Genomic DNA, 57,671 nt, shown 5'->3' with positions numbered 1-57,671 from the left:
CCGTTGCGGCAGCGGCTCGGCGGGAGCCTCGCCCTCCCGAGGGTATCATCTGTGTGAATCTGCGAAATCTGTGGCTGGCCATTTCGGACCGCAACGCTGGATCGAGTCAGCACGTCGAATAACGCTTTCCGGCAGCTGCGCGCACAACTTCTTCGAAGATGTGGTACCCGCGATTCGCGTATGTTTGGGAGGGCGAGGCTCCTGCCGAGCCGCGTGTGCCAAAGGAGGCCCGATGCGGCAGGTGGCTCGGCGGGAGCCTCGCCCTCCCGAGGGTATCATCTGTGTGAATCTGCGAAATCTGTGGCTGGCCATTTCGGACCGCAACGCCGGATGGAGTCAGCACGTCTCATAACGCTTTCCGACGGCTGCGCCGCAAACTTCTGCGAAGATGTGGTACCCGGTTTGGCCGACGCGCCGGCAGAGCCCGAGTCGGCGGAATCCTGAGATCTTTCTGAACGATCTTAGGGGGCTGGTGACTTCATCACTGGGTTTGCGTAATCTGGGTTCGCATGCGAGCACACCAGCCGTCCCCGTGTATTCGCCGCGCCGCCGTAGTCCGGACTCACGAACGGGCCGGCGGTAATCGGCGTGTCGTGCGGCGGGGATTGCACTCAGGGTGCGGTTGTAAGTTCGCGGCGGGATGCTCGTTTTTCAGTGACGTTGCCGGACATCTGCGGAGCCTGCCATGACGTTTCATTTTCGCTGTCCCAATTGCGATCACAAGATCGAAGTGCTGCAGCAGAAGGACTTCGTACTTCAGGGCGAAGAAGAAATCATCGAGTGCCCGTCGTGCCACAGCCGGGTCAGTCTGTCGAACGAATCGGAATCGACAATCGTTCTGCCCGAAGGCCGTCGGGTCGCTCATTTTCGAATCATCCGGCTGCTGGGTGAAGGAGCCTTCGGAGCCGTCTATCTGGCATTCGACGAAGAGCTTCAGCGCAACGTCGCCCTGAAGGTACCGCGCCCCGATCGCGTCAACCCGCGGTCGGAAGTCGAATTCCTGCGTGAAGCTCGCGCAGCCGCGGCGTGCGAGCATCCGAATCTGGTCAGGGTTCACGAAGCCGGGAAATTCGAAGACGGTTACTACATCGCGATGGAGTACATCGACGGCATCTCACTGTCCCAATACCTGAAGACTCATGAATTGTCGGCCACCGACGCTGTGCGGCTGATGATTCCATTGCTGCGGGCCTGCCAGGTGTTTCATGACCGGGGCATGGTGCATCGCGACCTGAAACCCGCGAACATTCTGCTCGACGGACAGCGTCAGCCTCACATCACCGACTTCGGCCTTGCCAAGGTTGTTCAGTCACACGACATCAGCGTCACTCACAGCGGCAACATCGTCGGCACGCTGTACTACATGTCGGCCGAACAGGCCCGAGCCGACGCCAACATCGATTGCCGCACGGACGTGTATTCGATGGGCGTCATCCTGTACCAGATGCTGACGGGTCGGCGGCCGTTCAATGCTTCCAGTCTGCACACGCTGCTGTACAGCCTGCAGCACGACGATCCATCGTCACCGCGAAAACACAATTCAAAGGTCCCCCGCGATCTGGAGACGATTGTGTTGAAGGCGATCCGGAAGGAACGAGAACGCCGTTTCGAATCAGCCGGCCAGATGGCCGACAGCCTGCAACTGTTCCTCGACGGCAAACCAATCCCCGACAAACCCGTCAGCCTTGCCGAACGGACAATCAAGTGGGCCAGCCGCAATCGAGCCATCGCCGCCAGCTCACTGGTAACGACGCTGACGTTACTCTTCGCAGCCGTGGCAATTTTCCTAACGCCTCCCCCGCCTCCCCCGCCGCCCGTGGCGCCCTCGGACCACGTGCCGGTGATCATTGAAACGACTCCACCGGCAACCGAGATCCGATTCGTGCGCTACGACGACACGCTGCGTGTTCCCCATGGATCGGGATTTACAGCGACCACAACCAGCGGCGAACCGGTTCACCTTCAGCCTGGTGTGTACAAGGTATTTGCCCGCGACGCCAACGGGCGCTACCACGAAGTGTGGCGCACGGTGCCGGAAAAGAATTCCGGGACACCGCTGGAACAGCGTTTTCCGCACACGTTTTACAGCCGGGATGACGTCGACAACATTATGCTGCCTGCATTCAAATTGTTCACCGACAGTGAACTCTGGACCGCATTCGGCCACGATCTGGTCAGGATTGACGGTGGGACGCTCCGGATGGGCGACCCGCAGGGTGGCGATCTGGTTCAGCAGCGTACTCGGGAAGTTGCCAGTTTCCTTGTCGCCAGGGACGAAGTCAGCGTCGGGCAGTTTCGTTCGGTTCTGAATAAGCCGATCCCCTGGTTCGACGGAAAGCTCACGTGGCTGGAGACATTCGACAGGCAGTTTGAAATCACAGCACCGCCACCCGCCAATCAACCGATGTCCGGTTGCCCGATTGACTGGGCAATTCTTTTCTCGGAACTGACAGGCGTTCGCCTGCCTGCGAATTACGAATTCGAATACCTGGCGATCCAGCGCACAGGAGCGTACAGTGGTGACACCGGACAGTCTATTCGCGACGCTGCGAACTGGGGTATTGTCGCGGTCGGCCAGCCAACGCCCGATGAGTGGTCAGAGCATGGGATCAGAAACCTTCTGTACAGCGTCGCGGAGTACACCGACAGCGTCAACGTTCACTATAAGATCATCTACCCGGAATCCTACGGCATCATGCCGAAGGACCGGGCTGAACTCGATCACGTTCTTGAAGCAAACGCACCGCGTGAAGCCCGCGGCGCTCCTCCAGGATGGGCATATCAGGACGAGTCGCAGCCTGACACAGTCACAGCCAGGACCCGCCTATCGATCCCGGCAGGCCCGCAGCTTGATTCCGAACTGAAGACGACGCTATCCAGATTCGGCTGGCGAGTTTACCGGTCGGTTCCGGAGTAACCGGTGGCTTCGCTCATGGAAAGCCATCGGCACTGCAATCTTTGTCTCGTTGTCAACAAATATTCTATCGCAGCAACCGCAAAAGAATCCGTTTGCTAGTTGTGCCCGATTAAGTGGTAGTACTTAAAGTTCGCCGCAGGCTGCTGTGGTGCAGTCGAAGCAGGGTATCGGATGACTGCTTCCTGCTTGCTTTCATCCCCATTCGGTGCTGTGAGCTTAGTGATGTCACCGGACCTGGGCTTGGGCGTGTAGTCTTCTGAGTTCCCAGGATCACCGTTCAGTCGAATTCCGAAGTATCGAATGCGATGCAGATCATTGTTGTCTTTTTCGCCGGTGGTATCGGAGTCGGCATAAATCTTGACCGAGTTCCTGAGCGTCATCTTATAGAGTGCAAAGAAATTGTTATCATGCTTTATGATCTTTTGGAGCTTGATGTCTCTTACGCGGGTGGAGTTGACGATCCAGTCTTTTGTTGGGTCAGCGCCGTCCATGTCCATTGCGATTTGCCTCAGCTCGAAATCGCCACTGACTGCAAAACGTCGTGGGATTTTCTTGACACCGTTTGGCTCGTTCAGAAGCTCATGATCGACAAACGACGACTGCAGTCTCCTTAAGGGTAATGGGGATCCGTTTAAGTAGCAGCTGCCGTTTTTGCACTCACAGACATCAGTGTTGCAAGCGACCCAGACGGTCCATGAATATGGCTGACCGCACGGTCGCACCTGGTAGCTGCAAATCGTGCCGCCGATTACGGGGATCTCAGCGAGCTTGAGAATTGGACATTGACTGCTACTTGGGTTGAATTCCGGAATGCAGGGAACGCAGGGACAGCACGGCCACGGTTGCGGACAGCACCAGTTTGGAGGAAGGCAGCCGGCTACGGGAGCGCACGTGGTGACACATTGCGATACGGGTCCGTTGCATGGAAAGGACAAGCATCGTAACGGCGCGCATTGCAATGTCGGATAGCATGGTGAACATCGATTGCGAATTTGTAACGGCCTCTGCCAGCGCTGGGCACTTGCCGTGGTTGCGAGTAAGCACACGCTCACGACCTGCAAAACTGCCACCGCGATCACTCGATTCTTCATTCTGTGTGTCCCGTTGCTGAAGGCCCGTCCACACGGATGCCGCGAGACGATGAGTGGCGTGTGTGGAACTGAGTGGTTTCACCCATGTATCTCCAGGAAGGGAAAAATCGGCAAGCATTGCAGTATGGAAAATCTGGAAATTACACAGGATTCACGGGAAATGTGCATGCGTTCACTTATGGAGAAAATCGGAGCGTGACGGCTGGATTCGAAGACCGAGACGGCCGTCGGAACGCTGTGCTCTCGGTCCACAAGGGCCTCCGCGTGATGACTGCCAGGTCCCTGAAAAACCTGCCTACAAACGGTGAGCCTACAAACCGCAAGCCAAGCCAGTGGATCAAGCGGGCGACTGTTGCGGCGGCTCGCCAGGCTCTGATACGAAGCTGAGCAATCTCGCCCGTTGCGCGCTGAACCGGATTCAGCACAATCCGCCGTTGACAGGCCGGCGGCGCGGTTTCTGCCGGAAACACTACATCTGGTGGCGGAGTTGCTCGCTTCCGCAAAATCTTCGATCTGCTTTACAGTCGATTTGGCCTTGACTAATGTTCCCGCCCTCAGTCGCGGAGAAACAGGAGTTCATCTTCGGCGGCTGATTGTTGAAAGCGTTCGATGACTTCTGGCGGTGGCTGTTGAACCGTCGGATTGCTGGAAGGAACCAGCCAACATGTTGCAGGATGGATTCTGCTGTCTGATTGCTCACGGGACGCCGGACGTTTCCGGTCATCTGCTCCCGCCGAACGCAGGACCGTTTCACTTCTGTGAATTCAGCGTGCGCTGAGTTCGCGTCACTCAATTCTCCAGGGAAGGAATTTGCGATGAATCGCAGCAAACCAGTCGTTGGCATCACGGGAGACTTTCGTCCGGAACGGTACAACGGAGCCGCGCTGAGCTGGTTCAATACCGGCTACTATGACAGCGTCACGGCAGCCGGCGGAATTCCGCTGCTTCTGCCTCCGTATGAGGACGAAAAGGATCTGCAGCAGATTCTGAATCAACTGGGCGGACTGGTGCTGGCCGGATGTAACCTGGATCTGGACCCGATTGCTCTGGGCATGCACAACCATCCTTCGAACAAGAAGATGCCGCCGCGGCGGGAAACGTTTGATCGGCGGATCGCCCGGATGGCGATCGACATGAAGCTGCCGATCCTGGCAATTGGTTCGGGGATGCAACTGGTCAATGTGTTGTGCGGCGGAACTCTGTACCAGCACATTCCGGAAGACCTGCCGCGAGCCCTGCATCATCGGGACGAAGTCGAGAAGAACCTGCGGCACGTGCTGGAGGTCGTTCCGGGCAGCCATTTGGATGAGATCTACGGTCCCGGCGAAGTTCGCGTCAACAGTCATCATCACATGGCCGTTCGCGATTTGTCGAGCCGCTTCCGCGTCGGCGCGACGTGTCCTGACGGCGTGATCGAAGCCTACGAATCCGTGTCGGACGACTGGTATTGCCTGGGAGTGCAGTGGCATCCGGAAAGCAACACTGCGTCGGCTCTGGACATTCAGATTTTCGAATCGTTCATTCAGGCAACCGGCCGACAGCAGAACGTCGATGTGATCCCGATTTCGTCGATGATGCGCAAGGCGGCGTAGCAGCAGTCGCCCGCCGGAAGTCAGAATTCAACATTGCCGATCGCCCGGCTTCTTTGCGGAAGCCGGGCGTTTTCATTCTGCGGCACTGCGGTCGAATCGCTGCTGAGCGGCCCAGACGGCCAGTTGTTCGCGGTTGATTTTCACGTTGTGGCGAGTGTCCACCGGCAGCGACGGATGAAACAGGATTCGGTTGATGCCCGACGTCAGCGGATTCGCGCGGCCGAGCGCCAGCAGTTCGTTTCGCAGCGATTCTTTGGCGGACCGGGATTCGGGAAATCGGCCAGTTTCCGGTTCCGCGATGATGACCGGAACCTGCTGACCGCGTGGACCGATTCCCGCGAGTGCGGTGCGATAGATTGCCGGATGCTGGTTGAAGATTGCTTCACAGCGAACGGAATACAGCGGGCCGCTTTCGGTAAACACGATGTGAGCCTTCCGGCCGCAGAACCAAAGGCGACCCGCGTCGTCCAGGTAACCAACGTCTCCCATGCGATGCCAGAATTCGTCGCCGTCGGTGATTTTCGCCAGAGCCGTTGCGTCCGGCCGACGGAAATATTCCCGAGTCGCGACCGGCCCGCGAACAATGATCTCCCCGATTTCGCCGGCAGGCAGTTGCGTGGCCTGGCGCATGTCGCTGATCGGATCAAACGTGACGTCGATGATGCGGACCTGCATTTGATCGAACACGGTTCCGACGCACGTTCCGGCTCCGGACGCGGTCTGTTTCGCCGTCTCGGAAAGAACCTGCCGGCCTCCAATCGCCGCCACCGGCAGACATTCGGTGGCTCCGTACGGTGTGAACAGATCGGCGTTGTCCGGCAGAGCCTTCGTGATGCGTTCCAGCACGTGATTCGGCACGGGAGCTCCCGCCGAAAGGATGCGACGCAGCGTTGGCAGCCGAATGTCGTTCTGTTCCAGGTAGCGGCCGACGGTATTCCACAGCGCCGGCGACCCGAAGGCCTGAGTGACTCCGTTGTCGCGGATCGCTTCCAGAATCTTCTTCGGATCGACGCGTGCGGGTTTCGTCGGATCCATGTCGGGGATCACCGTCGTAACCTGCATCGCAAGGTTGAACAGCGCGAACAGCGGGAATCCGGGCAGGTCGACTTCTCCCGGCTGAATTCCGAAACGATCGCGAATCAGATCCACCTGAGCGTCGAACATGCCGTGTTCGTAGTGAACACCCTTCGGCGGACCGGTGCTGCCGCTGGTAAAAATGATGGCCGCGGAATCCGTGCTGAGCGTTTCCGGCAGCGGAATGGATTCGTCGCCACCGATCCGCAGCAGTTCCGGATACGACACACATCCGAACCGCCGGCGCCTGGGGCCGACAATGACGTTGAACTTTGCGTTACGAAACCTGCCGAACATCACCCGGCGGATCAACTGAACCGGCGGGATGGCGATGAATCCGTCCGGATCGACTTCATCCAGGCAATTGAAGATGCTGGAACGTCCCATGCCGGGATCGATCAGCGTGCAGACGGCGCCGGACCGAAACACGCCAAACGTCAGCGCGACGAATTCCAGTGACGGTCGCACCATCAGAATCAAGCGCCGGCCGGGCGTTACTCCCAGCCGGATCAGTCCGCGCGCGATCCGGTCGGCTTCTTCGTCAAGCTGCTGAAACGTCAGATACGAATAGGCGACTCGGCCGAACCGATCGCGAGCCTCGGGAAACACGACCGCGCGCTGGGTAGGAGCCGCCGCGGCGGCAGTCCGCAATCGGTCGGCGATGTTCAGTCGTCGCGTCATGGTGCACTGCGGATTCGTCTGCGTAGCGAACGACCTGCCGCCTTTGTGTCAATTGACGACCTTCATCAGTTCGACATCGAACACGAGCGTCGAATTCGGAGGAATCCCCGGCCGTCCCATCGGACCGTAGGCAATTCCGGAGGGGATAAAGAAGCGATACTTCGCACCGGCCTTCATCAGTTGCAGACCTTCCGTCCAGCCGGAAATCACCTGCGTGACGCCGAAGGAAATGGGTTCTTCGTCGGCGGTCGGAGCATCGCCTTCGTAGGACTGATCGAAGACCTTGCCGTCGATGAATTTGCCTCGATAGTGGACGACGACTTCGCTGTCAGTGGTCGGAGACTTTCCGGTGCCTTCCTTCAGCACGAGATACTGCAGGCCGGTGCGAGTGGTCTTGACGCCGTCCTTTTTCGCGTTGGCCGTCAGATAGGCTTCGCCGTCTTCCTTGTTCTTTTTCGCGGCCTGTTCGCGCTTTGCGGCCTGTTCCTGTTCGTATGCCCGGACGACGGCCTGAATGTCTTCTTCGGTGAGTTCCGGTTCCGTTCCCTCCAGAATGGCGGCGATGCCGCGAGCCACAACGGCCGGGTTGATATCCAGCCCCTGCTGCTGGAACTGCCGGCCAAGGTTCAGTCCCAGAGCGTAGCTGAATCGGTCTTTGACGGTTTCCAGTTCCGTGGCAGCCGGCTTTTCCTGAGCCGGCGCTGCCTGCGCGCGAACCGGCCGGGCCGTGAAGAAAGTCAGCGTCATGGCCAGCAGGCAGATGATGATCGGTTGTCGCATGGAACAGAAATCCTTTGCAGGCGGGAAAGTCGGTGACGTGAACTGAGTCGCGAAACTCGCCAGCCTGCAGCCGCCAGGCTCGCGTTTTACGGTTCGTGAAACTATGACGAACCGACACGGAAAAAACAGGCACAAAGCGTCAGAGCCTTCGAAATCACCGCGTTTCCGACGAAGTTCGGTGCGGTTCCCGGTGTGTTGCATTCACGGAAGACCGACTGTTTTTGCTTGCCGACTCAGCACGGTGACCTTACACTCCGCCGCTTCAATTTCCGGCCGTGACTGACAGTTTGGGCGGCCGGGTTTCGCAGTTTTTTCGCTGTGCAGCGACGAGTCGTCGCCGACAAGGCTGGAACAATGAAACAGGGCATTCATCCCGAATATCGCGACGTGATCTTTCAGGACACGTCCACCGGCAAGCGTTTCCTGATTAAGTCCACGATCAAGTGCAAGGAAACGGATAAGTGGGACGACGGGAACGAATATCCGCTGTTCAAAGTGGAAATTACGTCGGATTCCCATCCGTTTTACACCGGCAAGATGAAGTTTGTGGACTCAGCCGGGCGAGTCGAAAAGTTCCAGAAGAAATGGGGCAAGAAGGCCGAACCGGCCGCAGACGCCTAGCGATCGTTTTCTGAATTCTAAGAAGAAGGACGTGCGCATGTTGTTGCGCACGTCCTTCTTTGCATTGCGACGGTCGCGCATGCGGTCGTTTTTGCGGGCGCGGCGGGATCATAGTCGCTGACCGCCGCCGTCGTCGTCGTTCGGACTGGTTTGAGGCCCGTGCCGTTGTTCGCAGTTTCCTGCGTTTGAAGTTTCCGGTTTCCTGACCGATCGTTACGCCATGTTTCCCAGTCTCGAACAAAAACTGGCACGCTACGAATCGCTCGAACAGCAGCTTCTCGACCCCGCTGTTCTGGCGGATGTCGAGAAGATGCTGGGAATTCAGAAAGAAATGGGAGGCCTGGCCAAGGTCGCGGAAGCCGTGCGGCGGTTTCATAAGCTGGAAGGCGACATCGAAGCCGCGCAGATGATGGTCGATGAAGAAACTGACGCCGAAAGCCGCCAGTACGCTCAACAGGAGCTGGATGAACTCACAGAAAAACGCGACGCACTGGCGGAAGAACTGGAAGATCTGGCGACGGCCGGCGATTCCATTACTCGCGGTTCACTCATCATGGAAATTCGTGCGGGGACGGGAGGCGACGAAGCGGCGCTGTTCGCCAAAGACCTGTACGACATGTACATGAAGTATTGCGAACTGAAGGGCTGGAAGGTCGAACTGATCGAATTCAGCGACACGGAACTCGGCGGTGTGAGGGAAGTCGTCTGTTCGATCACGGGCGAAGGAGCCTACCACGAACTGCAGTTCGAAAGCGGCGGACACCGTGTGCAGCGAGTCCCCGAAACGGAAACTCAGGGCCGCATCCACACCAGTGCCGCGACGGTGGCAGTGCTGCCGGAAGCCAGCGATGTGGAAATCGAAATTCGTCCGGAAGACCTGCAGGTCGACACCATGCGAGCCGGCGGGCCCGGCGGCCAGAAAGTCAACAAGACCGAAAGCGCCGTCCGGATGACGCACATTCCCACGGGTATCGTCGTCAAAATTCAGGACGAAAAAAGTCAGCACAAGAACCGCGCGAAGGCACTGCGGGTCCTGAAGAGCCGCATCCTGGAAATTCAGCAACAGGAAGCCGACGCCCAGCGTTCCGCCACTCGCAGGACTCTGGTCGGCACGGGCGATCGCAATTCACGAATTCGCACCTACAACTTTCCGCAGAATCGCGTCACCGACCACCGCTGCGGGCTGACCATCCACAAGCTGGACCGCATCATTCTTGGCGAAATGTCGGAGCTGATCGAAGGGCTTCTGGAATTCGATCGCCAGGAACGCCTGAAAGGTGATTCCGGAACCGGCGACAAGCCGTAGTTCCGCAAGGTCCGAGTCCTTTTGCCAATTCGGCGACACCGCAGCAGCAGGAATCGGCAGGACCGCGCGCGACCGCCGCGCCGCAGGCTGCAGGCGAACTGTCGCGGCCGGTTCGCAACGGACGGTGAATCCTGCAATCCGAACTCAGGATTCTCTTAGTTTCACTGACCGACACAGCCGGCCCGCAATATTCGGACTCACCGTTGAAATCGAACATGCCGCCGATTTCTCCGGCAGAACCGAACGATCTTCTGATCTAGTGCTCCGGCCAACGTCTTTTGATGTGCGGCACCGGCTATCCCAGTGTCTTTGCGATGCGGAATCCACCGGCACAGCCAGTGCCACGCGACTCACCGATCTACGCCTGACAGTGCACTGGCAAAGTTGGATTGTCCGGGTTCGGAATCGGCAGAACCCGGCGACGGGGATCTGAGCCGCTGCCGCTTCGGAAGACCGTGAGTACGCGAGGCTCGGCAGAAACCTTGTCTCCCGGCGGACATTGCACGCGTCGTTCGGTTCATTTTTTCAGGGGTGGATAGATCTGTGCGGGAACTCTCCGGTGACACTCAGAGGCGAGTGCGCGTTGTCGAGCAAATCTATGCACTTTGCCGAGACCTTCAGAGCGACCTCGGCTGCGAACTCTGCCTGGAAGACTACGAACGCTGCGTCTTGCTGCGTTTCGGGCAGGAACTGCCGGAAGCGGCTGTCGCGTGGATTGAAGTGATCGTGAACTGCCTGCGAAATGGCGAGGCCTTCGATCCGACGAACTACATGCATAGCGGCGAAGCAAGCGGCGATTAGTTCTCAGTCATGCGCGTGTCGATCAGGCGGCGAACGCGCAGCTGGTCAGAATTAGCTGGCCAGTAAAGGAAGTCTGCAAAAACCGGATGATTCACGCAGTTTCAGAATGCTGCGAAGAGATGAGTCCCGGTTGGCGATTCCATCGCCACTGAACGCCAGCCTGGCAGGTCGAAGGCTGATCCTGTCGCGGGGATTGCGCCTGGCCGGAGTTCCGTCGTCCGGCGAAACGGTTGATCCCCTGAGCGATACCGCACAGTGCAGCCTGCCCCGAGCGCTCCGAAGCTCCGAAGCGGCGGGCCGCACTTCATCTTGCGTCGGGCGGCGATTTTGTCGTAAAACCGACCCCTGCGAGCCGCATTTTGCGGGCCATCGCCGACGGAGATCTTGCAACGGCAAAGCGGCAGGGAAGCTGCAATGGGTCAGACATCGAATCGTCAAGCTCTGCCGCGCGGCGAGTGGACCGCTGGAGACATCGCCGACCGAATTCAGGCGACTCTGATCGGCAATCGCCGGCTTTGCCTCGAAGGTGTGGAGATCGTGGAGCGGGCGACGGACCGGCAACTGACTTTCGTCGGTGATGCAAAAAACCTGTTGCGTCTGAAGGCTTCGGCGGCGGCGGCCGTCATCGCGCCGTCAGCGTTGTCCGCGGAGATTTCCGCCTGGCCCAACACCACGTTTCTGCTGGTCGCGGAACCGGAAGTGGCCTTTCTGCAGGCTGCGGAACTGTTTTTCCCAAGGCGCGCGAAGCCTGCGGCGGCGATCGCGAAGTCCGCTCACGTTGCTGAATCGGCTTTGATTGGCAACAACGCTCGAATCGGCCACGGAGCCGTGATCGGTGAACACGTCGTGATCGGCGACAACTGCGACATCGGTGCCGGCGTGGTGATCGGCGACGGATGCCGGCTGGGAAACAACGCGACGCTGCACCCCAACGTCGTTCTTTATTCGGACGTGATTCTGGGCGACGACGTGACGATTCACGCCGCCTGTGTCATCGGAGCGGACGGATTCGGCTATCGTCAGGTCAACGGCCGGCACGAACGCCTGCCGCATTTCGGCATTGTCCGAATCTGCGACGACGTGGAAATTGGTGCCGGGACAACGATCGACCGGGCGAAGGTCGGCGAAACGGTCATCGGCAGCGGAACGAAAATCGATAATCAGGTGATGATCGGCCACAACTGCCGAATCGGCCGGCACAATCTGCTGGTGTCGCAGGTGGGATTCGCGGGTTCCTGTACGACCGGTGACTACGTTGTGTGTGCCGGGCAGGCAGGAATCGCGGACCACGTTCATCTGGGCGACGGCGCGATCATCGGCGCCAAGGCCGGCGTGCATCGTGACATGCCGGGCGGGCAGGCGTACCTGGGAAGTCCGGCGGCTCCGGTTTCGGAAACGACGCGACAGCTCATGGCGCTGAAGCGGCTTCCCGACATGCGTTCGACACTGAAGGCGCTGGAAAAGGACGTTCAGCAGCTTCGCCAGCAACTGGACCGACAGAACACATCTGACACATCCATTCCCGGTGCTGCCTGACGCCGGTCATTGCCGCTGAGGAAGATTGACAGCGTGGGAACTCGGATCACCGCAGGTCTGACACAGCGATCACAGAACCCTGAGGAAGCATCGAATCCCGAATTTCGAACAACCGTATGATCCGTTTGGATGAATCTGACGTTCAGCTATGCAGTTCAGCAAACATGACAATCCGGACATTCTGCCGTTTACCGGAAGAACGGCGAGGTTCGGCGAAGTGAACGGACCGACCAAAATCGGATTGCTGGCGGGAGCCGGACGATTTCCGATCGCGTTCGCAACGGCCGCGCGCAAGGCAGGACATACCGTCTATGGTCTGGGTGTTGCCGGGATGGCGTCGGAAGAACTGGCGGACGTTTGCGACCAGTTTCGGTTCGCACCGCTGGCTCGGCTGGGCAAAGCCATCCGGCTGTTCAAGCGAGCCGGCGTTGAACGCATCGTAATGGCCGGCAAGATTGAAAAGACGGTGTTGTTCCATCCGTTTCGCTGGATTCGACTGATGCCCGACTGGCGAACACTGCACATGTGGTTTCGCTATGCCAGCAAGAATCGCAAGGACGACACCATTTTGCTGGCGGTCATTCGGGAATTCGAACGCGATCATCTGAAGTTTGATTCCGCATTGAAATACTGCCCGGAGTTACTCGTGAAACACGGTTTTCTGACTCAGCGAAAACCCAGTTCCCTGCAATGGAAAGACATACAGTTCGGCTGGGAACTGGCCAGAGAAATGGGACGGCTGGACATCGGCCAGACGGTTGTCGTTAATGACGCCGCGGTGATTGCCGTTGAAGCGATCGAAGGCACCGACCGATGTATTCGCCGGGCGGGGGAACTTTGTCGCCGCGGTGGATTCACGGTGGTCAAAGTCGCAAAGCCCCGCCAGGACATGCGGTTTGACGTGCCGACCATCGGCGTCGATACGATCAAGAACATGCACGAAGCCGGCGGTCGCGTCCTGGCGATCGAAGCCGGTATGACCATCATTCTGAATCCGGATGAAGTGGCGGACGTCGCCGACCGGTTCGGCATCGCCGTGGTCAGCGTCAACGCGGAAGAACTCGCGCTGCGAGCCGCCGCGTAGCCTTCAAGTGACTGCCCGGTGAACGGCCGGAAGCGACGGACTTCGGTGTTCGGCATGTTCAGACCAGTGAGCCACCAGCAATCGTCGCGGCCCGATTTTCATGCTTCGCGGTATCCTCAGAAATCTGAAGCACCTGAGCACCGCGGTGTTGCTGCTGGGACTGGGAATCGTGCTGGCCGAAGTCTGGCTGCAGTGCCGCCAGCCGCCGAGCCCCGCCGTGTCCGGCATTCGCGCTGACGACAGCGACCTGGTCCTGCTGGTGCCGTCGCAGGTGACTCACCACGAAATGCGGCGGCTTCATTCTTCCGCCGGCGGCGAATCCGGCAAGGTTCGTCCCTTCCGCACCAACAGCTACGGACTGCGCGGTCCGGAGCCGGCGATTCCGAAGTCGGACGGCGTGTATCGCATTCTGCTGCTGGGAGATGACACCGTTGCGGGTACTCACCTGGATGACCAGGCGACGCTCAGCAGTCGGCTGCAGCAATTGCTGGGGCGGGAATCCGGACAGGTGCTGGAAGTCATTAACGCTGGCGTTCCCGGCTTCAGTCCGCTGCTGTCGATGCTGCAATACCAGCGCGAGCTTCGGCAACTGCGGCCTGATCTGGTTGTGCTGCATTTCGACATGTCGGACGTCGCTGACGATGCCGCTTATCGTCGCTTCCTGCAATCCGCGGACGGGCGGCAGCTCTGCACGAACGCGGTGTTGATGGATTCCAATACGGCCATCACGCCGCTGGGGCGCATTCTGCGGACGTCAGCGCTGGCGAAGTTCGTTCGCTCAATTGCCGGCGGCATGGCTCAGGACGATTCCGCCGAGAGCCCGACGTCGTGGTCGGACCGGACGGCGTACTTGTGGGCAATGCCGAATCCTCCTGATCTGCGAGTTCAGATACAGCATGCCCTGGATCCGGTCACCGAGCTTCAGAAACTGACTTCGGCCGAAAACCGGCGGCTGATGCTTTCGACAAGTCCGGTCTTCTGGCAGGTCGTGTCGGCGGATGTGCGGTCGCGGCGATCGAAACGTTACGGGATCGTTGATCGTAATCCCGTCACTCGCGATCTGCCGTTTCAGATTCTGCGGACCTATTGCGATCAGGCGGGAATCCCGCTGTGCGACGCGACTCCCGCGTTCCGCAGCTTCGCGTCACGGCCGGCCGCAGGCGACAATTCGACCCAGGCCGCTTCGAAACCCGACGCGGACAGTCTGTTTGAACCGGACAGCACGAAGCTGTCGAAGTACGGTACAGCGCTGTATGCTCGCGAAATCGCCGCGGCGCTGCTGAACGGTTCGACGCCTGCGGCAACGCCTGTTCGCAGCACACAGCGGCAAACGTCGCCCGCGCGGTGAGAACGGCTGCTATCGGCCGGCGTTCTGTGAGTCGTTCAGGTTCCAGTCGTAGTCCGAAAACGAAACGCCGACGTCACCGCCGACCGCCGCCTTTCGCGATTCTTCTGACGGAAGCCACGCTGAAATCGTCTTCAGTTGAGCCCTGCGGTGACTTCCGAAATCCGTTGCGAACCACTTCAGGATCGACGAAAGATAAAACGTCTTCGATGCCTGGTCGTACCGGAAGTTGCTCGGACGACGAAAAAAATCGCGAGCGTTTTCGTCCAGTTGATTCTGAATCTCGTCCGCCGTGTACGCGGAGTTCAGCAGCCGCGGACAACCCATCGATGCGCACACGATGGCGAAGTGAATCCGCGGTTCGTGCATTGTCCGCAGCTTCTGATGTTCGATTTGTTCAAGCGAAAATGGCTGCCCGTCAACATAGAGTTTCAGGTCCTTCCAGATGTTGTACCCCAGCACCTGAGGCAGATGATTGCGGATGCTGGATGTCGGGTACTCGCGCAGAATGCCTTCGATCGTCACGGCGTTATAGGCATTGATCCAGAAGGCGAGTCTGGCATCGGTTGGACACGTCGCGACCGGATCCGCGGCGGACAGCGTCGACAGATAGTCCTGCAGCTTCCTGCGGTCGGAAGTGCTGGACTTCCAGCCGCTGTAGTTGACCAGTCCGTCATCGTCGACGTACGTCCGCAAGAGTTCGTTCCAGGCGGAATGATCGATCTGATCCATCGGAATCGTGCCGGCGATCTGCTGTCCGACGAAGACTTCGCGTCTGGCGAAGCGATTCAGCACGAAGATAACGGCGGCAATGAGAATCACTGCCGGCAGCAGGCGGTTCATGATCGCGCTGCTCGTTTTCTTCATCGCTGGAACTCCTGATGCCGGCGACGCCGCGGCGATTGCGGCGGCGTCGACGTCGCGCTGATGTCCTGACGTGCCGACCCGGGGATTCCGTGACACACCGACGTGAGCGTAGCGAAAACGCGTCACGAATGAGCGTTATACCGCGAGCGGGGCTGAATGAGACATTCGGGCTCGCGGGAGTAAGAAGAGCGAAAAGTATCGGCGCCCGCCGCGGCCAGTATAGACAACTCACAGCGGCGGGAATTTCCGGGATGCAGACCCCACGGCGGGCAATCCGGCTTTGTGATGGCTATGCTGCAGGAATCGGCTTCCGGATTCGTGGGAAGACGGAATTGCGGCAACACGGAAATTCTAAGGCAGGCTTGATGCGTTCAGTATCGCGAATCGTTGTGGGTGTGCAGTTGTCGGTGAAGCGACCCTGGTCAGCGGTCGGCCTGGGTGATTCAACACGGGCAGCCATCGAACAGTCACTGCGCATCGCCGAAATCCGCCGCGTTCCGGTCACGCTGGTGGCCGCATTATCGGAACCGTCCAGCGGGTTGTTCGGTTCCGCGGAAAAAGCCAGCGCCGCGGCGGTTCAGGACCAGACGGAAGCCAGCGCCGTGCTGCAGGAGATAATTCAGCAGTATTCAAAGCGGCACTCCTGTGAACTGGATGTGACCGCCACCGTGGTGTTTGGACAGCCGTGGATGGAGATTCTCCGAGTGGTCGGCGGTGACCGTGATGCCCTGATCGTCTGCGGCACGCGAACTCGCGGCGCGATCAGCCGAATGCTGTTTGGAAACACCGGACTGAAGCTTGTTCGCTACGCTCCGTGTCCCGTCTGGCTGGCTCGACCCAGAGAAGACTACGATGCTCCGCTGGACGTGATGGCCGCGACTGACCTTTCCGAAACAGGTGTTGAAGTTCTGCATACGGCCGTGCATCTGGGACAGTCACTGCCGATTCGCCTGAGCGTCCTGCACGTGGTTCATACGGACCTGGACCGCCACATGGCACGGGCGGGAGTCCGCGACGAGTCTGTTCGTGAATTTCGCCGCGAACTGCGTGAATCGGCGGAAAGCACGATGCAGAGTCAACTGGCCATGACCGACTTTCGAACGCTGCAGTTCGGCGTGCAAACTCACGTGGCGGAAGGCAACCCCGATGCGGCGATTCTGTGTGCGATCGAAGAGCTGAAAATTGATCTGCTGGTGATGGCAACCTCCCGACGCGGCGGAATTCCGGGAATGCTGTTTGGAAGCACGGCGGAACGGCTGCTGTCTCAACTGCGATGCTCAATCCTGGTCATCAAGCCCGAAGACTTTCAACCGCCGATGAAGTTATCGTAAGGCGAGCGGCAGATGAGCTGTTACCTGCCCTGCGGCTGGCGGTAGATTCTCATCTGCCGCACGCGGAAAGGAACCGGCCGACAACACTCTGCCACGCCGCGCCGAGGAAGCGTCGCGATTCTTCAGAACGGCCCAGGTCGACAGTCACGCTGCGCTGACGCCGTATCGACTCAACCCACCGGGACTTTTGCATTGCCTGCTATGAAGGCATTGACGACCGGTCGGTTTCGCGGATTGATCCGTCGCCTGCGGTTGTCGCCAGGTCGGCCGGGTCATTGGTCGCAGGCTGGTCGGCACCGACATGGCAGGCCCACCAGGCGGCTGCGTCTTCGCGAGTCCAGTCGCCGGCTTCCTGACAATTCAGCAGCGCTTCGCGGAGCGCGGCAGCGGCCTGAAACCTGTCGTCCGGCGACTTTTCCAGGCACCGCATGACGATTGCTTCAAGTTCGTGCGAGATATCAGGACAGAACTCGCACAGGCGCCGGGGACGTTCCTGCGCATGCGCCATGAAGACTCGCATGGGATTGTCGTTGTCGAACGGTCGTTTTCCTGTCAGCAGGTAATAGGCCATCACGCCGACGGAATAGATGTCGCTGCGTTCATCCACGGCGTCATCGACGAACTGTTCCGGCGCCATGTAGAGCGGTGAGCCGGAAATGGTTCCGACGTGAGTCGTGTTGCCGGACTCCGGTCTTACGATCGGCCTGGCCAGACCGAAGTCCAGCAGTTTGGCGACATCGCAAACATGGCCGCGACGGGCGACGAACACGTTGGCCGGTTTGATATCGCGATGAATCAGTCTCTGCGTATGAGCCTCCGCCAGCGCGTCGCAGGTTTGTTCCAGCAGATGAATCACGCGTCCCGGCGGCAGACGTCCGTGTTTCTGCACCAATTCTTCAAGATCCATGCCGGGCAGGTATTCCATGACGTAGTAAAACGTGCCGTCATCTGTGCGGCCATAGTCGTAGATCTCAATGGAGTTCCAGTGGCTGAGTTTCGCCGTGGCCTGAACCTCGTGTTCAAATCGTTCCAGAACCTGCGGATCTCCCGCCTGTTCGGCGCGGATCAGCTTGATGGCACAGGGGCGTTTCATCAGCAGATGTTCGGCCAGGTAGACGTCTCCCATGCCGCCGGAGCCGAGCGGTTGCTTCAGGTGGTACTGACCGATGCGTCGCGCTTCGTACACGCTGCGTCGCAGACTGCCGATCAGATGCTGTCCCCAGGCCGCCACGATCGCTGCGAGCAACAGCATCAGAACGGCGGAAATCTCGGTGCCGCGAAACCGGTGATTCTCACGGAACAGCCGCGCGAACGTGCCGGACGTCAGATGCATCGCAATGATCAGCGTGATCGGAGTCGCCGCCAGCGTACTAATCATCACCGCAGCGCGTGTGAAGCTGTTGGGATTGGGAATCAGCATCGCATAGGTGAAGATCAGCATCAGCCACGGCGGAACAATCGGCGGCAGGTATCCGGTCGCTGCGCTTTCGCTGACATCGACATAGCTGAACAGTAGCAGGAACAGCGCCGATCCGCCGAACAGCAGCAACTCCGTCAGCCGCAGATGCCGATTCAGAAATCCGCGGTGCGTCCACAGGCACAGGCTGATGACACCCGCCAGGACTGTCACCGCCAGATGAACCCAGAACAGCAGCCAGTCCGCAAGCGTCACGAAGTCATCAAGAAAGAACAGATTCTTGATGAAGAATGTCAGGAACCCGGCAAAGGCCAGCAGCGACGCAGCCTTCAGCCGCCGGGACAGCAGTGCGGTAGTCTCTTCCGCAAGCCCGCCGCGGGTCTGTTTCAGAATCTGAACGGGAAAATGCGACCGTCGGCCTGCGATCGAAAACGCCGCCGGCATCACTACGGTAGTGTCGGTTTGAAATAGCGGGGCCGGCATGTGTCCGTTGGAATTAAGAAGTCGTGAGCACCAATCAGGCTGGCTGGCATTCGGGCAGAGTCAGTCAGAAGGCGGGAATGGCGGCTGTCGGGCAATTCGCCCGCTTTTCCTGGAGGCGCCGGGAATCCGCGACGCGACTGCGTTGCGAAGATCGCACGCTGAGTCGGCATCTTGACCACAGTCACGTCGCCGGCCGTCGACCAGCATTTCCGGAACTCCCGCAGCCGCGACGGGCGGAACGATCGACACGGAACGCGGCATCATTCACCAACGTGTCAGGCCGCCCGCAACTGTGACGTCCGGTGACACACTGCGTTCGGCGATGGCTCCGGCTTTCCCTTCGGTAGCAGGAATCACATTGCGGAGTCCTCCTGAAGAAATCACGCCATTGGCTGTTCGGCAGATGAGAATTTACCCGCCAGCCGCCGGGCGCTAGCCCCGGTTCTCTGCGAACACAATCGCGGCTAGCGCCGTGCGGGCAGGTAACAGCTCATCTGCCGCTCGCCTTAGCGGTTCGCAACACGGATGTGACGCGAAATCCAGATTCCGCGACTTTAAGCAAAACGCGGACCATCTCGACGACGCAGGCCGCCGACACCGGCTTCGCCCATTGAAAAACTCGCACGATGGTCTGTGGAGTTTCGGCTTCCGGAAAAATGTTCGCTGCGGCCGGTGAATGCCTGCAGACGCCCGTCAGACCGCGGCCATGTTCATTCAGTGGCCATGCTGGCAGCGAATTGACCACACGGCTGCTTCTTGGCGCTCGTTCGACGATCACCGGTTTCGGATTCCCCTTGGCGACAGCGAAACTCACACTTTTCCGCTGTCGCTGGCACGAAAGTTGTTGAGCCCGAACAACGTTGAGTTCCCCGTTCCCGAAAACATGAAAGGCACTGAAATGTCCTACACTGTTACGGAAAACATCGAAGAACGAGTGATTGAATTAGAGATCACCGGAACTCTTTCCAAAGCAGCCTACGAGACCTTTGTGCCGGCGACCGAAGCGAAGATTCAGGAATTCGGCAAGGTCCGAATGCTGGTGATCCTTCACGACTTCCACGGCTGGGATGTGGGAGCTCTGTGGGAAGACATCAAGTTCGACGTGAAACATCACAACCACATTGAACGACTGGCGATCGTCGGCGAACGCAAATGGGAAAAAGGGATGGCCGCGTTCTGCAAGCCATTCACGTCTGCGAAAATCAAATACTTCGACCACACGGACATCGAACAGGCGCGTACCTGGATTCACAGCGACGACTAAACAACACAGCCGCAGCGGACGGCCAGCTTTCCAAGGCGCAGGATTCAATCCGGCACGGAAGAAGCGGTCGGCTTTCTGCAGAATGAAAGGCGAAACGGTGCGCTGGTCTATTCGTCTCGGACAGGTTGCCGGAATCGGCATCTTTGTCCACTGGACGTTCTTCCTGTTGCTGGCGTGGGTCGGCTACGCTCATCTTGCTTCCGGCGACAGTGCCGCCGCTGCCCTGCGCGGCGTGGGGTTTATCATTTCGCTGTTTGCCTGCGTCGTGCTTCACGAACTGGGACATGCACTGACCGCGCGCCGTTATGGCGTCGCGACGCGAGATATCACATTGCTGCCAATCGGGGGAGTCGCCCGGCTGGAGCGTATTCCCGAAAAACCGATGCAGGAGTTCTTTGTGGCCATCGCCGGGCCTGCCGTCAACGTGGTGATTGCCGCGGTACTGTTCGGCATCATTCACACGCTCGGCCTGCCGATCGCCACGCAAGCCAGCCGGGTTTCCGGCAGCGCGTTTGCCGCCAATCTGATGTGGGTGAATGTCGCTCTGGTGGTGTTCAACATGCTGCCCGCCTTTCCCATGGACGGTGGCCGTGTGCTGCGGGCTCTGCTGGCGACTCGCATGACACGCGTGCGCGCGACGCACGTGGCAGCGAGTGTTGGTCAGGTGATGGCGATGCTGTTCGGATTCGTCGGCATCCTGTCCGGCAACTGGATGTTGCTGTTCATTGCCATGTTTGTGTACGTGGGTGCCCAGGGCGAAGCTCAGGCCGTTGAAATGCGATCCGTGTTCCGGTCGCACCGCGTAAGCGACGCAATGATTCGACGGTTCCAGACTCTTTCCGAAGAAGACACCGTGGAAGAGGCCGCCCGGGAATCCGCCACCAGTCAGCAGCGGGATTTTCCGGTGATGAATGGAGAGACCGTCGCGGGACTTGTTTTCTATGACGATGTCCTGAAGGCTTTGCGAAGCGGTCAGAATGATCAGCCGGTCGGACAGATCATGCGCCGGGACTGCCTGGTTGCATCGGCCGACGATCCGCTGGATCGGGCTCTGGACAGAATGAACGCCTGTGGCTGCAGAACGCTGCTGGTGCAGCACGGCGGCCGGCTGGCGGGAATGCTGTCGGAAGAACATCTTGGACGCTGGATGCTGCTGCATTCATCCGTGAGTCGCCGCGATTCCGACGACTCCGGCGCTGCGGCGTGACGTTCGCAGGCGCGTGAGCAGCAGATGTCGGCGCAACGGTAGTCGACGGCGCGTGATCGGCGCAGCGGCAATCGGCGGGTTTACGACGGCTCGTCCTCCGAACGCACCAGCACCAGCCAGGAAACGCCGAAGCGGTCCGCCGCCATTCCGAATCGCGGCGAAAAGAACGTTTGCGCCAGAGGCATCTGAACCTGCCCGCCGTCACTCAGTGCTGAAAAAATCCGCTCGGCTTCTTCAGCCGTGTTCACGATCAGTGACAGCGCCATGCCTTCAAAACGCCCCGCCTTCGATTCATCGCACATCCCGTCCGACACATAGACCTCTGTCGATCCGATGCGCAGGCTGGCGTGCATGATTTTGTCTTCCCCGCCGGGCGGAATGCTGGTCTGATCCGGGCTCTCACCGAACGTCATCAGAAAAATCTGCTCGGCTCCCAGAGCATCTTTGTAGAAGTTGATGGCGTCGGCAGCGCGGCCGTTGAAGTACAGATAGGGCTGAACAAGCATGGCAAAGTTCCGGTCGGCGAAGGTATGGAACGCAACAGGTGCCGGACAGTGCCGGTTGCGTATGAAGAACCCGTGACGAAAAACGGAAGACTGCATTCGGCCGCGGAGATTCGCGGTGGTGAAATCCTGCGGGAGACGTAGAATCCGTGACGACCGCCGAGTGACCGTTTTTCCGATTTGTATTCTACAATGTCTCTGCCTTCTTTTAGTGTCCGGAATTCCGTTCTGGTCAACATGCTGATGGTTGTTGTCCTGGCGGCGGGCATCATCTTCGCTCTGACGCTGCAGCGGGAGATGTTTCCGGAATCGCGGCCGGACAAGCTGCTGGTGGCGGCCGTTTATCCGGGAGTCCAGCCGGCAGACGTCGAAAAGGCGGTCACGATCAAGATTGAGGAAGCCATTCGCGGCGTCGAAGGAATCGACAAGATCGAATCGCAGGTTGGTGAAGGCATCAGTTTCACCACGCTGACTCTGCAGCAGACCGTGGACGACGTGGACGCGCTGCTGCAGGAGATTCGCAACGAAATCGATTCCATTCAGGACATGCCGGATGATGTCGAGAAGATCAGTCTGAAGAAAGTCGAACCGCAGCTTCCCGTGATTTCGATCGCCGTCTTCGGCGATGTGTCGGAAGGCACGCTGAAGCAAACCGCCCGCAACCTGCGGGACGACCTGTTGAAGCTGCCGGGAATCAGCCGTGTCGAACTGAACGGCATTCGCGACGACGAAATCTACGTCGACGTCCGCCCCGACAAACTGCTGGAGTACGATGTCACGTTCGAAGAAATCGCCGCCGCGATTCGTTCCGGAAACCTGGACATCAGCGGCGGACAGTTGAAGGGCAGCCGCAGCAGTGTGGCCGTGCGAACTCTGGGCGAACAGCAGAAGGCCATCCGCCTGGAAGACATCGTCGTGCGTTCTCAGCCGGGAGGCCGGCGAATTCTGCTGTCCGACGTTGCTGAACTTTCCGACGGGTTCGTCGATTCGGATCTGGAAGCGGACTTCAACGGCAAGCCTTCCGTCAACTGCGTAATCTTCAAGGGTGATTCAGAAGACGCGGTGCAGATTTCATCCGTCGTGAAAACCTATTTCGCGGCTCGCAGCGGCCAGCCGTACAACGGTCCGGATCAGGCCGCGTCCGGCGCGTTGGCGGGAATCGGCCGACCCGACATCTATCGCGTTTACCAGAACGCGAAGTCCAATCCGTTTCCGAATACCGTGAATTTCAAGCTGCACACGGACATCGCCCGGTTCGTCGAAGGCCGCCTGGACCTGATGACTCGCAACGGCAAGTGGGGGCTGGTTCTGGTGCTGCTGTGCCTGAATCTGTTCCTGAACTGGCGTGTTGCGTGGTGGGCGGCCGTCGGTCTGGTGGTGTCGTTTCTGGGTACGTTCTTCGTGATGTGGCTGGTGGGAGCGACCGTCAATCTGCTGTCGATGTTCGGTCTGATCATCGTGCTGGGAATTATCGTCGACGACGCCATCGTGATCGGCGAGAACATCTATCGGCATATCGAAGAAGGCAAGCCGCCCGTCCGAGCCGCCATCGAAGGCGCGGAAGAAGTGATGTGGCCGGTCATCGTGGCGGTGTCCACGACAATCGCCGCCTTCGCGCCGCTGTTTTTTATTCAGGGCCAGATCGGCGACTTCATGGCTCAGTTGCCGCTGGTCGTCATCGCAGCGCTGTCGATTTCTCTGATGGAAGCGCTGGTGATTCTGCCGGCTCATCTGAAGCATCTGCCGCCCGTCAAAATTCGCAGGGCCGCCGACGGTCAGCCTTCGACGTTTAACGGCCTGAAGGAAATGTTTCTGAATCGCGTCCTGCTGGCTCCCTACGAGAAACTGCTGCTGCTTTGCCTGCGGTGGCGGTACGTGACGGTGACGTTCGTCGTCGGAGCCTGCGTTGTGGCGGCGGGACTGCTGGCCGGCGGAATCGTCCGCTGGCAGTTTATTCAGGACATGGACAGCGAAAGCATGATCGCCGCTCTGGAAATGCCGATCGGCACCTCGAGCGAACGCCTGAAACAGGAACTGCAGAAGCTGACGGATTACATCGTCGATCCGGATCGCTTTCCGGAAATCGTCAACGTTCAGACGATTGCCGGCCGGCAGTACGACGTCACGGGAGCCGGTTCCGTCGGGTTTGAAGATCAGAGCCACCTGGGTCAACTGGTCATCGAAATCTGCCCGGCCGAAGAACGCACCCGTTCCAGCGAAGAACTGATCAACGTGCTGAGAGAATGGTCGACCAGAGAGCTGACCGGGATGAACTCCATTCGGTGGGAAGCGATGAGCGGCGGGCCGGGAGGCAACGACATCGAAGTCAGCCTGTCCGGACTGCCCAACAGCGAACTTCCGCGAGCCACCGAAGACATGGAACAACTGATCGGTTCCATCGATGGAGTCTTCGATCTGGATGACAACCTGGACCTTGGCAAAAAGGAACTGCGGCTGCGGCTGCGGGAGTCCGCGGCGCCCACGGGAGTCACTGTCGGCAGTCTGGGCATGTTTGTTCGCGGAGCCTTGTTTGGACAGGAAGCCCGCCGCATTACCCGCAATCGCGAAGACGTGCGAATCATGGTGCGCTATCCGGAAACGTATCGCGAAAACGTCTTCAATGTCGAAGGCATGTGGCTGCCCGGCACCGGTCTGCCGGGGCAGAGATCGTGGATTCCCATCGATGAAGTCGCCGAAGCCAGAATGACGGTCGGTTACTCCACAATCACCCGCTATCAGCAAAGCCGATCCGCCAGAATTGTGGGGTCCGTCGACGAATCCAGGGGCTCCAGCACATCCGACGTGATCGACAAAATGAAGCAGCGGATTGAATCGGAGATCATCCCCAAATACCCCGGCATCGAAATTCAGTACCTTGGCCAGGCCGAAGAAATGCGCAAGTCGTTCGGGTCGCTGCAGGTCGCGTTCCCCATTGCTTTGCTGCTGATTTACGGAATGCTGGCGGGACTGTTTCGTTCCTACATTCAGCCTCTGGTTGTGATGTCGGCCATTCCGTTTGGATTTCTGGGAGCCGTCGTCGGGCACTGGCTGACCGGCGAGACGTTTACAATTCTGAGCGCCATCGGCCTGGTGGCGCTTTCCGGAATCCTGGTGAACGACAGTCTGGTGCTGATCGACTTTATCAACCGCCGCGAATACGAAGGGCTGTCGCCGTTTGAAGCCAGCGTCGACGGAGCAAGAAAACGGCTGCGAGCCATTCTGCTGACGACTCTGACGACCGCCGCCGGCCTGATTCCGCTGATGTTCGAAACGAGTTTCCAGGCGAAGTTCTTGATTCCCATGGCGGTGACTCTGACGTTCGGGCTGCTGTTCGCCACCGGCCTGACACTGATTCTGGTGCCCTGCCTGAACCTGATCCGGCACGACATCATGGTCAACGTGCTGCGGCGGTCGCCGGCTCACAGCCCCGACAAAGCTCAGTTCGACGCCACGCCCGCGTAGGGCAAACGGCAGATAAAATTTACCCTCCCGTTGCAACGGAGGGTCGAAGTTTGATCGCCGTTCAGGCGATCAAACGGCGGGGAGGGCGACCGCGCAACCGGAGCTTCCGTGCGTCGCCCTCCCCGCGATCGAACGCCTGAACGGCATTCGATCGGCGACCCTCCCGTTGAAGCGGGAGGATGAAGCAATTGTCGCCCTTAACCGGCAAATGCTCATCTGCCACCCGCGGCGGACGAGTGGTCCGAACTTGCGCACTCGCCGCCGCGGGAATCTCGTCCATGCGACCTGCACAACCGCGTTGACGTCCGGCTCGGTGATGCCTAGCATCCGCTGTCCCTGAAGGCCGGTCCGCATGAATCTGAGCACAATTCGACTTCAGATCGTCAGCATCTGCGACATCATCGTCGGCAGAATGCAGCCGCTGTCCTGAGGAACCCGGAACTCGACGCTCACGAACCCTCAGGTGCCGCCTGAGGGTTTTTTCGTTAGGTGACAATTCCACGATGTCCAGAATCCAGCTTTACGACACAACGCTGCGCGACGGTTCTCAGGGAGAAGGCGTCAATTTCTCGCTGCAGGACAAGCTGATGATCGCCACCAAGCTGGACGAGCTGGGATTTGACTACATCGAAGGCGGCTACCCGCTGTCCAATCCCAAAGACGAAGAGTTCTTTCAGCGGGCCGCGGACATGGACTGGAAGCACTCCCGCGTCGCAGCCTTCGGAATGACTCGCCGCCGCGACATTGCCGCCGAAGACGATGTCGGCATGAAGGCCCTGATCAACAGCCGGGCACCCGTCATCACGATTGTTGGAAAAACCTGGGACCTGCATGCCACGGAAGTTCTGCGAGTTTCGCTGCAGGAAAACCTGGCCATGATCGCCGATTCCGTCGCCTACGCCAAAAGCGAAGGCCGTGAAGTGATCTATGACGCCGAACACTGTTTCGACGGATGGACGGCAAACCCGGACTACGCCCTGCAGACCTGGAAAGCCGCCGCCGACGCGGGAGCCGACATGATCTGCATGTGCGACACCAACGGCGGCACACTTCCCGAACAGGTCGTCGACGCTGTCACAGCTCTGCGAGCCGAAGTGGACGTGGCCATCGGAATTCACACGCATAACGACAGCGACCTGGCCGTGGCCAATTCTCTGGCCGCCGTCCAGGCCGGAGCTGTCCAGGTTCAGGGAACCATCAACGGCATCGGTGAACGCTGCGGAAATGTGGACCTGATCGCCGTCGCCGCGAACCTGAAGCTGAAGCTGAAGTTCGATGTGCTGTCCGATGATGGCATCGGCCGACTTACGGAACTGTCCCGCTATGTCTATGAACTGGCCAATATGAATTTTCGCAACGGCCAGCCGTTCGTCGGAGCCAGCGCGTTTGCTCACAAGGGTGGCATGCATGTGCATGCCGTGAACAGAATCTCCCGCAGTTACGAACACATCTCACCGGAATCCGTCGGCAACGTTCGCCGGGTGCTGGTCAGCGAACTTTCCGGCCGGTCCAATATCGTCGCCAAGACGACCAAATTTCGTCTGCAGGAAGACGCTCAACTGCAGGCGAAGATTCTGACCGCCGTTCAGGATATGGAAAACGACGGATACCAGTTCGAAGCGGCGGAAGCGTCGTTTGATCTGCTGGTGATGAAAACCGCCGGCACTTTCCGGCCGTCGTTTGTCTTTGACCACTACCGCGTGAATGTCGAAAACCAGTCCCGCGAACCGGTCACGGAAGCCGTTGTCAAACTGACGGTAAACGACGTGCAGCAGCATGTCGTCGGAGAAGGCGACGGACCGGTCAATGCTCTGGACGCCGCGCTGCGCAAGGCACTGACGCCGGCGTATCCGAACCTGGCGGAAATGACATTGATGGACTACCGCGTGCGAGTCATCAACAGCACGGAAGGCACCGCCGCCCGAGTCCGTGTTGTGATCGAAAGCCGCGACCGGACCGACATCTGGAACACCGTCGGAGTCAGCGAAAATATCATCGAAGCAAGCTGGATCGCGCTCATCGACGCCTTCGAATACAAAATCCACAAAGACCGCGGCGCCGTGGGAAACGGCATTCTGAACCACGGAGACACGGAGCCCGCGGAGAAGCCTGGTCATGCAGTTTGAAGATCTCACGTATAGCATCCGCGGGGCCGCGACCGACGTCCACCGGGAACTCGGACCCGGACTTCTTGAATCCACCTATGAGGAATGCCTGTGCTGCGAATTGTCACAGCGAAGGCTGAAGTTTCAGCGGCAGGTCACGCTTCCCGTCGTCTATAAACATCTCCGTCTCGACTGCGGCTACCGACTTGACGTTGTCGTTGAGAGTACAGTTGTGCTTGAAATTAAATCGGTCGAGTCCCTGTCGCCGCTGCATGATGCACAGTTGCTGACCTATCTCAGGATTGGCAGGTACCCCGTGGGCCTGCTGATCAACTTCAACACGCCTGTATTGAAAGACGGAATACGGCGTTTCGTCTGTTAGTTTTCCGCTCCGTGCCCTCCGTGTCTCCGTGGTAGCCATGTCCGGTATTTCCTCAAAAACATACGACCCCGCTTCTGCACAGTCCCGCTGGATTCAGCACTGGGAATCTCAGGGATATTGCAACGCCGATCCGAAGCCGGATCGCGAAGCGCATACCATCATGATTCCGCTGCCCAACGTGACCGGTGCTCTGCATATGGGGCACTGTCTGAACGGCACGCTGCAGGATCTGCTGACTCGCTGGCGGCGGATGCAGGGCTATGAGGCTTTGTGGATGCCGGGGACCGATCGTACCGGGATCGCAACTCAGGCGGTTGTCGAACGGCGGATGCTGGAAGAAGAAGGACTCACCCGGCGCGACATCGGCCGCGACGCGCTGGTCGAACGCATCTGGAAGTGGAAAGACCAGTACGAACAGCGGATTCTGAATCAGCTCAAACAGATCGGCGAAAGCTGCGACTGGCGGCGAGTCCGGTTCACTCTGGACGACGTCTGCAGCAAAGCCGTGCATACGCTTCCGAATGTTTTGCGACGGGTTGATTTTTCGAGGCAAGCGGCTGGTCAGCAGGACACTCATGCCACAGACCGCCGTCGCCGACGACGAAGTCTTCAGCGAAGACATCGACGGACACTTCTGGACATTCAACTATCGGTGGTGGACGACAACGGCCAGCCGACCGGGCAGAAGATCAGTTTTTCAACGACACGTCCGGAAACGATGCTGGGCGACACGGCGGTCTGCGTCCATCCACAGACGAACGTTACGCCGACGTGTTCGGCAAGAATGTTCGCATCCCGCTGAACGGACGGCTGATTCCGGTCATTGCCGACGCATTGCTGGCGGATAAGGAACTCGGCACGGGAGCCGTCAAGAGTCACACCGGCTCGACCCTAACGACTACGCCTGCGGTCTGCGAAACAGTCTGGCGATGATCAACATCCTGAACCCCGGCGGCACCATCAACAACGAAGGCGGTGAATTCGCCGGAATGGACCGCTACGCCGCGCGCAAGGCCATCGTTTCAAAGATGGAGGAACTCGGTCATTTCGAAGGCGTCGAAGACCGGAAGATTCCCGTCAAACACAGCGACCGCAGCAAGGCTCCCGTGGAACCGTATCTCAGCGATCAGTGGTTCGTGAAAATGGACGAACTGGCTCAATCCGCGATGGACGCGGTCGAAGACGGCCGAGTCCGCACATCTTTCCGCAGCGGTATGCCAAAACCTACCTGGACTGGCTCGGTGAAAAAACGCGACTGGTGCATCAGCCGCCAGTTGTGGTGGGACATCGGATTCCGATTTGGTCGAAAACGGCAACGGAACAACGGCGAACAGCACACGGCGACGGGCGACTGTTCGCTCTACCGGAGTTTGGCGAATCGTCACAGGTCGCGGCCGTCGTTGCCGACGGTGTGATGCCGGGAGACAAAGGATTCTGTTGGTCTGTGTCGCTGACGGTGCTGAAGAGATTGAACGCCAGCTTGAAGCTGCCGGTTTCGAGCAAGACCCCGACGTCCTTGACACGTGGTTCAGCTCCGCCCTCTGGCCGCACGCCACGCTCGGCTGGCCGGATACCGAACACAATCCGCCGCTGGCCGGTTCTGAAATCTCAAATTCCAAATCTGAAATTTCAAATGAACACAACGACATTCTCGATTACTTCTACCCCGGCTCCGTCCTGGTCACGTCCGCGACATCATCACGTTGTGGGTTGCCCGAATGGTGGTAACCGGGCTGTACAACATGGGCGATGTTCCGTTCCGACACGTCTATATCCATCCGAAAATTCTGGATGGACTCCGGACAGACGATGTCGAAGTCGAAAGAGCAACGGAGTCGATCCGCTGGAACTGATCGAAAAGTACGGCACCGATGCGGTTCGCTTCACGATTTCGTCGCTGGCCGGGGAAACTCAGGACGTCCGGCTGCCGGTTGGCTATGAGTGTCCTCACTGCGAAGCCATTACGCCGCAGACGAAGAGCATCAGGAAATGAAGCCGATGGGCGGAGCCACGCCGTCGATCAAGTGTGCGAAATGTAAGAAGACGTTTCCAGTTTCCCAGCCCGTGGTTCGAACCGGATGACGGTGCCGCGGTGGCTCGCATCGTCAGCGAACGGTTCGACTACGGTCGCAACTTCTGCAACAAGCTGTGGAACGCCTGCCGTTTCGCGTTCATGAATCTGGAAGGCTATGAACCCGGCCCGGTCAGCGATTCCGACTTGCAGATGGAAGACCGCTGGGTTCTCAGCCGTCTTGCAACGACCGCCAACGAGGTCACGACGCTGCTGGATCGGTATCAGTTCGACCAGGCGACTCGCGCACGATTCGTGAATTCACCTGGAACGAATTCTGCGACTGGTATCTGGAAATGGTCAAGCCGCGGCTGCGGGACGATGCGACTCGCGCGACGGCTCAGCGGGTTCTGGTCGTCGTGACTGATCATTTGCTGCTGACTGCTGCATCCGTTTGCTCCGTTCATTACAGAAGAACTGTGGCACATGCTGAATCAGCTTGCTCCCGTGCGAGGCCTGCAACAGCCGGCTGCCGCGGTTGAAAGCGTGATGATCGCTGCCTGGCCGGAACTCGGTACGAACTGGAGTGATCCCGCCCTGGAAAAACGGTTTGAACGGCTGCAGCAGACGGTTGTGGCAGTTCGCAACGTTCGGGCGATTTACAAGATCAGTCCGAAGGAACCGCTGAAGCTGTTCATGAAGTGCTCGCCGGAGATCGCGGAACAGATGCAGGCGATTTGCTGATCAGTTCGACAACCTGTCTCGCACAATGCTCGAAGCCGCGGGTCTGGAAGTGAACCGGCCCGGCGCATCCGGCACGTTCTGCTCACTCGGGGACGCCGACGGCTACATTCCGCTGGAAGGCCTGATCGATCTGGAAGCGGAACTCAGCCGCAAACAGAAGGAAGCCGAAGGCTTCGAGGCCATATCGCCGGTCACGAAAAGAAGCTGAGCAACTCCAATTTCGTCGATAAAGCTCCAGCCGACGTGGTCAACGGCGTCCGGGAAACTCTGGCCGGTTTGAAGAGTCAACTGGAAAGCGTCGAACAGGCGATTTCCGGAACAGCGACGCTGCAGCCCGGATTGCGGGAACAGCTTGTACGTCAATCCCCGATTCGTTGGTGACTTTCTGAAAAACACGCGAGTCGACCGTCATGTCTGAACCCATCGATTTGAAGGAATACGAATGGAATCTGGTTCTGCGGAACCTGACGATCGACGACTATGGCACCCAGTTGACATGCAGCAAGTGCTTTCCGGCATGCACCCGTGGGGACGCGATCAGATTGAAAGTCAGCTGAAGATATTTCCCGAAGGCCAGTTCTGCCTGGAATGTGACGGCAAGCTGGCGGCGTCCGCCAGCAGTCTGATCCTGGAATACAACCCGCAGTTGGAATGGCACAACTGGAAGATCGTCGCGGACGAAGGATATATCCGAAATCACAATCCGAACGGCGACACGCTGTACGGCATTGAGATCATGGTGGATCCGGAATTTCGCGGCATGAAGCTTTCGCGGCGGCTGTATGATGCTCGGAAGGAACTGTGCCGTGAGAAGAACCTGGAACGAATCATCATCGCCGGCCGCATTCCCGGCTATGGCGAACACGCCGACGAATACACCGCCCGGGAATACATCGACGCCGTTATGGAAAAGGCGCTGCACGACCCGGTACTGACTGCTCAGACGTCAAACGGATTTACCGTGCAGGGGCTGATTCCAAACTACTTTCCGTCCGACGTGGCATCGCGCGGGTATGCCACATTTCTGGAGTGGAAGAACCTGGATCACCGGCCGGCCAGCAAACGCCGGTTCCACCACCCGACCGAACCGGTGCGACTGTGCGTCGTGCAGTGGCAGATGCGAAAGATCGCCAGTTTCGAAGCGTTTGCTCAGCAGGTGGAATTCTTCCTGGACACGGCGTCGGACTACCGCAGCGACTTTGTGCTGTTTCCGGAGCTGCTGACGGCAGAACTGCTTTCGTGCGTGGAAGCAAAACGACCGGGCCTGGCGGCCAGGCAACTGGCCGAATTCACGCCTCAATACCTGGAACTGTTCACCGAACAGGCCGTGAAGTACGACGTCAATGTGATCGGCGGATCGCACTTTGTTGTCGAGGATGACACACTGTACAACGTGTCGTATCTGTTTCGTCGTGACGGATCGATCGGCAAACAATACAAGATCCATGTGACTCCCAGTGAACGGAAATGGTGGGGCGTCAGTCCGGGTCACAAGGTGGAAGTGTTCGATACGGATTGCGGATTGATTGCCATCCAGGTGTGCTATGACATCGAATTCCCGGAACTCACGCGGATCGCGACTCAGAAGGGAGCCCGGATGGTGTTCGTGCCGTTCAATACAGACACGCGCCACGGGTACCTGAGAATTCGTCATTGTGCGCTGGCGCGCTGTGTGGAGAACCATCTTTATGTGGCAATCTCCGGCTGCACGGGAAACCTGCCGTTTGTGGAAAACGCGGACATTCATTACGCGCAGTCCGGCATCTTCACGCCGGCGGATATCGAATTTGCTCGCGATGCCATCGCTGCGGAATGTACTCCCAATGTGGAAACACTGATTATTCATGACCTGGACCTGGAGCAACTGCAGCGTCATCGTGACTCCGGATCGGTGCAGAACTGGAACGATCGCCGGCGCGATCTTTACCAGGTGACCTATGAAGAAGACGGCGTGAAACGACAGGTGTGAAGTGCGTCCATGGTGAATCCGCGGCCTGAAACCGTTCATGTTCTGGACAACCATTCCCTGGTACGGCATCACATGTCGATGCTGCGAGATGTGTCGACCGCGCCGGCCGCGTTTCGGCAGCATGTGAAAATCCTGTCGCTGCTGCTGCTGGCCGAAGCCACTCGCGATCTGCGAATGCGAGACTGTGCCGTTACCACGCCGATGGAAGCCATGCAGGGCCAGCAACTGGCCGGTCGCATCGCTGCGGTTCCGATCCTGCGAGCCGGACTGGGAATGACGGCTGCCGTCACCGAACTGATCCCCGACGTGGAGGTCCGGCATCTGGGCTTCTACCGCGATGAACAAACCGCTCAACCGGTGCGGTATTACGACAAGCTGCCCGCGGGTGCTCCCGCCGACGTGGCGCTGCTGCTGGATCCGATGCTGGCCACCGGCGGTTCCGCCTGCATGGCCATCGAAACGCTGAGGGAATGGGGAGTCGGCCGGATCGTCATGCTGTCGATCATCGCAGCTCCGGAAGGTATCCGCCTGGTGACGGAACGGTTCCCCGACGTGATCATCTACACGTGTGTGATCGACCGCGAACTGAATGACCGGCGGTTCATCCTGCCCGGACTCGGCGACGCCGGCGACCGGATGTTCAACACCGTTGGCGAATAGGGACAATGCCGATTGCTCTGCCGCTGATCGAATCCTGCGAAGGCTGCGGCGCGTGCTGTGAATTCACGCCGGTGCCACCGTTCCAGCCCGGCGAAGAAGCCGCGAAGAATGTTCCCGACGAATTGCTGGCCGCTGTTCGGGAACGCATTGCGGCGGATCAGCACTTCGACAAAGTTCCGTGCGTCTGGTACGACCGGTCACTGCGTCGCTGTCGTCACTACGACCTTCGCCCTGACGCCTGCCGCGCGTTTGAAATCGGCGGCGACCTGTGCCGGCTTTCCCGCTGGGACGCCGGTATTGACCGGTAACTGACGGACGCTACGGCGCGGGTTCTTCGCCAGCAGGTGCATCGGCCGTGTCGGACGGATCCGGCTGATCGGTTTGATCCGGCTGATCTGGCGGAACAGCCGTGTCGGGCTGATCTGGCTGATCAGTTGGTTCCGGCTGATCGGTTGGTTCGGTCGCCGTCGGCACGGTGACGGGGCCGTCCAGTGTCCAGGGTTCCCATTGGTTCAGCGACGCTTCTTTCAGGAACTCATCGGCACCGTCGCGCAGCAGTGTGAGATACGCCGATGCGAGCGGGCGGAAGTCACTGTCGCCGCATTCGGCGATCAGCCCCTGCAGCAGCACGCGAGCGGTGTCCAGGTTGGCGGCTTCCAGGTGCGCCATGGCCATCATCATGCGGGGTTCCGCCTGGCTGCGGGGAACGGCCTGCAGCGGAATCGGACACTGCTGCAGATGAATCAGCGGCCAGACGGGTGCTGTGCCGGAAACGTTGGACAGCGGTTCCGTCAGCAGCGGCAGCGTGGTCAGAAGAGCCTGATTAGCCTGCGGATTGTCGACGAAGAACCGAAGCTGCTTTGCCTGGTCCGACCAGACGCCGACAGCATCGACGTAGTTGCCCCTGGCGATGTTGCTGGCAGCGACGGGCAAGTACCACGGAATGGCGGCGTACTGCTGCGGGTTGTCGCGAGCCATCCCGGCGACTCCGGCCAGCAGGTTGTACCCGTCTTCCAGCTTCCCGACTTCCAGCAGCATCTGACCGCGCAGGATGCTGGCTTCGGGCATGGAGCCCAGCACGTCCATATTGTCTCGCAGCAGGTCCAGCGACGTGCGGACGAAACCCATGCTGGAGACCTGCTGAGCGATCTCCAGTTTCGCCGCTCCGTGTTCCGCGGTCTGGTCCGGAAACTTCTGGGCGGCGATGCCATCAAGCACCTGCTTCGTGTAGCTGTCGATCTGTTCCTTCAGCATTCCCAGCCGGACGAATTGCTGTTCTCTTACGGCCTCAAGCTGCGGATCGACGATCAGAATGTCCTCCGTCAGCGTCAGGTAGCGGTCCAGACATTCGTATTCGAGTTCGATCCGGTTCTGCTGTCCGTATTGTACCGCCAGCAGTTCCCAGACTTCGGCATCATCCGGCCGCAGCAGAGCCGCCTGTCGCAGAGCCATCACGGCTTCCAGATACCGCAGCGACGTCGGAGCCGCACCGCCCAGCATTTGTGCGACGTTCTGTTCCACCTGGCTCAGTTGTGTATAGGCCAGGCCCAGAAGTTTGTAGGCTTCGGCGTCCTGGGCATTCAGAAACAGCGCTTCGCTTGCTCCGCGAATCGCCATTGTCGGCAGAGCCATCGCTTCGTTCAGCGACCGCATCGACATGTTCATCAGGTTCAGATAGTGCTGAGCAGCTCGCAGCGGCGCCGGACGGTTCTCCCGCTTGTGATAGACATACCTCTGATAGAAATCGGGGGCCTGAGCGAAATCGATGCGGCTGACTTCGATCGGTTTGGCTTCCCGGAAGGCAACGTTCGCCAGGTTGAGCGGTTCCCTGCGGGTTTGCTGCGGATTTTCCGGGTCAGCGTTCGTGGTGACGTCCGGTCCGAGAAATTCGAACATGGCTCCGGAACCGTTCAGCGTCACCATGGCCCAGTGCGGATCGAATCGCAGACGGGCCAGTGAATCGTAGTCGGGCAGTCCGGGAGGCGCCAGACGCGGAATCGCGTACTTCAACTGCCATTCTTCGAACTGCGGAATCCATTCACTGGTGGCGCCGGACGCTGTATCTGCCGCGATCGTCTGGTCGGGAGACAGCAGGTTGCCCCGCAGAGCGATGTATTTTGCCATCACCGTATCTTCGTCACGCGCGCTGCCAAACGGGGTGATGCGGGAATCGACCAGGCTCTTGCGGCCGTTCCAGATCAGCAGGTCTCCCTGTTCGGGGCGGGTATGCAGAATGCGGGCGTCGTCCGGCAGTGATTCGAACTGCTGGCTGAGCGATGTCATTGTCGTCGCCAGGTCGGGTTCAAAGCCCATTCCCACCGCGGATCTGGTCGGCAGCCGGTCAGCAACCGTCAGAAATGCCAGCGCGGCAAAGGCGAACACTGTCGCCGCACGTCCGCCGCGGCTGAACAGGACCTCTTTGGGATCGATCGTGTACTCCTGCGGAAACGTCTGTCGGTACCATCGCTGTGCCACCGTTGTCGCGACGACTGCGGCCACCAGCGCCGCGGGAGCCAGGTCGTGAAGCCGGATCACCGCCAGCGCCGAAAATCCGGCCAGCAGCACCAGCCATGGCAGTTCTCGCTGGTCTCGCGAAATGAACAGCACGCACACCGCGACCAGCAGCAGCGCGAGTCCCGCCACGTAGGCCAATTCAAATCCCGCATAGACCTGCATGTTGGTCATGGAGAAGTATTCGGTCCGTCCGTCCAGCAGCGAAACCGTGCGTTCATTCAGAGGATTCAGAGTCTGCAGGGAAGGATAGTCGACCGTGTAGATCGTCCACGCCGATGTCAGCGACGCCATCGGGAACGGATTCACCAGCAAAGCAGCGATCGACAGGCCGGCGACCGGAAGCAGTGTCGCCGACGACTGGGGAGCCACGGCGTCCTGCCGTCGAATCAATTCGTGACCCAGGCCATACAGCAGGACAGCGACCGCACCCAGATAGGCTCGCGGATCGAAGTTCGCCCAGACGGCGATCAGCAGCGGGATCTTCCACAACAGCCCGGTCGCACGGCCGTCGCGATGCAGATGCAGCAGACGCAGCAGCAGCACCATACCCAGCAGCGTCGCCAGATCGGTAATCGGCACCAGGTCGCACGACACCGCGGCAATCGCCATCACGCCGCAGATTGAACCCCACCATGTCGGCAGTCCGGGCACGGAAATCCGCGACAGCAGATAGGCCATAATGGCCGCGACCGCGACCTTGAAGTAGGTCAGCCCGTTCGCGCCGCCGGCGGAATACGCGGCGCTGACAGCGTGATCGAACAGCCAACTGACGTTCGAAACGGGAGCCCCTTCATTCACAAACGACATCGTATCCGAACGTTCCGGCAGAAAACCGGCTTCGCGCATCCTTTCGCCGGAACGGATGTGAACCAGCGTGCGGCTGTCACTGATTTGGGAGAATCCGAACAGCACGGCCAGAAAGATCGCAGCCCAGCGCAACATGAAGTCGCCGCGGATGGCCTCTTCTTCCACCAGCTCCGGTGTCAATTCTTCTTCGTCGGGCAGTTCATCCGTGTCCGTTGTGTCCGACACCGTTCGAAATACCTCGGGAGCATCCGACATCCCCGTCGTCCCGGGAATTGCGGTGTCACCGAAACCGGCGTTCGGATTGTCGGAAGCCGACTCTGGCTGCGTCTGGTCGTCAATCGGATCTGTCACACTTCATACCTTCGGAAAGTCGCGATCACCGCGAAGCGAATCTCAGCGTCTGCCGCCACGCCCGCCGACTGTAACCTGTTTCGGAGCAAGCCGTTCCGGCGAACACCTGGGAAATTCGACAGCGCGCGAACGCGGGCGCATCTTCATCCCGCCTGACCTACGCGGGCCGCCTTCAATTCGTTGGCGAAACGTCGGAAACCCATGATCCTGCCTGCCGTTGCGAACCGGACGAATTCTCTGGACAATGACTCGGCCGTGGATAATCTGACGTCGCTTTGCACGGCTGTCAGGAGGCAACCGGGCTGCCAAAGTCGTCCGGTGGTCGCGTTTCCCTAAAGATGGATGCCGGGACGACCGCCCCCATTGTCACTGTTTCCCCATGCCTTCCTGCGCGACCATCCTGGTTTCCGCCATCACGCTGTCGCTGGCGACGCCGTTGTTTGACGCCTCCGCGGTGTCCGATTGGGAGCCGAAATTCACCGACGCCGCGGATCTGAAGCTCACCAGCGACACGGTGGCCTTTGCGACTCACAGTTCGCGGCACTTCGATCCGCTGCGGCGGACCGGGCCGGGACTGAACCGCGTCGTGGCCACGATGAAGCAGCACGGACTGCCCGTGCTGTATCTTCACGACCAGCACAATTCGGAAAACCCGGCATGGCTGTATCTGTATGACGACTGGCAGCCGACCGCGTTTCTTCGTTCCGACATCGGCCACTTCGAACTGGACTTCACGTCGGTACGCCACGTCGTCTGCGTCGGAGGCTACTTTACGCTGTGCCAGAACAACACAGTGTCGGACGCCGTTCGAAACTGGCAGCGCGACGCAGCAAATCATGACCTGCGAATCACACAGGTTGTCGACGGCATCTTCGATCTGGGCGACGGCGTGCTCGATACGGACCCGTTTCGGCCGACAATGCGGAAGTTCCTCTATGACGAACTGAAAGCCGGACATCCGGACGCGGTCATGTCACTGGAAGACATGTTGCGCATTATCGGCGACAAGGACCAGGCGGTCGGTTACCTGCGTCGACGGCTGCCGGCTCTGCCCGCCGAAGTTGACGTGACGATCGACTTCTTCGGTGACCGAACGCAGATTCAGGAAGCCACGTTCCCTGCCTCCGAAACCGCGCGCAGCGGAAACGAATCGTCTGCCGGCGCAGCCATCAATCCGCCGCGGCCCCCGCGAATGCTGACGTTTGCCTACCGGACATCGTTCTCGTTCCTGGACACCGACCGACGTGTTCGAAGCAGTCGCCGTGCATCGGCCGAATTCCTGCCCTTCCGTCAGTCGCGAATCGTTCCTGCGACGAAGTAGCGCTGCCATTGTTCAGTCGTCGTGATTTATACAGGCCGCGGCGAACGTTGATGCTTTTTGCACCTTTTCATGCCGCGAGCCCGAATACCTCAATTTGCCCCGCTCGGGGTATAGCTGTCGTGATTCAGCGCCCGGTGCCCCGCGGTCACTCCGTTTCCGGGACCGGCGGTTCGGCGATTGAAAACGCGGCGATCAGTTCTTCCAGAACGGCGCCGCCGTCGTCTTCGCGAGCTTCCAGAGGCCAGTACGCGTCGTGCTGATCGACGATTCTCAGATGGCCCTGGTGCAGGTGACTCAGCATGCGGACCAGCTTCATGTCCCGGTAACGAAACACGGCGTATCCGTCTTCCAGGTGGATGTTTTCGATCTTCCAGCACAGTGCTCGCAGGTTCAGTTCCCGAAGCCGCAGCATGCGCTTTGCCGAAGACGGCACCGGTCCGAAGCGGTCGCGAAGTTCCTCATCCAGTTCATTCAGCCGCTGCAGCGAATTGGCCTGAGACAACCGGCGATAGATTTCGATCTTCAGCTTCTGTTCCGGGATGTAGCGGTCGGGAAGGAAGGCCGAAACCGGCAGTTCGATTTTGACGTGAGTCTGATACCGCAGCGGCTGCTTCTTCAGCGTGCGGACCGCGTTTTCCAATAGCTGACAGTACAGTTCGTAACCCACGGCGGCGATGTTGCCGCTTTGTTCCGTGCCCAGGATGTTGCCGGCGCCGCGAATTTCCAGGTCGCGCATGGCGATCCGGAAACCGGCGCCCAGTTCGCTGTATTCTTCGATGGCCTTTAGTCGTCTGGTGGCTTTTGTGGTGACGACACGACCTTCCTCCAACAGCAGATAGCAGTAGGCTCGATGACGATCGCGGCCGACACGACCGCGAAGCTGGTGCAGATCAGCCAGCCCGTAGATCTCCGCCTGATGGATGAACATCGTGTTGGCGTTGGGAATGTCCAGTCCGCTTTCGATGATTGTTGTGGCCAGCAGGATGTCGGCTTTGCCGGTAACAAAGTCCATCATCGCGGCTTCCAGTTCGTCTTCGTGCATCTGGCCGTGAGCGATCGTCAGCGATGCTTCCGGGACGATGGAACGAATCCGGCTGGCAACTTCGTGGATATCGTGAACTCGATTGTGAACGAAGTACACCTGGCCGCCGCGGTTGAGTTCCCGGACGATCGCGCTGCGGATCAGCGATCCGTCGAAGCGGCCGACCCGCGTTTCAATCGGCACACGGTCTCGCGGCGGAGTCGTCAGGCTGCTGATGTCCCGAATTCCCAGCAGCGACATGTGCAGCGTGCGGGGAATCGGCGTGGCGGTCAGCGTCAGAATGTCGACTTCCAGCCTCAGATGCTTCAACCGTTCCTTGACCTTAACGCCGAACTTCTGTTCCTCGTCAATCACCAGCAGCCCGAGGTCTTTGAACTTCACATCCTTTGACACCAGGCGGTGCGTCCCGATGACGACATCCATTTCTCCGGTGCCAAGTTTGCGGATGATTTCCTTTTGTTCCGAAGCGGACCGAAACCGTGACAGCATTTCAACGGTGACGGGAAATTCCGCCATCCGCTCGCGAAACGTGCGGTAGTGCTGTTCGGCAAGCACGGTTGTCGGAACCAGCACGGCCACCTGCCGGCCGTTGTCAACGGCCTTGAAGACGGCTCGCAGCGCCACTTCGGTTTTTCCGAACCCCACGTCGCCGCAGATCAGGCGATCCATCGGGCGGCTGCGTTCCATGTCTTCCTTGAAGTCGGCGATTGCAGTGACCTGGTCCGGAGTTTCGGTGAAGGGAAACGCCTGTTCGAATTCCTGCTGCATGTGAGAATCCGGCTGGCTTGCCAGGCCGGGCTTCGCGTTGCGTTCCGCCTGCAGCTTCAGCATGTCCGCGGCCATGTCGGTAACAGCGTCAGCCACCTGGCCCTTTTTTCTGTCCCACGACGTGCCGCCGAATTTGGAAAGCTGCGGCGTCGTCTTTGCCGGGCCGATGTATTTCTGCACCAGATGAATCAGCGACGCCGGAACATAGACGATCAACTGATCACGAAATTCCAGCAGCAGGTGTTCTTCCTTTTCGCCGTCGCGATCCATCAGAGCCATGCCGCGGTACCGGGCAATTCCCTGGCTGACATGAACGACCAGGTCGCCGTCCTTCAGGTCCAGAAAGTTGTCGATCGCTCTGGTGTCGGCCGAACGGCGGCGGTGGATCTTTCGCCCGGGAGCTCGCGAAAACAGTTCGTTGTCGCTGATGACAACCAGGCTGTGTTCCAGAAACCGAAAGCCCCGCTGCACCTGGCCGACGCAAAGCCCGATGCGATCGCGAATCTGCAGTCCGTCTTCGGCATCGAGTTCCGCGATAAGTTCCGTCAGCCGATCGCGTTCGCCTTCGTTGTGGCAGGACAGCAGGACCCGATCCTGGGGGCTGAGCGATTCGGCAAGTTCCGTCAGAGCGTCGCGGCCCGAGCTGGCGAAGCGTTCAACGGCTTCGATCTTCAGGTGACAGGACGTTTCAAAGCTGTCGGCGCCCAGAGCGTCGATGGTCACGGACGGAAACTTCGTCAGCCGAGCCATCGTGGAATCAACGCTGAACATGCCCAGCGGATTCTCCAGCCGCTGCAGGTACAGCTTGCCTTCGCTGATTGCCTGGGCCATGTCGCTGAGCACGACGACGGTCTTCTTCGGCAGCGAATCAATCAGCGATTCTGTGTGTGACGCGATCGCTGCGTGAGGTCGCAGGCTGTCGCCCGGTTCCGGCTTGTCCGGCGGTTTGACGGGACGAGTGGCGGTGACGGCTATCTGCGAGATGTCTTCCAGCCGCCGCTGCGATTCGACGTCGAAACGCCGGATCGATTCGACTTCGTCGCCGAACAATTCGATGCGAATCGGGTCGCGTTCCGTCGGCGGAAAGATGTCCAGAATTCCGCCGTGAATGCAGAATTCCCCCGGCAGTTCCACGGCCGTCACGCGTTCAAAGGCGCGTTCCAGCAGCCAGTCCAGCAGCGAATCCAGCTCCAGGTCGTCACCGACCTGAATCGTGCGCGTCGCCTCCGCGATGTCGCTGCGAGCGGGGACCGGCTGAAGCAGCGCCGGCAGACACGTGACAATGATGGGGCAGGATTCGGGATTCAGGATCGAGGATTCAGGGGAGGCTTGCTGCTCCTGACTCTCAACACTCGACTCTCGACTTTTCGCCAGCGACCGCAGCGTTCCCAGCCTGGCGGCGAACACGGTGTCGGTCACGTCATGTTCGTCGGGCAGTGTTTCCCACGCGGGAAAGCTGCGAATGTCGCCGTCCGGTCCCGCGAATTCGGCCAGTTGATCGGCGAAGTCATCGATGTCGCGAATGCCGGGGACCACCACCAGCAGCAATCCGTCCGGGCTGTCATTCGCCAGAGCCGCCACGCTCAGCGCGCACGATGCCCCCCAGGCTCCGTCAATCGCCGCACTGTTTCCGGTCTTTAGAGTGTAAACAACATCCGCAAATCCGGGAGCAGCAGCGACCAGCGGAACAAGCTCAGCCAGCGAAGAAGGCAGCAGCCGAGGTTCGGTCTTCATTCCGTCGCGGAGTTTACGTGACGGCCGACGGAATTCCAGTTGTTGTGAACTTCGCCGGCTACCAGTCTTCCACCGGTCCGTCCGCGGCATTTGCGGTCGTCAGCTTTTTCAGAACCTGCGGATCGATGTGTTCCGAGATGAACGGGACCGAACCGTCGGCCATCCCGACGTGTGCTCCGGTGGCGTGGTAGCTGGAAAGCAATCCGTCCGATCGTCCTGGGTGCGAACCAGGTAAGTTGACGCCCAGCGGAGTTTTCGTGACGTCCAGGTCGCGGGGTTCCGTCCAGACGATGTCCGTCCCGCAGGCTTCAACGACCATGACCGTGTTAGACGTCCCATCGGTGATTTCGTCCAGCGACAACGCCGGTCCCGAGGGATCACCAAAAATCGTGCCGTCGCCGGTGGGGACGATGTAGGACGTGAGGAGCGGCTCATTTGGATCACCGTCGGCGTAGAAATCCGCTGCCGGACAGACGTAGTGATCTGGGCGCTGGAATTGCAATCGCGCGTTGGCCGCCGAGTCCCATGCCTGCGACGTGCTGTATTCGTTGAACAATTGCGTCTCATCAATCTGCGGCAGGATTGCCACACGCCAACTCAATGGAGGACTTGTCATTCCATCTTCCATTCGCAGGCCGCTCGCGGACGGCAGGGTTCCGGATACTGCTCGGTAGTTCAACATGCCCAGTGTCAGGTGGTTCATGTTTGCCCGACATTGATGCTGTTGCGATGAAGGACGTTGTCTTACACCCTGGACTACCGGCAGAAAAACCAGCAGCATCAGGCCAAGTATCACGACACAGCCAACGGATCCCGGCAGGCTATCGGATTTAACTCCTTTGGACGTTGCGGCGTTCGCACGGACCGCGCCGATGACTCCACACAGGATTCCGAACCATGAATAACCGATGACGGCGGGGCGAAGGCGTTCCACTGCAAAGAATTCGCGGATCAGCATCAGAACGGCGGCGATGGCCAGAAGCGACCAAAGCAGATGAGGTTGCTTGCGCGGCACTGCCCGCTGTCGCAAAACTCGGCAGAATCCCGCGATGCAGATCGCCACGAGCACCCCGTGCATCAGCAGCGTTGGCCAGGGCGTGTCGGCGAAAACGCGATTGGGTGGGAAGTCGTACATCGAACGGCTCCTCGCGCGGCAACTCTCACAACGGCCGGTGAACAGAAGTCAGGACAGCCAGTCTTCGAATCGCAGGCCCGGGACCTTGTCAATGTCACGGACGTTGCGAGACAACAGAATCGCGTCATTTGCCAGAACGATGCTGGCGATCTTCAGGTCGATCGTCCCGATTCGAACACGCGATTTTCGCAGTTCTGTGAACTTGTCGGCAGCAGTCACGGTCCATGGCAGAACATTCCAGGCCGCAAAGAATTCAATCCTGCCATTCAGTCGTTCGTACGCCGCAATCTGCCTGTGAGGATCCGGTTCACCGTGAATCTGCGCAAGCCATCCGCGGAACTGTTCTTCCGCAGATATAATGGTCGTGGCAATGTTCTGGTTGGATTGTTCGAGTTTTTCCCGCAGAACGGCACCCGCTTCGGAAGCTCGATCGAGTTCAATGAGATGGTCGGTATCAAGCACAAGCATCGCTACGATGCGTCCTGCGAACCCTGTTGATCCTGTTGACGTACCTGACGTCCACGACGGATCATTTCTTCGAAGCCAGCGTCGTCTCGGGACATTCCGAACGTCGTCCGCCAGTCCTTTGCCTGCCGCGGAGAACCCTGCAACTACTTCATGTCGGACAATTCCTTTTCGATGACGCTGACGCGACGTTCAAGGTCCGTGTTCATAGCTAATCCAATCTGTTGTTTCCGTGGTGCAGTGGTGATCCGGGAGCAGCGGCGACCAGCGGAACAAGCTCAGCCAGCGAAGAAGGCAGCAGCCGAGGTTCGGTCTTCATTCCGTCGCGGAGTTTACGTGACGGCCGACGGAATTCCAGTTGTTGTGAACTCGCCGGCTACCAGTCTTCCACCGGTCCGTCCGCGGCATTTGCGGTCGTCAGCTTCTTCAGCACCTGCGGATCAATGTCTTTCGACATGAACCGGACCGAACCGTCGGCCATCCCGACGTGTGCTCCGGTGGTGTGGTAGCTGGAAAGCAAGCCGTCTGATTGTCCTGGCTGCGAACCAGGTAAGTTGACGCCCAGCGGAGTTTTCGTGACGTCCAGGTCGCGGGGTTCCGTCCAGACGATGTCCGTCCCGCAGGCTTCAACGACCATGACCGTGTTAGACGTCCCATCGGTGATTTCGTCCAGCGACAACGCCGGTCCCGACGGATCACCAAAAATCGTGCCGTCGCCGGTGGGGACGGTGTAGGACGTTGGGTACGAATACGGCTGCTCTGTGGAACCGCGGTCCGTGTTTCGCGGATCAGACGGGCAACACAACACTTCTATTCGTCGCGATTGAAATCGGATATTGGCAGCGGAATCCCACGGCTGCGAGCGGTCGTATTGCTCAAACAGCGGTGAGTGTTCGACATATGGCAGCGTGATGACACGCCAACTGACAGGAGGATCCGTCCGATCAGCATTGGGTAAGCCGCCAGACGCCGAGGGAAACTGGCCGTGGAAATCGTGGAAGACATGAAACGCAAGTCCGAGCTGCCTAATGTTATTCTTGCAGGCCGTTCGGCGGCTCGGGCTTCCGTCAGACTGAACTGCCGGAGAAACCACCAATGCAATCATTGCCAGGAGTATCAGGCAGAACAAAGCCGAGACCGGGTTGGTCGAGAACCATCCGTTTCCGCAGGCAGAACCCACGACGGCAATCAAGAACACGACTCCGCCGTAGCCGAGGATGATGCCTTTGTTTTCGACCGGCGTACTCAGCAGCCAAACCAGCAGAAATCCCACGGTAAACAGCACGAAATCCCAGCAGGGAAACCTGTTTTGCTTCTTCCAACGCTGCCGGATGGCCGTCCAGAATCCGATAGCGCAAATCGCTATCAGCACCCCGTGCATCAGCAGCGTCGGCCAGGGCGTGTCGGCGAGAATGCGGTTGGGTGGGAAGTCGTACATGTGACAATTGAGGAACGCTTGTGCGGATCTGAGATTTCAGTTCTGAAATCTCAAATTTCAAATCTGAAATCTCAGATCTCAACCCTACTCAGACTTTTTCTGCTTTCGCGATTCTTCCAGCTTCTTCATGTGCTGTTCTTCGCGTTCCCTGTTCATGGTCTCGATGCTGGTGGAAGGCGGATTGACGTCGCTGCTGTTTCCGCAAGCGCGCGAATCGTTTGTCAGGAGGCTGGCCTTTGATGTTGGAATTCTGCAGGCTGTCCGCCCAGCCGCGGAGGTGTCGGGAGATGGATTCGCAGGTCGATTTGAGATCTGAGATTTCAGATTTCAAATTGGTGAACTCGACATGCGGTCCATGACACACAGCATCGAACGCACTTCCCCGGCGGACCCGCGAGCGTAGTACAAGAACGGCAGGAGTTCATTGGTGGTACTGCGTTCGAAGCCTTCGGCAATGTTATTGGAAATCGACAGGGCAGCGCTGGATTTGATTGGCCAGATCGCCAGGGCCGCGGAAGACGGTCTGAGCAGTCCACGGAAACAATTTCGCCGCGAGACCAGCCGCGTCGTTCCAGACGGGCAGGTCTTCGAAGCGTTTGTACTTCATGGCGGCTTACCATTTGAGATTTCAGATCTCTCCACGCACGATTTCAGAACAGCTCATGAATATCCCGATGTCCGATGTCGACCAGCGGGAACGGGCGGCCGGCGGGGCCGGGCAGGTGGCTGTCGAGGTTCAGGCCGACGCTGCGGAAGATCGTGGCGACGACATCGGCGGGTTGTACGGGTCGATCCGCGGGAACTCCGCCGATCGGATCGCTGGCTCCGACGACTCGACCGCCCTGTACGCCGCCGCCGGCGAAGTAGCAGGTGAAGCATTGAGGCCAGTGGTCGCGGCCTCCGGCGGGGTTGACTTTCGGAGTCCGGCCGAATTCCGCCACGTTGCAGACCAGCGTGTCGCCCAGCATGCCTCGTTCGGCAAGATCACCGATCAAAGCCGAATACGCCTGGTCGTACATCGGGGCCACGATGTCGCGCATGCCGGCGATGGATGTGAACGGTTTTGATCCGTGGATGTCCCAGGTAATTTCGTCGAACACGGTCAGAAACGTGTTGATCGTGACAAATCGCACACCGGCTTCGATCAGTCGCCGCGACAGCAGGCAGCACTGGCCGAAGCGATTCATGCCGTAGCGGTCTCGCACGGACTGCGGTTCCTTCGAAAGATCGAACGCATCGCGAGCCTGCGGGCTGGTCATCATGCGATACGCGGCCTTGAAGTTGTCGTCCAGCAGTTGAGCGTTCTCGGTGGCTTCGAAGACGTCGACCGTTTCGTCGATCAGGTCTCGCAGTTTTCGACGGCGGTCCAGGCGAACTTCGCCGATCGTTTCCGGTGGCAGCAGGTCGGGCACTTTGAAGTTCGGCTGCGACGGATCCGCCATCAGTGCGAACGGATCATAGGCCTTGCCGAGGAAACCGCCGGCCTGGCCGTTGGGGAGATTGCCGCCGCCTCGGCCCATGGTTTCGGGCAGCACAACAAACGGCGGCAGATCGGTGCGTCGGCCTTTGCGATACGCCAGGACGGCTCCGGCGTGAGGCGAGTCGACACCGCCGGTGAACTGCCGGCCGGTCTGCATCATTTGCCAGCCGGCATCATGCACGGCGGCTCCGGTGTGATGGACGGATCGGACCAGCGAAAAGTGTTCGGCGATCTGAGCGTGCTTCGGAAAGATTTCAGAAATCTGAAAATCGGCGGTGGTGGAAATCGGCTGGAACGGACCGCGCACTTCCGCCGGTGCGTCCGGCTTCATGTCGAACGTGTCAAGCTGGCTGGGAGCACCCAGGTTGAAAATCATGATGCACGAGCGGTTGTCCTTCGCCGGATCAACGGCTCCGTGTTCTTTGGCGGCCAGATACTGCGGCAGCGAAAGCCCGGCGGCTCCCAGAACGCCCGCCTGCAGAAAGTCACGCCTGGTCGTACCATTGCAAGTGTGTGCCGTGCCGCGTCCGGTCAGGTTAAGCATGGGAAGGACTCAGTTAACAGGAAGTGGTGAAGGAAACAGGAAGTGATAAATCGAAAGTTGCGGGAATTGATGCGGGACACGCGTTCGGCCCGACGTCAGTCTTCGGTTCCAGGCGTGGTTGTCGAAGTTGCGGAACAGTCCGGTTGTGCGTCCGGGTGGTATCCTGATTCGTTTGTCGAAACGTTGCTGTCGCGATTCGTGGAACCCGGACAGTCGGCCGCACGATGTCCTGCGGGGGAGTATTGGGCTGTTTTGCCAGAGCCTGGCCTGACAAACACCAGCTCCGCGGCGGGATGGAGCATCAAATGGTGAAATCTTCCACGCCCGCCGAGTACCAGAATAACGTTGTAATTCCGGTTCTGAACTGCGACATTGTAGACAAAAGACATTCTGTTTTGAATCACGTGACTGTTGGACACCGGACGCGGTGGCGGCACCACGTTCATTCGACGGCTGGAAGGCGGTTCCGGAGTTTCCGGAAGTAACTGCCGCCACGGTCGTCCGCCGAGCCTGACTACGACTTTGGGAACGGAATCGACGCCTGGAAAGAATCGCTCATGTCTTCAATCACGTCCGGCATTCTGTTCAATCGTTCGTCACGGCGGATTCTGAATTGCGGCGTCGCGGTGCTTTGGCTGTGCCTGTGCTGCGTATGTCCGGCAGCGAAGGTGGTCGGGCAGGAGGCGTTTGCCGTTGAAACGCCGGCCGCGGCGAGTCCGCAGAACGCCCAGCCGGCGTCTCCGGCGACCGCACCCGGTCAGAACGGACAGCCGCCGTCAGCGACGCCGGGCGATGCGAACAAGTCCCCCGGCGAATCCAAAGACGGTAAGAAGGACGCCGCGACAGGGACTCCGGAAGCCATCAAGCGTCCGTCCAAAACAGAACAGCCGGCTCAGTCGATTGCAGATGAAGTGGTCAAAGAGGAATCCGGCCGGATTCGTTTCAATCTTCGCGGGCAGCCCTGGCAAACCGTGCTTCAATGGCTGGCCGATGAATCTCAGTTGTCGCTCGACTGGCAGGAACTTCCCGGCGACTTTCTGAACCTGACCACCACGCGCGCCTATACGCTGGACGAAGCACGTGATCTGCTGAATCGTCACCTGCTGTCTCGCGGATACGCCATGCTGCTGGACGGCGAAATTCTGAGCGTTGTGAAAACAGCCGATCTGAATCCGGCTCTGGTGCGGCGAGTCGAACCGGAAGAACTTGACAGTCTGCCGGATCATTCCATGGTGAAGGTGTCGTTTGACCTGGACTGGCTGATCGCCGACGAAGCCGTCGAAGAACTGAAGCCTTTGCTGAGCAGTGCGGGCAAGATCCACAAGCTCAGCCGCACGAACCGCCTGGAAATCGTCGACACGGCGGGCAGCCTGCGAGACATTCGCAACATCATTCAGTCCGAACAGTCCGACGACGGCCAGGAACAACTCGTCCGGACCTTTCGCCTGGAACATCGCCGAGCCAACGAAGTCATCGATCTGCTGTACAGCCTGTTGGGCATTGACAAGGAAGGCGGCGCCGGTGGCGGCGGTGGCGGCGGCGGGATGGACGGCAACATGATGCGTCAGATGCAACAGCAAATGCAGCAGCAGATGCAGCAGATGCAGCAACAGATGCAAAACGCCGCCGGCAAAGGCGGTGGTGCCGGGTCTCGTGAACCGGTCAAAACACGGCTGGTACTGAATCAGCGCGAAAACATGATTCTGGCCCAGGCCGCGCCGGATCAGATGGCAATCATCGAAAAGGCGATTGAACAGATCGACGTGCCCGGCGAAGCAACGAACTCGCTGCTGCAGAACATCAGTCGCATGAAGGTGTACCGGCTGGAAACCATCAACCCGCAGACTCTGGCCGACCTGCTGCAGGAACTCGGCGATCTCGATCCCGGCACGGTGCTGAAGGTTGACGACAAGAAGAAATCGATCGTTGCCTGGGCAAGTCTGGCGGATCACCTGACGATCACCACGCTGGTTGATCGCCTGGACCAGTCCGGCCGGTCATTTGACGTCATTCCGCTGCGGCGGCTCGACGCCGAATATGTCGCCGGCACGATTCGAATGCTGATGGGCCCGGAAGAAGAAGACGACAACAGCCGCAGCAGGTCTCGCAACTACGGCTATTACTACTATGGAATGCAGCAGCAGGAAGAAAAGGAAGACGCCGGCTTCAGGATCGACGCGGATCTGCAGGAAAATCGCCTGCTGGTGTATGCCAACAGCGTCGAAATGGAAGAAATCAAAAGCCTGCTGCAAAAGCTGGGAGAACTTCCCGATCCCAACAAGCGCGACGACGGGCTGCGCGTGTTTGAACTTTCTCCCGGCGAAGATCCGGAACTTCTGAAACGAAAGCTGCAGCAGCTTTGGCGCCGCAACAACGAACTGAAATTCGACCTGCCCGAAGCGATCAACAACGAATCCGGTGACGATGCAGCGCCGGAAGACAATCGTCGCGTCAACGGCGGTTCGACACCGGTAACCACGGCGAACGGTGCGATCGAAGACCTGCGGCCGATCACGATCCCCGTCACGTCGGCATCAACCGCATCCGGCTCCCGTCGCGCGGCGCCGTCTGCCGATGCGTTCTTTGCGATGCTGGCGGACGACGACGCGGCGGGGGGCGAGTTTCCCGCGGACGTGCCGCCCCGAAGAAATTCCGCCGACGCGCCGATCAGGTTCTCGCTGCTGGAAGACGGTCGCCTGATGATCAGCAGTGAGGACATCAGCGCATTGAACGACATGGAAGACCTGATGCGGCAGGTCGCCAGGCCAGCGCGAAACTACAAAGTCTTTACGCTGAAATATGCCACGGCGTCCTGGGTGACGCTTAGTCTGGAAGAATACTTCGAAGCGGAAGCTCAGACCGAATCGTCCATGTCGTACGATCCGTGGTACGGATATCGGCCGACGGAAAAGAAGGTCCGGGGCAACCACAGCCTGTCTCGCCGTCGTCAGCCGCAGTTCATCTACGACAATTTCACCAGCACGATTCTGGTGCGGGACGCGGACGCTCGCCAGATGCAGACCATCGAGGAACTGATAGAAATTTACGACGTCCCGGAACCAGCCGACACGCGGTCCATGCGAGTCACAAAACTGTTCAAACTGGACAACGCGAAGGCGGAAACTGTTGCGAACGCCGTCAAGGACGTCTTCCGCGACCTGCTGAGTTCCAACGACAAGGCACTGCAGAAGAACGAAGGAGAACAGCGGGAAACGCGAGTCATCTCGTACTTCGACGGCGGAGGCGGCGACGGCGGAGATGACGAAAATCCCATTCGGTTCAAAGGTCTGATTTCCATCGGCGTCGACCCCAACAGCAATACTCTGATTGTCTCATCCACGGCCGCGCTGATGGACACCATCGAAGCCATGATCGAAGAACTCGACAAGGCCGCGCTGTCGTCAGCGTCGATGCAGGTGGTCAGAGTCGGCCCGACAGTCGATATCGGACTGCTTCACGAAAAGCTGTCACAGGCCCTGGGCACGGCACAACCACAGCAGCAACAGCCGCAGCAGCCCGGCAACAATGGTCAGACGAACGGTCAGCCAGGCCAGGGCGTGGCCATCGGCGGCCAGCCGGCGGCAGTGAATGGAGAATAGTGAGATAGCGAATAGTGAATAGTGAATAGTATGTCGTACAGTTTCGATCAGACTCGGCCGTGCCGTGCGGATGGGGCCGGAACAATTTACTATTCCCTGTTTACGATTCACTATGCTCCACCTCACTGACATCCACGCTGCCGCGGATCGTATTCGCGATTTCGTCATTCGCACGCCGGTACTGGATTTTCCCGAGCTTGATGAACAGCTTGGTGCGCGGTTGTTCTTCAAGTGCGAGAACATGCAGCACGGCGGAGCGTTCAAGGCTCGCGGTGCCTGCAATGCCGTGCTTTCGCTGACGGATGAAGACGCGGCGCGGGGAGTTGTCGCTCATTCGTCGGGCAATCATGCGGCGGCGGTGGCTCGCGCGGCGAAACTGCGAGGCATCACGGCCCGCATTGTGATGCCGCGCAACTCGCGAGCCATCAAGATCGAAGCCGTGCGGAAGCTGGGCGTCGAACCGGAATTCTGTGAGCCCGATTCCGCGTCGCGCGAAGCGGCGGCTCAGAAGATCATCGACGCGACGGGTGCTGTCCCCGTGCATCCGTTCAACGATGTCAATGTCATCGCCGGGCAGGGAACCGCGTCGCTGGAACTGCTGGAACAGACCAGTCAACTGGATGTCATCGTGGTGCCCGTCGGCGGTGGCGGTCTGTTGTCGGGAACCCTGATCGCCGTAAAGTCCGTTCGTCCGGATATCCGGGTCATCGCCGCCGAACCCGCGCTGGCAGACGATGCGTTTCGAAGTCTCAGCAGCGGACAAATCCAGCAGCCGACTCGATACGACACAATCGCCGACGGCCTGCGGACGGCGCTGGGATCAATCACGTTCCCGATCATTCACGAACAGGTTGACGAGATCCTGCTGGCGTCGGAAGACAGCATTCTTGCCGCGACCCGGATGCTGCTGAACGAAGCAAAGCTGGTGGTGGAACCGTCCGGAGCCGTCCCGCTGGCATGCGTGATGCAGCATCCGGAACGCTTTCGAAACCGGCGAGTCGGCCTGATTATTTCCGGCGGCAACATCGACGCGGCCGCGTGTCTGGAAGTGTCAACGGAGCCGGCAAGACGACGTCTGTGACGCCGCAAACGCTTGCATTCAAAGCGGGGGAGTCGGTCCGCAAACTCCGTCCGGCAACGTTACCACAGCCGACTCAGCATCTTCATGTCTGTAGATTGAGTGTGTCGCGCGTTCATTGGCTGATGTCAAACGGCGTGCGTTTTGAAGCCACGGAATCCGAAAGGATTGAATCCCGGATTTCCTGAGATTCTCACAGCACGGGGTTCCATGCCCCCCCCTGAATGTTATTCTGAATGATGGAACAGGATGGCATTTGGCAAATCGGCCGACCGAAAGGGAGCCTGAATCATGCCCTTCCACGCCGTGTTCGTTGCATTGACTGCGGTGGCATCATCGATGGTGCCGACGTCTTCGGATGTCCCTTCGCTAGAGCTCATTCGGGCTGCATACACCGATCAGGTTGAGTCGATCGATTCCATTGAAGCGCAAATTGCTTCATTCGATTCGTATCATGCATCGCTTGACCATCAGGACCATGACGGGGACCGGAAAGAGAGTACGACCGTCGTCTGGGTTCAGCGCGGCATGCAAATCAATGCCGATAAGGCGGTCGCTGTCGAAGGTTCGCCGGACCTTCCGAAGCGAAGCCGGCATTTGTTTGACGGGCGGGACACGCACACCGTGACATGGAGTGGCAGGGATGGAACCGTACCGGCCTATCGCGTGCATTCGGGCGGCGACAACACCTTCTCCGGGCTGCCCAAGCCGGATGACTTTCTTGGCCGAAGCCTTCCGGGTACCGACCTCAGCCTTGTAGATTTGCTGAGTCAGCGGCAGGCAACTGTGGTGGGAGTTGAATCTGTCGCGGGGCACGATTGTGTGAAAGTGGATTTCGGTGTTGTCGGTCGTTGCCGATATTCGGCCTGGTTTGATCCGGGAAACAGCTATCTGCCTCGTCGAATTCGGGTTGACTGGCAACAACTTGAGAACGCAACCGAACGATCCTGGGAAGTTGCAGTTACGGAGTTTACGACGTGCCGTGATCCGACACGAGACAACCGTATCGTGCCGCTGTTTGTCACTGTGCAGGACCATGTTGCACTCACGAGAGGAAAATTCGCTGACAGCAGGCATCAGGTCACCGTCACTGACATTTCCGTGAATCATCCGGTCGCCGATGAAAGATTCGTTGTCGCCGTCCCTCCCGGAACGGTTGTCATTGATAGTCGGAGCGCGTCAAGGCCGCGCCAGTATGTTTCGGGAACAGCCAGCGAACTTGACCGCATCGCGGATGAACAGCGCCGACTTGCTGCTGCAGAGTTGCTACGACTTGAGAACGATGGAATGGTCCCGCTTGACGCAACGCCGCATGGGCCATCGTTGTTTTCCTGGTTTCTAACGGCGTCTGTTGCATTGCTGCTGGCGGCAGTTGTCCTGCGTGTCCGTCATTCGCTGACACATTGATTCAGCTTTGGTTTCTGTTCGTCGTAATCGGTCCGTCATGCTCATATCACGGGTGGGCCATAGCTCCATCAATGGTGTGGCGGCAGCCGTACATCTCGAGATCGTATTCCGGGAACACAGGCCAGCCGCCGAAAACGAGATTGCACGGGCCACAAGGCGGGTACTGACGCACCGCCGAGTGGCCAGATTGAGAAATAGTGCTGTTTTCGGCGCTGCCCGCTTGTGGTTCCGTGCTCGCTGGTACTCCCTTTCCCCGGTCGTGATTCTGCCTGCGATGGCGACAATCACTGTATGCGCATCGTGGTGATTCCTGCCGGCGTGTAACACCATCGTCGGATCGTGGCATTTCCAATCGACGGAGACACGAGTGAATAGTCTGCGACGGAAGTCAGGATCGCTGCTTGTTGCAACGCTCTGCGGCGTTGCATTCTCGTCGTGTCACGGGGGCGAGACGGCAATGTACGGCGAAAACTCCTGCGGACTGCTGAGTCTCCAGGTTTGCCTGACGGCACTTGATCGACCGATCGCCTACTCAGCGTTGCGGGAGATGCTTCCCACAACCGACCAGGAATACAATCTTGCAGAGCTTTCCGGAGTTTGTGATTCGCTCGGTGTTTACCACCGGGCGCTGCGGTGGCCGGACGCAGCTCCTGATTTCACGTTGGCAGAATCGACGGCCGTCGTCCCGATCGTCCTTCCGGACGGTCGTCGGCACTTCGTAGCAATGTTGGCATCGCGGAATGGTCAGGTGTTGATTAGTGATACGCCGAGAATGCCTGCCTGGGTATCGGAAGCGGAGCTTCGGGCGAGATGGCAGTGGGACGGGACCGCCCTTCATTTGGCCGCCAGTGCCGCAAATCTCGCTCGACTCCTGCCACGGCGGTCGTCGTTTGCCGGGATGAAATGGGCCATTCCCACGATTTGTTTGTTGCTGACGTCAGTCCTCTGGCCGCGAACAAAGCGGTCGACGGAAGGAGCGAGTCGAAGAGTAGCTATTCGCCTTCGCGTCAGATCCAACTGTGCCGGTGGTTCAGCGAGTGCGCGCCGTGGCCTGACGGCAATTGAATCGTTAGTTTCAATGGCCGTGATCAGCGTCGTTCTTGCGATCATTGTTCCGGCAGTGCAATCCGCGCGCGAACGAAGCCGGCAAGTGCAGTGTTTGAACAATCTCCGGCAGATTGGAACGGCCAGCCTGCAGTTCGAAGCGGCTCACGGGTTTCTGCCGTCCTATCGCGGCAGGCGAAGGGACGGAGAACGTGGCCCGGTGAAAACTAACCTGTCGGTGCAGGCTCAACTCCTGCCGTTCCTGGATCAACGGGCACTGTTTGACCAGATCAACAGAGAGGAGAACGGAAGCGGGCTCGGCAGTGATCCACCGGGAAGTGAATTGAACGGCAACCTGCTGAGAATCCGTGTTCCAGTCTTCCTTTGTCCGACTGACGGGCTTGCACGGAATGGCATCAGCTACCGGGGCTGCGCGGGAACAACGCCGGGCGTTCATTCGACGGCACCCGCATCGGACAGTAGCAGCAACAGCGCGAAGATGGGTATGTTCGTCCGTTTCAATGGAACTCGCCTGTCGTCTGTTCGTGACGGACTATCACAGACCGCGATGTTCAGCGAACGGCTGGCCGGTGATCAGGATCATTCCAGATTTACTCCCGACCGCGATGTCGCAGACGTCAGCAGGATGCCACCCGGGAATTGGTATTTCCTGTTGCCGGACGATGTCGTGCGAGCGTGTCGGCTGGTGACTTCAACCGACATCCGGCATTCGTCGTTTGCGGGGTACACATGGCTGCTGGGTGGGTACCCGCAGACGCTGTACAACCACGTACTTGCGCCGAACAGCCCGACTCCCGACTGTGGTTACGGTTACCTCGGCCATGGTCATGGTCAGGGCGCTGTTTCCGCTCGAAGTCTGCACCGCGGCGCAGTCAACGTTGTCTTTGGTGACGGTGCGGCGCGGCCTGTGAACGATGGTATTGATCTCTCAGTCTGGCGAGCACTTGGCAGCGTTCGCGGTGAGGAAATGATCTCCGACTTCTGACACCCGACGATTGGAGCCATACCAGTGCGAGCTGCATGTGTCATTGCTGTGACGCTGTCTGTCGTCGGTTTGATCGTCTGGGGCTTCTGCGGCCGACTCCTTTATCGCATTGCGATTCGTCAGCCGGACGCAGCCGCTGTGGATAGCACGCCACAGTCGTCAGTAGTGACACAGCTTCTCGCGGATCCGCCCGGACTTTTGATTCGACGTTCCGGTAAACCTGCCCACCATGTCACAATTGCTCTGCGGAATCCGACAGGCAATACCATCCGAATCCTCAGTGTGCACAAGTCTTGTGAATGCTCGATGCCGGGGCCGCTTTCAGTTAACGAGTTGGCTGCCGGAGAATCAACAGATCTGAAGCTGACGCTGCATCCGCCGGAATTTGGCGAACAGAGCACCGTAGTTCGCATTAGCACCGATGCCGACGCGCCGGAACTGGAAATTCCCATAACCCTGGTCGGGGAAGAACCTCCGCCCATTCATGCGTACTCGGAACTGCAGCCGGTTCCTGACCGATTGGAATTTCGTGGATTTGTACCCGGGGAAACGATGACACGCGACATCAGGGTCTACACCGCTGAGCAACCGGACGCTCCCGCCTGGATTATCGGCGCGGTATCGACTGATCGGCGTCTTGAGTGCAATCTCCTGCCGGGTTTCAGAGATCAGCCACACCGGCGTTCACCAGACGGGCACATCATCCAGCGGGCGTACACCGTCAGATTCGAAACGCAGGTACCCCACTGGGACGCTGGGCGAGTCCGAATGCGCGCTCGCTTTGTGTATGCCGACAAAACTCCCGACTCGACGCGGGCCGTAACGGTGGATGCTGTTTGCAGCCCGCCTATTGGCGTGGCACCGAAGACACTGTTTATCTCTGCGTCTGCCCTGCCCGCCGACGTCGGCGCGAACCCCACAACACGCCGTGTTATCCTTCGGTCCAATGACGGTCACAGGCTTGAAATCGTTGACGCTGCCTGCGTGTGGTCAGGCGCTACAGTTTCCGCATGTGATGCAGGTTCGGACAACGAAACAGCCTGTATATGTGTAGAGATCAGTGCGGCTCCCGACGCAGTCTCCGGTCAGGAATTTTTCAAGACAGACATCCGTATCGAAACGAACCATCCGCTGGTTCCGATCATCGAAGTTCCGCTCTACATTGAATTGACACGGTCGGATACACCCGGATAGTCGGCCGGAATCGGCCTTTCATTCGGTTCGCGATGGTGAGAGGTTCCCTTTGTTTTTCACCGCTTCGGGGGATTTTCTTCGGCGCAATTGGTGAGTGATCGTGCGGCACATTACCATCCCGGCATGTCTGCCATCGAAGTCCGAAACCTGTGCCGTACCTATAAAGTCTTCCGAAAGCGCGAAGGACTGTTCGCGTCGCTCAGCGGATTGTTTCACCGTGAATTCCGCGAAGTGCGCGCGGTGAACGACGTCAGCTTCGACATCCGGACCGGTGAGATGCTGGCGTTTCTGGGGCCGAACGGAGCCGGCAAGACCACGACGCTGAAACTGCTCTCCGGACTCATCGTGCCCACCTCCGGCACTGCGACGGTACTGGGCTATGTTCCGTGGAAACGCGAGAACGCGTACCGCCGCCGATTTTCGCTCGTTACCGGGCAGAAGGAACAACTGTGGTGGGACCTGCCGGCTCAGGAATCGTTCCGGCTGCACAAGGAAATCTATCGCATCGACAACGCCGACTATCAGCCCCGGCTGACAGAACTGACCGAATTGCTGGACGTCGTTGCTCTGATGAGCCAGCCGGTGCGGGAACTGTCGCTGGGTGAACGCATGCGGATGGAACTCATCGCCGCTCTGCTGCACCGGCCCGACGTGCTGTTTCTGGACGAACCCACGATCGGCCTGGACGTCGTCAGCCAGCGCAAGGTGCAGCAGTTCCTGCGCCGCTATCAGAAGGAGCAGAACATCACCGTCATTCTGACCAGCCACTACATGAAAGACGTGGAAGCACTTTGCGAACGAGCGATCGTGATCAACAAGGGCACGGTGATTCACGACGGATCACTGAACCAGATCACCGACCGTTTCAGCCGCGACAAGATCATCGAGTTACACTTTGCCAACAGCAGCGAACCGGCCGGCATCGATCGTTTCGGCCTGGTCCTGGAGAACCGCTTTCCAAAAATTCGCCTGCAGGTGGAACGTCAGAAAGTGTCCGGCGTGCTTTCCGGTATCCTGAGCCAATACACGATCGAAGACGTCAGCGTCGCCGAACGTCCGCTGGAAGATGTGATCGCAGAACTATTCGCGGAACATGTCGCGTAAAGCATCCGGCGGACACGTTGATCCCAGCCGCCGTAGCGGACGAGACGGGAAGACCGGACCTGCGGCAAATCGTATGGATTCGTGACCTCGTCCAGGACAGAAAATCCGGCTCTTCCGGGGAATGGGGGTGTTGCTGAAGAATCGGTCGATGAAGGCTTGCTGGCGTTCGCCGTCATTCCTTCGGAGACTTCGATCGGATCTGCCGTTGCGATCCGACAACCTTGCGTTTCCGGGTGTTGATGCCCGGAGGGCAGGCACAACGTCAGCCGGAGCCGACAGGCTCCGGAAGTCGGTGCCTCCGCGTCCGCAGGCCTGAAGGGCCGACACATCCGCTGCGGCGAAAGCTGTATCGCCCCGTCGGGGCTTTGGACAGGAATTCGGCATCTGACCGGTGGCTCACGCCACCG

44 protein-coding genes are annotated in these 57,671 nt (G+C 59.2%); 31 read left to right on the top strand and 13 right to left on the bottom strand.

Features of this window, described 5'->3' with window-relative positions; translation table 11 throughout:
- The first annotated feature begins 685 nt into the window (after positions 1–685).
- A complete protein-coding gene (locus tag R3C19_24620) occupies positions 686–2,917 on the top strand; it encodes a protein kinase (protein ID MEZ6063546.1) in 2,232 nt (743 codons plus the stop codon).
- Positions 2,918–3,012: 95 nt separating this feature from the next.
- Here the strand turns inward: R3C19_24620 and R3C19_24615 are convergent, their stop codons facing one another.
- Positions 3,013–3,414: a hypothetical protein gene (locus R3C19_24615; GenBank protein MEZ6063545.1), complete on the bottom strand. Its 402-nt coding sequence runs from the start codon at positions 3,412–3,414 to the stop codon at positions 3,013–3,015.
- A gap of 1,409 nt (positions 3,415–4,823) precedes the next feature.
- Between R3C19_24615 and R3C19_24610 the strand changes: the two genes are divergently transcribed.
- Complete coding sequence (locus tag R3C19_24610) at positions 4,824–5,600, top strand: gamma-glutamyl-gamma-aminobutyrate hydrolase family protein (GenBank protein MEZ6063544.1); 777 nt, start codon at positions 4,824–4,826, stop codon at positions 5,598–5,600.
- Between the two features lie 72 nt (positions 5,601–5,672).
- Here the strand turns inward: R3C19_24610 and R3C19_24605 are convergent, their stop codons facing one another.
- Together R3C19_24605 and R3C19_24600 are read right to left on the bottom strand one after the other, a co-directional pair.
- A complete protein-coding gene (locus tag R3C19_24605; GenBank protein ID MEZ6063543.1) occupies positions 5,673–7,355 on the bottom strand; it encodes a fatty acid CoA ligase family protein in 1,683 nt (560 codons plus the stop codon).
- A 48-nt stretch (positions 7,356–7,403) separates the two neighbouring features.
- Positions 7,404–8,135 carry an FKBP-type peptidyl-prolyl cis-trans isomerase gene (locus R3C19_24600; protein MEZ6063542.1) on the bottom strand — a complete coding sequence of 244 codons (732 nt, stop codon included), beginning with the start codon at positions 8,133–8,135 and terminating at the stop codon, positions 7,404–7,406.
- Positions 8,136–8,489: 354 nt separating this feature from the next.
- Between R3C19_24600 and R3C19_24595 the strand changes: the two genes are divergently transcribed.
- The 6 genes from R3C19_24595 to R3C19_24570 all read left to right on the top strand — a co-directional run bounded on the left by R3C19_24595 (position 8,490) and on the right by R3C19_24570 (position 14,831).
- Positions 8,490–8,756 carry a type B 50S ribosomal protein L31 gene (locus tag R3C19_24595; protein ID MEZ6063541.1) on the top strand — a complete coding sequence of 89 codons (267 nt, stop codon included), beginning with the start codon at positions 8,490–8,492 and terminating at the stop codon, positions 8,754–8,756.
- A gap of 220 nt (positions 8,757–8,976) precedes the next feature.
- The gene (gene prfA / locus R3C19_24590; protein MEZ6063540.1) at positions 8,977–10,062 is read left to right on the top strand and encodes a peptide chain release factor 1; all 1,086 of its coding nucleotides are present in this window, start codon (positions 8,977–8,979) and stop codon (positions 10,060–10,062) included.
- Between the two features lie 543 nt (positions 10,063–10,605).
- The gene (locus R3C19_24585; GenBank protein ID MEZ6063539.1) at positions 10,606–10,863 is read left to right on the top strand and encodes a hypothetical protein; all 258 of its coding nucleotides are present in this window, start codon (positions 10,606–10,608) and stop codon (positions 10,861–10,863) included.
- Positions 10,864–11,277: 414 nt separating this feature from the next.
- On the top strand, positions 11,278–12,399 hold the full coding sequence (lpxD, locus tag R3C19_24580; protein ID MEZ6063538.1) for a UDP-3-O-(3-hydroxymyristoyl)glucosamine N-acyltransferase: 1,122 nt from the start codon (positions 11,278–11,280) through the stop codon (positions 12,397–12,399).
- A 148-nt stretch (positions 12,400–12,547) separates the two neighbouring features.
- The gene (gene lpxI / locus R3C19_24575; GenBank protein ID MEZ6063537.1) at positions 12,548–13,483 is read left to right on the top strand and encodes a UDP-2,3-diacylglucosamine diphosphatase LpxI; all 936 of its coding nucleotides are present in this window, start codon (positions 12,548–12,550) and stop codon (positions 13,481–13,483) included.
- Positions 13,484–13,583: 100 nt separating this feature from the next.
- Entirely contained in the window at positions 13,584–14,831 is a 1,248-nt protein-coding gene (locus tag R3C19_24570) for an SGNH/GDSL hydrolase family protein (protein ID MEZ6063536.1), read from the top strand.
- A gap of 9 nt (positions 14,832–14,840) precedes the next feature.
- Here R3C19_24570 and R3C19_24565 read toward each other — a convergent pair whose 3' ends face one another.
- On the bottom strand, positions 14,841–15,695 hold the full coding sequence (locus R3C19_24565; GenBank protein ID MEZ6063535.1) for a DUF547 domain-containing protein: 855 nt from the start codon (positions 15,693–15,695) through the stop codon (positions 14,841–14,843).
- A gap of 365 nt (positions 15,696–16,060) precedes the next feature.
- On the opposite strand from R3C19_24565, the gene R3C19_24560 reads away from it, so the two are divergent.
- A complete protein-coding gene (locus R3C19_24560; GenBank protein ID MEZ6063534.1) occupies positions 16,061–17,026 on the top strand; it encodes a universal stress protein in 966 nt (321 codons plus the stop codon).
- A 199-nt stretch (positions 17,027–17,225) separates the two neighbouring features.
- On the opposite strand, the gene R3C19_24555 is transcribed toward R3C19_24560, so the two are convergent.
- Entirely contained in the window at positions 17,226–18,926 is a 1,701-nt protein-coding gene (locus tag R3C19_24555; protein MEZ6063533.1) for a serine/threonine-protein kinase, read from the bottom strand.
- A gap of 898 nt (positions 18,927–19,824) precedes the next feature.
- Here R3C19_24555 and R3C19_24550 point away from each other — a divergent pair.
- Positions 19,825–20,190, top strand: a complete 366-nt coding sequence (locus R3C19_24550) for an STAS/SEC14 domain-containing protein (GenBank protein MEZ6063532.1) — start codon at positions 19,825–19,827, stop codon at positions 20,188–20,190.
- A gap of 97 nt (positions 20,191–20,287) precedes the next feature.
- Entirely contained in the window at positions 20,288–21,397 is a 1,110-nt protein-coding gene (locus tag R3C19_24545; protein ID MEZ6063531.1) for a site-2 protease family protein, read from the top strand.
- Positions 21,398–21,477: 80 nt separating this feature from the next.
- Here R3C19_24545 and R3C19_24540 read toward each other — a convergent pair whose 3' ends face one another.
- Entirely contained in the window at positions 21,478–21,903 is a 426-nt protein-coding gene (locus R3C19_24540) for a VOC family protein (protein ID MEZ6063530.1), read from the bottom strand.
- A gap of 189 nt (positions 21,904–22,092) precedes the next feature.
- On the opposite strand from R3C19_24540, the gene R3C19_24535 reads away from it, so the two are divergent.
- The 14 genes from R3C19_24535 (at position 22,093) to R3C19_24470 (ending at position 33,541) form a co-directional block, all read left to right on the top strand.
- Entirely contained in the window at positions 22,093–25,362 is a 3,270-nt protein-coding gene (locus R3C19_24535) for an efflux RND transporter permease subunit (protein ID MEZ6063529.1), read from the top strand.
- A 503-nt stretch (positions 25,363–25,865) separates the two neighbouring features.
- Positions 25,866–27,488: a citramalate synthase gene (gene cimA, locus R3C19_24530; GenBank protein MEZ6063528.1), complete on the top strand. Its 1,623-nt coding sequence runs from the start codon at positions 25,866–25,868 to the stop codon at positions 27,486–27,488.
- Positions 27,478–27,849 carry a GxxExxY protein gene (locus tag R3C19_24525; GenBank protein MEZ6063527.1) on the top strand — a complete coding sequence of 124 codons (372 nt, stop codon included), beginning with the start codon at positions 27,478–27,480 and terminating at the stop codon, positions 27,847–27,849. The genes cimA and R3C19_24525 overlap by 11 nt, the downstream gene beginning before the upstream one ends.
- Before the next feature lie 37 nt (positions 27,850–27,886).
- Positions 27,887–28,651 carry a class I tRNA ligase family protein gene (locus R3C19_24520; GenBank protein MEZ6063526.1) on the top strand — a complete coding sequence of 255 codons (765 nt, stop codon included), beginning with the start codon at positions 27,887–27,889 and terminating at the stop codon, positions 28,649–28,651.
- A 127-nt stretch (positions 28,652–28,778) separates the two neighbouring features.
- A complete protein-coding gene (locus tag R3C19_24515; protein MEZ6063525.1) occupies positions 28,779–29,264 on the top strand; it encodes a class I tRNA ligase family protein in 486 nt (161 codons plus the stop codon).
- Positions 29,149–29,577 (top strand): class I tRNA ligase family protein, encoded by a 429-nt coding sequence (locus tag R3C19_24510; GenBank protein MEZ6063524.1) that lies wholly within the window; start codon positions 29,149–29,151, stop codon positions 29,575–29,577. The genes R3C19_24515 and R3C19_24510 overlap by 116 nt, the downstream gene beginning before the upstream one ends.
- Positions 29,578–29,941: 364 nt before the next feature.
- Positions 29,942–30,283 (top strand): hypothetical protein, encoded by a 342-nt coding sequence (locus tag R3C19_24505; protein ID MEZ6063523.1) that lies wholly within the window; start codon positions 29,942–29,944, stop codon positions 30,281–30,283.
- Positions 30,217–30,402 (top strand): hypothetical protein, encoded by a 186-nt coding sequence (locus tag R3C19_24500; protein ID MEZ6063522.1) that lies wholly within the window; start codon positions 30,217–30,219, stop codon positions 30,400–30,402. The genes R3C19_24505 and R3C19_24500 overlap by 67 nt, the downstream gene beginning before the upstream one ends.
- Positions 30,347–30,604 (top strand): class I tRNA ligase family protein, encoded by a 258-nt coding sequence (locus tag R3C19_24495; protein MEZ6063521.1) that lies wholly within the window; start codon positions 30,347–30,349, stop codon positions 30,602–30,604. Before R3C19_24500 ends, R3C19_24495 begins: the two co-directional genes overlap by 56 nt.
- 25 nt (positions 30,605–30,629) lie before the next feature.
- Positions 30,630–30,812 carry a hypothetical protein gene (locus R3C19_24490; GenBank protein ID MEZ6063520.1) on the top strand — a complete coding sequence of 61 codons (183 nt, stop codon included), beginning with the start codon at positions 30,630–30,632 and terminating at the stop codon, positions 30,810–30,812.
- Positions 30,788–30,985 carry a hypothetical protein gene (locus tag R3C19_24485; protein ID MEZ6063519.1) on the top strand — a complete coding sequence of 66 codons (198 nt, stop codon included), beginning with the start codon at positions 30,788–30,790 and terminating at the stop codon, positions 30,983–30,985. Before R3C19_24490 ends, R3C19_24485 begins: the two co-directional genes overlap by 25 nt.
- Before the next feature lie 115 nt (positions 30,986–31,100).
- Positions 31,101–32,573, top strand: a complete 1,473-nt coding sequence (locus tag R3C19_24480; GenBank protein MEZ6063518.1) for a GNAT family N-acetyltransferase — start codon at positions 31,101–31,103, stop codon at positions 32,571–32,573.
- 9 nt (positions 32,574–32,582) lie between these two features.
- A complete protein-coding gene (upp, locus tag R3C19_24475; GenBank protein ID MEZ6063517.1) occupies positions 32,583–33,233 on the top strand; it encodes a uracil phosphoribosyltransferase in 651 nt (216 codons plus the stop codon).
- 5 nt (positions 33,234–33,238) lie between these two features.
- On the top strand, positions 33,239–33,541 hold the full coding sequence (locus R3C19_24470; GenBank protein MEZ6063516.1) for a YkgJ family cysteine cluster protein: 303 nt from the start codon (positions 33,239–33,241) through the stop codon (positions 33,539–33,541).
- Positions 33,542–33,551: 10 nt separating this feature from the next.
- On the opposite strand, the gene R3C19_24465 is transcribed toward R3C19_24470, so the two are convergent.
- Positions 33,552–36,905: a hypothetical protein gene (locus R3C19_24465; GenBank protein MEZ6063515.1), complete on the bottom strand. Its 3,354-nt coding sequence runs from the start codon at positions 36,903–36,905 to the stop codon at positions 33,552–33,554.
- Positions 36,906–37,284: 379 nt separating this feature from the next.
- Here R3C19_24465 and R3C19_24460 point away from each other — a divergent pair, with 379 nt between their 5' ends.
- Complete coding sequence (locus tag R3C19_24460) at positions 37,285–38,226, top strand: hypothetical protein (protein ID MEZ6063514.1); 942 nt, start codon at positions 37,285–37,287, stop codon at positions 38,224–38,226.
- A 145-nt stretch (positions 38,227–38,371) separates the two neighbouring features.
- Here the strand turns inward: R3C19_24460 and mfd are convergent, their stop codons facing one another.
- From mfd to R3C19_24430, 6 genes are all read right to left on the bottom strand, one after another.
- Entirely contained in the window at positions 38,372–41,770 is a 3,399-nt protein-coding gene (gene mfd, locus R3C19_24455; GenBank protein MEZ6063513.1) for a transcription-repair coupling factor, read from the bottom strand.
- Between the two features lie 58 nt (positions 41,771–41,828).
- Entirely contained in the window at positions 41,829–42,905 is a 1,077-nt protein-coding gene (locus R3C19_24450; protein ID MEZ6063512.1) for a DUF1559 domain-containing protein, read from the bottom strand.
- Between the two features lie 48 nt (positions 42,906–42,953).
- Positions 42,954–43,373: a type II toxin-antitoxin system VapC family toxin gene (locus tag R3C19_24445; protein ID MEZ6063511.1), complete on the bottom strand. Its 420-nt coding sequence runs from the start codon at positions 43,371–43,373 to the stop codon at positions 42,954–42,956.
- Positions 43,374–43,746: 373 nt separating this feature from the next.
- The gene (locus R3C19_24440; GenBank protein ID MEZ6063510.1) at positions 43,747–44,808 is read right to left on the bottom strand and encodes a DUF1559 domain-containing protein; all 1,062 of its coding nucleotides are present in this window, start codon (positions 44,806–44,808) and stop codon (positions 43,747–43,749) included.
- Between the two features lie 457 nt (positions 44,809–45,265).
- Entirely contained in the window at positions 45,266–45,415 is a 150-nt protein-coding gene (locus R3C19_24435) for a hypothetical protein (protein ID MEZ6063509.1), read from the bottom strand.
- Between the two features lie 43 nt (positions 45,416–45,458).
- Positions 45,459–46,832, bottom strand: a complete 1,374-nt coding sequence (locus R3C19_24430) for a DUF1501 domain-containing protein (protein MEZ6063508.1) — start codon at positions 46,830–46,832, stop codon at positions 45,459–45,461.
- Positions 46,833–47,389: 557 nt separating this feature from the next.
- On the opposite strand from R3C19_24430, the gene R3C19_24425 reads away from it, so the two are divergent.
- From R3C19_24425 to R3C19_24405, 5 genes are all read left to right on the top strand, one after another.
- A complete protein-coding gene (locus R3C19_24425; protein MEZ6063507.1) occupies positions 47,390–50,431 on the top strand; it encodes a secretin N-terminal domain-containing protein in 3,042 nt (1,013 codons plus the stop codon).
- Between the two features lie 112 nt (positions 50,432–50,543).
- Positions 50,544–51,512 (top strand): pyridoxal-phosphate dependent enzyme, encoded by a 969-nt coding sequence (locus R3C19_24420; GenBank protein ID MEZ6063506.1) that lies wholly within the window; start codon positions 50,544–50,546, stop codon positions 51,510–51,512.
- Positions 51,513–51,800: 288 nt separating this feature from the next.
- Positions 51,801–52,916 carry a hypothetical protein gene (locus R3C19_24415; GenBank protein ID MEZ6063505.1) on the top strand — a complete coding sequence of 372 codons (1,116 nt, stop codon included), beginning with the start codon at positions 51,801–51,803 and terminating at the stop codon, positions 52,914–52,916.
- Positions 52,917–53,373: 457 nt separating this feature from the next.
- Positions 53,374–54,966 carry a DUF1559 domain-containing protein gene (locus tag R3C19_24410; protein MEZ6063504.1) on the top strand — a complete coding sequence of 531 codons (1,593 nt, stop codon included), beginning with the start codon at positions 53,374–53,376 and terminating at the stop codon, positions 54,964–54,966.
- Between the two features lie 1,317 nt (positions 54,967–56,283).
- Positions 56,284–57,264 (top strand): ABC transporter ATP-binding protein, encoded by a 981-nt coding sequence (locus R3C19_24405; protein ID MEZ6063503.1) that lies wholly within the window; start codon positions 56,284–56,286, stop codon positions 57,262–57,264.
- The last annotated feature ends 407 nt before the right edge of the window (positions 57,265–57,671 follow it).

The sequence above is a fragment of the Planctomycetaceae bacterium genome, from assembly GCA_041398785.1.
Taxonomy (GTDB): Bacteria; Planctomycetota; Planctomycetia; order Planctomycetales; family Planctomycetaceae; genus JAWKUA01.
The sequence above is the reverse complement of the archived record's forward strand: the minus strand, read 5'-3'. Positions and strand labels throughout refer to the sequence as shown.

What these genes read in the sequence shown, in the direction of transcription:
- R3C19_24620 (MEZ6063546.1), top strand. Translation starts at nt 686, where the DNA reads ATGACGTTTCATTTTCGCTGTCCCAATTGCGATCACAAGATCGAAGTG.
- R3C19_24615 (MEZ6063545.1), bottom strand. Translation starts at nt 3,414, where the DNA reads ATGGACATGGACGGCGCTGACCCAACAAAAGACTGGATCGTCAACTCC.
- R3C19_24610 (MEZ6063544.1), top strand. Translation starts at nt 4,824, where the DNA reads ATGAATCGCAGCAAACCAGTCGTTGGCATCACGGGAGACTTTCGTCCG.
- R3C19_24605 (MEZ6063543.1), bottom strand. Translation starts at nt 7,355, where the DNA reads ATGACGCGACGACTGAACATCGCCGACCGATTGCGGACTGCCGCCGCG.
- R3C19_24600 (MEZ6063542.1), bottom strand. Translation starts at nt 8,135, where the DNA reads ATGCGACAACCGATCATCATCTGCCTGCTGGCCATGACGCTGACTTTC.
- R3C19_24595 (MEZ6063541.1), top strand. Translation starts at nt 8,490, where the DNA reads ATGAAACAGGGCATTCATCCCGAATATCGCGACGTGATCTTTCAGGAC.
- prfA (MEZ6063540.1), top strand. Translation starts at nt 8,977, where the DNA reads ATGTTTCCCAGTCTCGAACAAAAACTGGCACGCTACGAATCGCTCGAA.
- lpxD (MEZ6063538.1), top strand. Translation starts at nt 11,278, where the DNA reads ATGGGTCAGACATCGAATCGTCAAGCTCTGCCGCGCGGCGAGTGGACC.
- lpxI (MEZ6063537.1), top strand. Translation starts at nt 12,548, where the DNA reads ATGCAGTTCAGCAAACATGACAATCCGGACATTCTGCCGTTTACCGGA.
- R3C19_24570 (MEZ6063536.1), top strand. Translation starts at nt 13,584, where the DNA reads ATGCTTCGCGGTATCCTCAGAAATCTGAAGCACCTGAGCACCGCGGTG.
- R3C19_24565 (MEZ6063535.1), bottom strand. Translation starts at nt 15,695, where the DNA reads ATGAAGAAAACGAGCAGCGCGATCATGAACCGCCTGCTGCCGGCAGTG.
- R3C19_24560 (MEZ6063534.1), top strand. Translation starts at nt 16,061, where the DNA reads ATGCGTTCAGTATCGCGAATCGTTGTGGGTGTGCAGTTGTCGGTGAAG.
- R3C19_24555 (MEZ6063533.1), bottom strand. Translation starts at nt 18,926, where the DNA reads ATGCCGGCCCCGCTATTTCAAACCGACACTACCGTAGTGATGCCGGCG.
- R3C19_24550 (MEZ6063532.1), top strand. Translation starts at nt 19,825, where the DNA reads ATGTCCTACACTGTTACGGAAAACATCGAAGAACGAGTGATTGAATTA.
- R3C19_24540 (MEZ6063530.1), bottom strand. Translation starts at nt 21,903, where the DNA reads ATGCTTGTTCAGCCCTATCTGTACTTCAACGGCCGCGCTGCCGACGCC.
- R3C19_24535 (MEZ6063529.1), top strand. Translation starts at nt 22,093, where the DNA reads ATGTCTCTGCCTTCTTTTAGTGTCCGGAATTCCGTTCTGGTCAACATG.
- cimA (MEZ6063528.1), top strand. Translation starts at nt 25,866, where the DNA reads ATGTCCAGAATCCAGCTTTACGACACAACGCTGCGCGACGGTTCTCAG.
- R3C19_24525 (MEZ6063527.1), top strand. Translation starts at nt 27,478, where the DNA reads ATGCAGTTTGAAGATCTCACGTATAGCATCCGCGGGGCCGCGACCGAC.
- R3C19_24520 (MEZ6063526.1), top strand. Translation starts at nt 27,887, where the DNA reads ATGTCCGGTATTTCCTCAAAAACATACGACCCCGCTTCTGCACAGTCC.
- R3C19_24515 (MEZ6063525.1), top strand. Translation starts at nt 28,779, where the DNA reads ATGATCAACATCCTGAACCCCGGCGGCACCATCAACAACGAAGGCGGT.
- R3C19_24500 (MEZ6063522.1), top strand. Translation starts at nt 30,217, where the DNA reads ATGGTCAAGCCGCGGCTGCGGGACGATGCGACTCGCGCGACGGCTCAG.
- R3C19_24495 (MEZ6063521.1), top strand. Translation starts at nt 30,347, where the DNA reads ATGCTGAATCAGCTTGCTCCCGTGCGAGGCCTGCAACAGCCGGCTGCC.
- R3C19_24490 (MEZ6063520.1), top strand. Translation starts at nt 30,630, where the DNA reads ATGCTCGAAGCCGCGGGTCTGGAAGTGAACCGGCCCGGCGCATCCGGC.
- R3C19_24480 (MEZ6063518.1), top strand. Translation starts at nt 31,101, where the DNA reads ATGCAGCAAGTGCTTTCCGGCATGCACCCGTGGGGACGCGATCAGATT.
- upp (MEZ6063517.1), top strand. Translation starts at nt 32,583, where the DNA reads ATGGTGAATCCGCGGCCTGAAACCGTTCATGTTCTGGACAACCATTCC.
- R3C19_24470 (MEZ6063516.1), top strand. Translation starts at nt 33,239, where the DNA reads ATGCCGATTGCTCTGCCGCTGATCGAATCCTGCGAAGGCTGCGGCGCG.
- R3C19_24460 (MEZ6063514.1), top strand. Translation starts at nt 37,285, where the DNA reads ATGCCTTCCTGCGCGACCATCCTGGTTTCCGCCATCACGCTGTCGCTG.
- mfd (MEZ6063513.1), bottom strand. Translation starts at nt 41,770, where the DNA reads ATGAAGACCGAACCTCGGCTGCTGCCTTCTTCGCTGGCTGAGCTTGTT.
- R3C19_24450 (MEZ6063512.1), bottom strand. Translation starts at nt 42,905, where the DNA reads ATGTACGACTTCCCACCCAATCGCGTTTTCGCCGACACGCCCTGGCCA.
- R3C19_24445 (MEZ6063511.1), bottom strand. Translation starts at nt 43,373, where the DNA reads ATGCTTGTGCTTGATACCGACCATCTCATTGAACTCGATCGAGCTTCC.
- R3C19_24440 (MEZ6063510.1), bottom strand. Translation starts at nt 44,808, where the DNA reads ATGTACGACTTCCCACCCAACCGCATTCTCGCCGACACGCCCTGGCCG.
- R3C19_24435 (MEZ6063509.1), bottom strand. Translation starts at nt 45,415, where the DNA reads ATGAAGTACAAACGCTTCGAAGACCTGCCCGTCTGGAACGACGCGGCT.
- R3C19_24430 (MEZ6063508.1), bottom strand. Translation starts at nt 46,832, where the DNA reads ATGCTTAACCTGACCGGACGCGGCACGGCACACACTTGCAATGGTACG.
- R3C19_24425 (MEZ6063507.1), top strand. Translation starts at nt 47,390, where the DNA reads ATGTCTTCAATCACGTCCGGCATTCTGTTCAATCGTTCGTCACGGCGG.
- R3C19_24420 (MEZ6063506.1), top strand. Translation starts at nt 50,544, where the DNA reads ATGCTCCACCTCACTGACATCCACGCTGCCGCGGATCGTATTCGCGAT.
- R3C19_24415 (MEZ6063505.1), top strand. Translation starts at nt 51,801, where the DNA reads ATGCCCTTCCACGCCGTGTTCGTTGCATTGACTGCGGTGGCATCATCG.
- R3C19_24410 (MEZ6063504.1), top strand. Translation starts at nt 53,374, where the DNA reads ATGTACGGCGAAAACTCCTGCGGACTGCTGAGTCTCCAGGTTTGCCTG.
- R3C19_24405 (MEZ6063503.1), top strand. Translation starts at nt 56,284, where the DNA reads ATGTCTGCCATCGAAGTCCGAAACCTGTGCCGTACCTATAAAGTCTTC.